Here is a 52068-nt window from a genome sequence, read left to right on the forward strand (position 1 = left end):
CGCAGCCAGCCGGTGATGTTCGCGTCGATCTGGTCGATCCGCCACCCGGGGTGTCCCTCGTGGTCGTGGTCGCCCAGGCTGGCCGGCCCGTTGTACTGCGACCCGACGAAGTCGATCGTGTAACGGCCCGCGGCCAGGCGCTGCCACAACCCGATCCGGTAACCGCCCGGCACCTGCGTGCCCTCGGTGATCGAGTCGCCCAGCGGCATCACCCGTACACCGCCGTTCGACTCCGCGAAGGCGGCGCCCGTGCCTATCAGCGTGCCCGTCACGGCCACGACCACGGCCAGCAGCGCCGCGGTCGACCATCGTCTCCACGTACGCACGGTCGACCCTCCATCCGAGCCGGCTGCGAGGGTGACTCCGGCGCTGACCAGGCGCAGGAGGCGTGCGATCTTCATACATACTCCTGGGGGGTGCGTGACGACCTTGGCTTTGTTAGCGCTAACATCGGTGCCTACAGGGCGAGCCCTCTCTCTGCTGACGTAGGTGGTGGTGCGGCGGAGCAAATACGACGCACCCATCCCGCGTCAAGGCTCCCGCCTTTCTCCAGCCGGCCCCCGGGTCAGCGGGTGCGCCTCATCTGCTGCGACGAGGGCGGGGCCCGTTCCTGCGGGATTCGGGAGATGAAACTTTCACTCCACCGGTCTGGTGGCGATGAGTTCTCGGTGAAGTAGACGAAACTTCACGCCGAAGAACCCGCGAGAAACGCCAGTTGAATGGCCGGAGCCGCTGTGAGGATCTTGGAAACGATCCGCCTCGGCCTTGACATGTTTCGTGCCGGCTTCCAAGCCGACTGCCCGGAGGGGTCGTCTCCGCCGATGCCGATGCCGATGCCGAGGCCGAGGCCGGGGCCGGTGGCGGGCGGCCGGGCGTGCCGCCGGTGCCGCGACGCCGTCAGGAACGGTGATCCCGGGGGCGCGCGGGTCCGGTCGTGCCGCGCAGGGAGATGGGCGGTGCGACCAGGAGATGGCCGTGCGGGGTGGCGGGGTCGGCGATGAGCCGGATGAGCATCTCGACGGCGCGGGCGCCGAGCTCGTCCGCGGGGACGTCGGCGGCGGTGAGCGGAGGGTGCAGGTTCTCCGCCCAGTGGCGCGCGCAGACGCCGGCGATGGAGAAGTCGCGGGGCACGACCAGGCCCGCCTGGGCGAGCGCGTGGTACATCCCGGGCGTGGCGGCCTCGTTGATGGTGGCGATCGCGGTCAGGCCGGGGTGCTCGTCGAGGAGCCGCTCGACGCAGGACACCCCCGATTGGGCGTCGTCGGCGCAGCACGTCTGCACACCGTCGAGACCACGCTCGGTCATCGCGCGCGTGAAACCGGCCTGGGCGCGGTGGCCGGGGCCGTACCCGGCCGCCACCAGCTCCTCCGAGCGGTTGACCAGGGCGATGCGGCGATGGCCGAGGTCGGCCAGGTGATGCACACAGTTGGCGATCAGCTTCTCGTAGTCGATGTCCACCCAGGACATCTCCTCGGCGCGGCTGGTGCGGCCGATTCCGACGAAAGGCAGCCCGGCCTGCCGCAGGCGAGTGACCCGGTCGTCCTCCAGCCGTATCTCCATGACGATGACGCCGTCCACGCGTCTGCCGCCGACCACGCGCTCGAACGACCGGTCGTGCTCGCCCCCGGACGGTGACAGCAGGACGTCCAGGTCGGCGCGTGCGGCGGCGTCGACGACGCTGGCCACGAAGCCGAGTTGCATGTCGGTCAGGCGCCGGCTGGCGGGAGGGATGACCAGGCCGATGGTGTGGGTCCTGCCCTCCTTGAGCGCCTTGGCGGCGGCGTTGGGCCGATAGCCCAGTTCGTCGATGACCGCTTGGATGCGCCGGCGCGTCTCCTCGGACACGGGGCGCTTGCCGCTGAGGGCGTACGAGACGGTGCTGCGCGCCACACCCGACCGCTTGGCGATCTCCCCGATATTCACCGGCGCTCCTCACCTGATCCGACCGATATGCACATCGTAAGTCGAATCGAGCGCATGGAACGACGACCGCGACCTACGCGACGTTCCGCTCGACCCCGTTGACGTGCAGGGTCTGTGGATTAACGGTCTTTCGAACCGATTCGAAGCCGAGAGCGGACGATCGCGCCTCGTCGAGCGTGCTCGTGTAGGCCCGCAGGGCCGGACGCCGACCGGGCGTGTGGTGCACGTCCGGCCGGCGTGGCGGTCATGGGTGAAACGTACCGGTCACCGGGTCAGCTTCGGGTCCACTTCTGGCTGGTCGTGCCGGTGCAGGACCACAGTTGCACCTTCGTGCCGTTCGAGGTGCCGAAGTTGCTCGCCTCCAGGCAGAGGCCGGACTGCACGCCGGTGACGGTGCCGTCGGCGTTGACGTTCCACTGCTGGTTGGCTTGGCCGTTGCAGTCCCAGATGATCGCTCTCGTGCCGTTCGCGGTTCCGGCGGCCTCGGCGTCCAGGCACTTGTTGCCGTACACCTGCAGTTGCCGCGAGGAGGTGTACGTCCACTGCTGGTTGGTCTGGCCGTTGCAGTCCCACAGTTGGAGCTGCGTGCCGTTCGTCTGCGACAGGTTCGGCACGTCGAGGCAGCGGCCGGCGTTGACGTTGCGCAATGCCGACGTCGACCCGCCACCGCTCGAGGGCGGCAGGAGTGTGACGGTGAAGGTGTCGTCGACGGCGGTGTGCGGAAGGTTGACGGTGGTGCCGTTGCCGGACAGGGTCACGACGGTGTTCTGGACGGTGACCGGTCCCTGCACCGCGCCGCCGCCGTTGTAGGGGATGCGCTCGACGAGAACGCGGACCTGGTTGTTCTCCACGACGCCGCTGGTGGTGTCCAGGCGCCGGAGGTTGACGGCGATGTTGCCGGTGGTGCGGCCGCCCCCGACGAGGACCTTCGCGTTCCCGCTCGCCTTGGTGGCGAAGGCGTCGTAGTTGGTGCTGGGGGTGACGGAGGCGATCTGTCCGGTCTGTGAGCCGTAGAAGCGGTAGACCCACCACTCGCCCTTCGGCGAGTACTGGCCGGAGGAGTTGTGGGTGAGGAGGTTGGCCAGGTCGTTGTGGAGGTTGCCGCCGCTGGCCCAGTTGGCGCGCAGGCCGTCGGCGCCGGCCCGCTCCAGCCGGGCGATGTACCAGGCGCCGTCGGCGGGGTTCTGCTCGTTGGAGGCGCCGTATTCGTTGATCTGGTACGGACGCGGGTGCGGGATGCCGCGGGAGTTGAGGCTGGTGTCGGCCGTCGCGACGTTGGCCACCGGGTCGCCGGGCAGCGAGTGCCAGCTGACGATGTCGGGGACGACGTTGTTGGCCTTGACGTAGTCGAGGTACTGCGTCCACCAGCCGCCGGTGGACGGTACGCAGGCGCAGCTGGGGCCCACGATCAGGTGGGAGGGGAAGGCGGCGCGGATGCGCTGGTAGGCGCGTTTCCACATCTCGAAGTACTGCGACTGGGGGCGGTTCCAGAACAGCGTGATGTTGGGCTCGTTCCAGATGTCCCACTGGACCGGTGCACCGGTGGCCCGCACGTCGTCGATGAGACGGGTGAGGAAGTTGTCGTAGTCGGTCCAGTCGCCGTTGTCGCCGGGGAAGCGGGAGATCGGGTAGCCGTCGGCGCCCCACAGGTCGTGGACGAGCAGGACGAACTGGCCGCCCAGCGACCGGGTGCGCAGCAGTTGGGCGCGGGTGGCGTTCCACCGGCGGTCGTACTTGCCGGACACCCAGCCGCCGGGGCTGTCGAGCTGGGCGCCGCCGGCCCGCATGTACCGGAACTTCACGTCCGTGAAGTAGTTGTCCGGGGGCGCGGCCGCGTTCTCGGTCATGCCGTAGATCCACCCCGATGCTCGGTAGGTCGGGGAACCGCCCGCGACCGAGAAGTCGACCGTGATGGACTCGTCGGCGGCCTGGGCCGGCGCGGCGGTCGCGACGACGGACGCGACGACGAGGGCCGCGGCGGAGAAGAGGGCGGCCAGACCGCGGCGGCGACTATGCCGCCGACTCAAGGTGATGTTCACTCGTGACTCCTTCGACGGAAAGGGGGGTGGGGATCGCAGGACGAGCCGTGGCCTTGTCCTGGACCTGTGGTGTCGCCGTCTGGCGGTCGGGGGAAGCGAAAGGGCGGTCTCAACGCAGGCGACGTGATCGAATCGATTCGCAGACAGGTTAGATTTGCGCGGGAAGGCATGTCAATCACATGTGTCCGGTTCGTAAATCGCGTATGTCCGGACAGCTGAATCCATGCAGGTTCTGTGTATCAGGGCGTCTGACTTCCAGCTCATGGTTCACTTCGAATCGATTCGCAACATGTTCTTTCCTGAACACCCTTGGACGCACGGGCGTCCGTCTCCGGTGAGCACTCGCTACCACTGGTGGCCGGGTTGGACGTCGGCTCGGGGACCGGCAGGTTCACCCCGGCGCTGGCGCGAGCGTTCGGGCCGGTGACCGGCGTCGAACCGTCTGTCCGCATGCGCGAGACAGCGCAGGCACAGTCCCGGCATCCCGGCGTGCGATATCTGATCTGGTGGCTGGACTACTTCCCGCGCGGCTTCGAGGTGGACGCCTCGATGTTCCAGCCGCTGCACGAGGTCATCGAGACGTTCACGTCGGCCGGCTGGCGCGTCGCCGGCTTCGGCACGGTCACCGAGCCGTCCTCCGGCACGCGCGGTGAGATGCTCGAACGGCTGCGCCTGCGCACCCATTCGGTCTTCGCCCAATTCACTCCCGGCGAACTGAAGGCCGGTTTCCGCCGCTTGGAGCGGGCCGTTGCCGCGGATCCCGGCGCGCCGGCGCCTGCGGCGCGCTCCGGCCGGGGGGCCGGCTCTCCTGCCGGGACGGGTCACCGCACGCGAGGCTTCTCGGAGGCGGCGGCCGTCGCGACGTCGCGGGGATAGGAGTGCCTGCCGTGGAGCAGGATGATCGCGTTCGCCACCAGGGGCGCGAGCATGATCAGAAAGGTGTACTGCAGGCCCCGCGCGCTCGTGGCGCCGCCCGAGCCGAGGACGTCGGCCAGGAATCCGAAGGTCACGGGGGCGACGGCCTCCGCACCCATGCGAAGGAACGTACGTATGCTTTCCGCGCGGCCCCAGAGCCGGAAGTGGACGACGTCGAGGCGTGCGGCGTCCAGCGGGGGATTGGCGGCGGCAAGGCACCCGGCGGCGACGAGGAAGAACGGCAACGCCGTCGACGTCGTCAGCAGGGCCGGGACGAAGAACACGGCGGTGGTCAGGTAGGCGACCGCGGGAACGATCACGCGCGCGCTGAGACGACCACGGCGAATGAGGTGGTCGGCGATCCGCCCACCGCTGAGAACGCCCGCCAGCGCGCCGAAACCGACGAGTAGGGCCGGGCCGGTGACCGCTGCCGCAGTGAGACCGTATTGCCGGGCGACGAAGAGCACGCCGAAGCCGCGCAGGCCGGCGAAGAAGAAGTATCCGACCGCAGACGCGGCGATCAACACGACGTTCGTGCGTATCCGCAGGACGTAGAGGGCCGCCTCCCACATCGGCATCCGCGTGGGGTCTCGCCGCAGCATCAGCACAGGATTGGGTTCGACGCCGCGGTCCCGCAAGGCGAAGTGCACCGCATCGCTCCGGTTCGGTGCCGTCCCGGCATCTCGCTCCGCGTCCGGAGGGTGCCCGTCCGGACGCAGCCGTCCCTGGCCGCCGCGCGTCGGCTCGGGAAGCTTACGCGTGATCACGATCACGAGGAGGATCCCGAACAGCGCGAGCAGGTAGAACGCGGCCCGCCATGACAGCAGGTGCGCCAGGTTGCCACCCACCAGCAGGCCGAATCCGACGCCGAGCATCTCTCCGCTGAGGATGAACCCGTAGACACGGGCGCGTTCACCCGGCGGGAAGAAGTCGCCGATGAGGGAGCTGAGCGTGGGCCCGGCCGTGGCCGACACGGTGCCGAGCGCCGGCCGCGACAGCAGGAGCCACTGGTACGAATCCGCCAGGCCGCCGGCCAGCATCGCCAGCACCCACAGCACGACGCTGGCGGCCAGGAGCCTGACCCGCCGTACCCGATCGGTCAGCACACCCACGGGGATGACGGCCAAGGCGGCCGAGGCCGACGACACCGCGGTCAGGGAACCGAGTTCGGTATTGGTGATGCGCAGACTCTCCTTGAGTTCCACCGCCACCGCGACGTTTATCGAGGAAGTCGGGTACACGGAGTTCACCGCGCCCTGCCCTGCCCGGTCAGGGACGGAGCACGATTTTGCCGTGCGTGTGCCCGCGTTCCAGCTCGCGGAACGCGTCCCGCACCCGCTTCAGCGGGTAGACGTGGGCGATCGGCACCTCGAGCTCCCCGCGCGCGGCGAGCCGGGCCAGCTCGCCGACCACGACCGCGCACGCCGCCGCGCCTTCGCCGTAGGTCCGGGCGCGACCTTGGCCGCGGTCTGCCAGTCGCGGATCGTGTTGATCCGCTCGGGCCGTACGCCCAGCTCCACCGCCAGGTCCACGTAGCCCTCGCCGAACGTGTCGATGAAGGCGTCGACGCTCCCGCCGGAGGCCTGCCGGATCCGCTCGGCCACCCCCTCCCCGTACTCGACCGGGACGACACCGCGATCCTTCAACCAGGCGTGGTTCGCCTCGCTCGCCAGCCCGATCACCGTGGCCCCGCGCCGCCGTGCGAGCTGTACGGCAAGGGACCCGACGCCGCCCGCCGCACCGGACACGACGACCGTGTCGGCCGGTCCGGGGTCGACCGCGAACACCGTGGCGTACGCGGTCGTGCCGGCCACGTACAACGACCCGGCCACGTCCCAGGACAGCCCCTCCGGACGCGGGGTCAGCTGCACGTCGTCCACCACGACATACTCCGCGTGGCTCGCCCTGTCGTGGGTGAAGCCGAGGACCTCGTCGCCCACGGCGACGCCACGCACCTGCGGACCGGCCTCCACCACGACGCCGGCCAGATCGCTGCCCTGCCCGGAGGGGAACGTCGCCGGCCAGCGATCGTGGCGTGCGCCCTCCCGGATCATCACCTCGCCGGGCTGGATTCCGGCCGCGCGGACCTCGACCAGCACCTGCCCGGGGCCGGGCACCGGACGCTCCACCTCCTCCACCCGCAGCACATCGATCCCGCCATACTCGTGGAACCGCACGGCCTTCATGCGTGATCACCGCTCTTCCTCGTTCGGATCGGCCTTGGACGGCCACGCCGCGACTATGCCTCCGCCGTCGACGGCTCAGGAACGGAGCGGTGTCCCTAGGATCGACGGTCCCAGGATGTGGTTGACGAACGGTGATATCACTGCCGATATGGGGATGCACCGCGACGACCTCGCCGATTTCCTGCGCCGGTCCCGAGGACGGCTGACTCCACGGGACGTCGGCCTGGTCGAGGGGCCGAGGCGGCGTACGCCGGGACTGCGCCGTGAGGAGGTCGCGGCGCTCGCCGGAATGTCGGCCGACTATTACATGCGGCTGGAGCAGGCCAGGAGCCCGCAGCCCTCGGTTCAGGTGCTGGCCGCGCTGACGCGCGCGCTGCGGCTGACCATGGACGAGCGGGACCACCTGTACCTGCTCGCCGGGCACCGCCCGCCGGAGGGGGCGCGGGCCGGGGAGTACCTGCGGCCGAGCATGCTGTACCTCCTCGACCGGCTGGACAGCGTCCCGGTCCAGGTCCTGAGCGATCTGGGCGACCTGCTGGCGCAGAACGACATGGCGCAGGCGCTGTTCGGGTGCGTGTGCACGGTGGCCCGGGAGGACCGCAACATCGTGCTGCGCTGGTTCACCGAGCCGGACGTGCGCAGCCGCTTCGCGGCCGAGGAGCACGAGGAGCACGCCCGGCAGCTGGTCGCCGACCTGCGCGCCGCGGTGGCCCGGCGGGGGGACGACGCGGCATCCCGCACACTCGTCATGCGGCTCCGCGGGGCCAGCCCGGAGTTCGCGGCGCTGTGGGACCGGCACGAGGTCGCGGTGCGCAGGTCACACCCGTACCGGCTCATGCATCCCGAGCTCGGCAGGATCGAGTTCGACTGCGAGGTGCTGGCGACGCCCGCGGCGGACCAGCGACTGCGGGTCTTCACCCCGCCGCCCGGCGGCACCGACGCGCTGGACATGCTGCGCGTGCTCGGCCCGCAGCACCGGCACGACACCGCCGCGACGGGCGCCTCGCCGAGATCATGATCGGCGCTCCGGCCGGGCAACCGGAGTTCCCGGAACGGGCGACCTTCACACCGGCTGAGAGAGCGCGGCCGGCCGAGACCGAGACGACCGGCCTCCGGCCATCTGCGGGTCCCGGCCCAGCCGCCTGACCGGCTTGATCAACAGCAGCGCCGCCACCACGCCGGCCGTCACCAGGGCCGATCCCAGCATGAAGGCGCGCGGTTCGACCAGCGCGGTGACCGGACCGGCCAGCGCCTGCCCGACTGCTATGCCCGCGACCGACCCGGCCACCTGATAGGCGTTGACCCGGTTCACCACGTCCGGCGCGATATGCGTCTGCACGCTGGTCGACCACATCACCGACCAGAACGCCAGCGCGCACCCCCCGAGCAGGTGCCCGGCCATCAGCAGCGGCAGCGGCAGCCCGAGCGCGACCGTCAGCGGCACCGCCACGTACCCGCTCAGCGCCACCGCCCCGGCCGCCAGCGGCCTGCGCGGCCTGAGCCTGATCGCCACCAGGCCGCCCAGCACGGTGCCGAGGCCGAGCGCCGCCATCACCCAGCCGTAGTCGGTCCCGATGACCTGCGACGACAGCGGCACGTACGGCCCGACCACCAGAACGCCCCAGAACACCCAGACGAGGATGACCGACCACATCCAGCTCCTGGCCGTGAACTCCTCCCAGCCCCTGCGCAGGTCGCTCAGCACGTCGGAGGGCTCCGGTCTGGGTACGGTGACCCGGACCAGCAGCAGGCAGACCCCACTGACCAGGAACGTCGCGGCGTCCACCGTGTAGACGAAGACCGGCCCGGCGACGACGATGAGGACTCCGGCGAGGGCGGGACCCACCAGCTGGGTGACCGCTTCGGCGATCTTCAGTGTCGCGTTGGCCCGCTGCGGATCTGCGGCGACCAGGGGGACCATGCCGTTGACGCCCGGTTCGAACATCCCGGCGGCCGTGCCCGACAGGAAGGCCATCACCAGCAGCAGGGCGTACGGCGGAGCACCACCCAGGAAGGCGACGGCCACGACTCCCTGGGTGACGACCCTGACCACGTCCGCGCCGATCATCAAGCGCCGGGCGCCGATCCGGTCGGCGACGACCCCGCCGAACACCATGACCAGCACGGCCGACGCGGTCCAGAGCGCGAGCACGTAGCCGACGCCCGCGATTCCATAGACTTTCCCGATCGCCAGCGCCGAGGCGACGGGCATCATGGCGTCACCGGACAGCGAGATCGTGCGGGCCCCGAAGTAGAGGGTGAAGTTCCTCGTCCACATGAGCCCCAATTCTGGAATTTTGCTGATCAGATCACCGGTGTCCCAAATGACATCATTGGGTACATTTGCGCCATGCCCCTGGATTGCCCGGAAACGCCTCCGACGCCCCTCGACCCGCATCGCGTGGTCGCCTTGGTCGCCCCGAACCAGGAGCTCTACCCGGTCACCTCCGCCTCAGCGGTCTTCGGCTACCACGGCCCCGACATCCCCCAGCACTACAGCTTCAGCCTGTGCGCCGAACACCCCGGCTCCCTCCCCACCACACTCGGCGTCCCCATCCAGGTGGACAGTGGTCTCGAAGCCCTCGACGACGCCGACACCGTGGTCATCGCGAGCTGGACCCTCACCCCCTCACCCGCCGTACTCCACGCGGTGGCCCAAGCCCATGCCCGGGGCGCCCGCATCGTCGCCGTCTGCGCGGGAATCTTCATCCCCGCCGCCCTGGGCCTCCTGGACGGCCGCCGCGCCTCCGTCCACTGGGAACTGTCCGGCGAACTCGCCGCCCGCCACCCGCGCGTCATCCCCGACGACACGGTCATCTACGTCGATCACGGCGACGTCGCCACCGCCGGAGCCTCGGCCGCCACCCTCGACCTCTGCCTTCACCAGGTCCTTCAGGAGTACGGCGCGGCCCACGCCATGCGCATCGGCCGTCAGCTCGCCGCCGGTCCGCACCGCGAGGGCTGCCAGCGCCAGTACCCTCCGCTTCCCACCACCGGCCCGATGCCGGACTCCCTGGCCCCCCTGCTCGAATGGCTCCTCTCGCGCCTGTCCGAGCAGGTGACGGTCAAGGACATGGCCGCCTACTCGGGCGTCTCCCCGCGCACCCTCACCCGCCAGTTCGCCGAGCAACTCGGCGTCCCACCCGCCCGCTGGCTGCTGGAACGCCGCCTGGCCGCCACTCGCGCCCTGCTGGAGGAGACCGACCTGCCCGTCGAGACAATCGCCACCCGCGTCGGCCTCTCCTCGGCGGTCAACCTCCGCCGCCGCTTCCACACCGCTCTGCACACCACCCCGGCCGCCTACCGCCGTTCCTTCCGCTGAACTGAGCCGAGGGTCTGTCACGAGCCGACAGGCGTGAGTACGCCTGCGAGGACCACCAGGCCCTTCCCGTACTTCTCGTCGATCTCACGCTGTAGCTCCGGTGTGGCGACCCAGACCCCGATTTCGACATGGCCCGCCCGCTCGTCCACCGAGGCCGATTGAGCGCCCTTGATCTCCTTCATCGCCCGGTCCTGGAGTGCCCGAAGCTCCGCCTCCGCGCGCTCAGCGCGGCTCAGACACAGCGCGCCACCCCACACCTCGCGGATCAGGGGCTCGCGGGCGGCCGGGTCGCCGGTGAACATCAGGTTCAGCACGAGTCGCTTGGGATCGTTGGCGTACCGCTCCACGTATCGGCGGTCTTGGGGATCGTAGCCGTCGATCTCGTCCAGGTAGCTCTGGTCCAGCCAGCTGCCCGCGTACCCGGGGAGCCTGCGGGCCCTGGCGAGCGCCGCCTCCATCGACCTCTCGGTGGCCTTCGCGGGGTCGACCGGACGCCAGCCGCGTACAGGCTTCGGGCACGGTGTGGTGAAGCGGGATCCGTCGTCTGGCACGTCGCCGCGCCCGGCAGGGCGCGGGGGCTCGGTGAGCGTCAGACTCTTCCCGTCCCAGGTGCCGACCACGTGGTACTCGCCCCAGCGCACGCCGTTCCGGGTGGAGTGCTTCACCGCGTTCCAGTCCCACCCGATGATGTCGGGGCCGCCGCACTGAGGCGGCAGGGACTGAGCGACGAACGCACAGAGCTGGGGCCCGTGCTGCGGGTTGGACAGGACGGTCAGGTCGGCCTGGTACAGCGTCGGAGACGCGGTCGTGGCCGGGTGCGTCCCGCAGGCGGTGAGCGTCACCAGTACGGCGAGGAGCCAGATGCCTCTCATGCCCCTGAGACGGGCGAAAACGCTCAGTGGTTCACGGTGTTCCTGCCGGACGAGCGGCCTCTGCGGCACGTGGTTGACGGCTCCAGCTGATGATCGTTACGACGATCCGGTCCGCAGGGCGTCGCGGGCCTCCATCAGGGCGAAGCCGAGCAGGTTGAGGCCCTGCCAGGTCGCGGGGGAGGCGGCGCGTTCGTCGTCGGCGGTCAGGCCGATGCCCCAGATCCGGTCGAGGGGGCTGGCCTCGACCAGGACCCGGCCGGCGGTCGCGAGCAGGTAGTGGCGCAGCTCGGGGTTCTGGCCGAACTTGGCGATGCTGCCGCGGACCACGATGCCGAACCGGTGGGCGTTCCAGAGCTGCTCGTCGAAGCCGCGTACGGCCCGGCCGAGCTTCTTGGCCTCGCCGGGGTGACCGGCGGCGAGGATCTGCTCGGCCGCCCGGGTGTCGCCGAACAGCCAGGCCTTGTGCGCCATCATGTAGTGCTCGGCGGAGGCGAAGGTGTGGGCGTCCTCCGTGAAGGTGACCGGCCACCACTGCGACAGGCAGCCGGGACCGACGCCGCCGTCCCGGGCGGGCCGGTGGCCCCAGAAGTACAGGTAGCGAAGAGCGCGGCCGGCCTGCTCCGCGGCGACCGCCTCGTCCACGCTGCGTGGCAGCACGATTTGCTCGGACACGCCCACACCGTGCCACAGGCGCTCTCACCCACGCATCCGGTTATGCCGTCGTCCCCGTCCGGCGGGTGATCATTCGCGGCCCGTCGCCGGGGCGGTGACCGCGTTGAGCAGGAAATCGACGAGCCGTCGCGCGTGCGCGGCCGTGTCGCGGGATTGTTCGGAACGTTGCTCACGGTCGACGGCGAGACGCCGGCCATCTCCGCGACATGGCGCATGCCGCGGCGGCGCGGCGTGGAGACCTCCGAGGTTCCCCATCCACAGCAGCACCATATCCACTCCAGCCGGGTAAAAGATCGCGTCTTGCGGCCGATTGGACCGATCCGGTCCCGGCCGGTGCCGCCGTCCCCGGCGTCCGGGCACCGGGGACGGCGGCGGCTGTGGCGGCGGTAGTCGGGGACGGCTTGGGGAAGGCGCGGTAAAGGTGGTGGCCCCCATGCGGGGGCCGAGAAAGAGCCGGGCCGCGATTTCGCCGCAGGGCGCGGTTGAACGACCGGACTACCACTCATCGCACTTGCCGGTCTCAGGTCACCAGGCCCCTGCGGTAGGCGTAGACCACCGCCTGCACGCGGTCACGCAGGCCGAGCTTGGTGAGGATGCGCGACACGTACGTCTTGACGGTCTCCTGGCTGATCACCAACGTCGCGGCGATCTCGCTGTTGGACAGGCCGTCGGCGATGAGCCGCAACACCTCCAGTTCGCGCGGGGTCAGCACTGCGTCGTCCGGGGTGCCCTCGGCGGGACGGATCCGCGCCGCGTACCTGCCGACGAGCTGCCGCGTCACCTCGGGGGCCAGCAGCGCGGCACCCGTCGCGACGGTGCGGATGCCGTGCAGCAGCTGCGCCGGTGGGGCGTCCTTGAGCAGGAACCCGCTCGCCCCCGCACGCAGCGCCTCGTACACGTACTCGTCCAGGTTGAACGTCGTCACCACGAGCACCTTGACGGGATCCTTCACCCCGGCACCGGCCAGCAGGCGGGTCGCCTCGATGCCGTCGAGCACCGGCATGCGGACGTCCATCACCACGATGTCCGGGTTCAGCCGGCGGGCGAGGTCGACCGCGGCACGACCGTCCCCGCACTCGCCCACCACCTCGAGGTCGGGCTGGGCATCGATGATCGTCGCGAACCCGGTGCGGATCAGCGCCTGGTCGTCGCAGACCAGGACCCGGACCGGCGCGTTCACGACGGGCTCCCCGCGGGGATGCGGGCCCGCACGACGAAGCCGCCGCCCGTCCGCCGGCCGGCGTTGAACTCGCCGCCCAGGGTCTCGACCCGCTCGCGGAGCCCGGCGAGGCCACGCCCGCTCCCGCCGGGCGAGCCCGCCGGCGAGCCGGAACCGTCGGTGCCGACCTCCACGATGATCTCCTTCTCGCCGTAGCGCACGCGGACCTCGGTCTGGCTGCCATGGGCGTATTTGAGGGCGTTCGTCAGGGACTCCTGCACGACCCTATAGGCGACGAACTCGGCGCTGCCCGCCGATTCCGCCGGGCTGCCCTCCTCGGCGAACTCCACCGGCTGCCCGGCCAGGCGCGTCTGCTCCACCAGCGTGCGAAGTTCGCCGACGGACGGCATCCTGACCTCGGAACGGTCGGAGTGGTCGGGGTTGAGCAGATCGAGCAGGTGCCGCAGGTCGGCGATGGCCCGCCGGCCGGTGTCGGTGACCGCGCTCAAGGCCGCATCGAGGCGGTCGGGCGCGGCGGTCAGGTAGCGGGCCGCCTCGGCCTGCACGACCATCGCCGTCACGTGGTGGGTCACGACGTCGTGGAGTTCGCGGGCGATGCGGGTGCGTTCGGCGGCGCGGGTGGCCTCCGCGACGCGGCGACGGCGTTCGGCCTCGGCGGCCCGGGTGGAGCGCAGCCAGGCCCCGATACCCCACGCGAGGACCAGCAGCAGGTAGAAGACCACGAAACCTTCCGGCCCCTCGGTCGAGCCGAGCCGGCCGAGGGCGACCGCCAGCGGCACGTACGCCGCGGAGAGGAGGACCACGGTGACGCGCCGGTGACGTTCCAGATGGGCGCCCGCGCTGATGAGCGCGATGGGCAGTGCGGTGCCCGCGAACGCGTGGTAGACGCGGATCTGGTCGAGGGCGAAGCCGAGCGACACCAGGGCGAGACAGAGGGCCGGCCACCGTCGGCGCACGGCGAGCGGGAGGCACTCGAGAGCGATCACCACGAGCGCCAGCGCGTCGAAGGGGCGGGCCGGCAGGTCGCCGACCTGCGTCCCCTTGCCGTGGAACGCCGGCAGGAGCGAGATGACGGCCATCAGCAGCGCGAACGGAAAATCCCGGACCGTGACGTCGCACCGTCTCCACAGGTCCGGGACCCGGCGGAGATCGATCACTAGGAGAGCGTAGCGGTCGCGCCGGCCCGGGCGCTGCGCCGGCGGGGGACCAGGTTGCCGCGGCGGCGGGCCAGCCACATGAAGGCGATCGTCAGCAGCGCGCCGAACACGACCGCGTACGCGCTCGCCTCCGGCCCGAACTCGCCGCCGGTGAGCACGGCCGGACCCGACGTCACGCCCTTCAGCAGCCCCTGCGTCGCGCCGTTGCCGGAGACCTCGGTGCTGAAGACGCCGCCCTCGACGAAGTTCCAGGCGAAGTGCAGGCCGATCGGCAGCCACAGGGTGCGGGTCGCGGCGTAGGCGGCGGCGAGCATGCCGCCGGCCTCGATCGCGATGGCGATCGCGCCCCACAGATTGGCGTTCTGGTTGCCCAGGTGCATCAGGCCGAACACCAGGCCGGTCAGCCCCAGCGCGATCCACGTGCCGGTCCATTTCTCGACGATCCGGAACAGGATGCCGCGGAACAGCAGCTCCTCCGTCACCGCGGCGGCGGCCATGAAGCCGAGCAGCCCGATCGCGCCCGTCACCGAGCCGAGGCCGTCGACCCGGTAGCCGCCCACGAGAGCGATGTTCACGATGACGGCAGTGAACGCGCCGGCACCGATCAGCATCCCCCGGCCGACGGCGGAGGCGGCGCCCTTCCCGGCCACCTCCACCGGCGCGCGGCGCTCGGACCACCGCACCACCCACGCGTACACGAACACCGCGAGCACGGCTGTCGCGACACCGAGGACCAGGGTGAGAAACGCGTTCCCCTGTACCGCGCCCACGGCCAGGTTGCCGACGAAGGCGACCGCCGCGACGGGCACCAGCTGCTTCAACAGTCGCATGACGACTCCTTTGCGAGATCCCGCGGCCGGAGCGCCGCGGCTACGCCCGGAACGTTAGGGATTCGCCGGCCTGGAATCGTCACCGCATGGTGGACACTCGCGGGTAGCTCGCACGGGGGACAGGCACGGAGCGCGTCGCGCTGGTCGAGCGGATCAGGGACGGCATCGAGGAGTGGTGGGAGGAACCGGCCGGGCTGCTCACGCTCCAGATGGGACGCCGTCACGTTCGCCAGGCAGGCCAGCTCGGCGTCGCGCCGGCCGGCCTCTACGGCGCAGGACTACTGGACCGGCGACCCGGGACAACCCCCCGTCACGTGGGACGTCCACGACAATCAGCGTCGCGACTGGTGGGGCAACCCGGTCGTCCCGAGCTGGTACGCCGAGGCGTCGGCGGTGCTCGACCTCGACGGCAATCCGGTGCCGGTCGTGGAGCGCACGCACACCAGCGAGATGGCCGTGACGGTCGGCGCGGACGGCTTTTCCTACACCCGCGGGGGCGACGTCGAGCACGGCTTCAAGCTCGGCGAACAGCTGTGAGCCTGCTACTGGCGGATGCCGGCGTTCCTGTCGTAGGCCGCCCGCGAGGCCGTGATCTTCTCGTGGTTGTTCTCCGCCCACTCCGACAGCGCGCGCGTGGACGTGAACAGTTCCCTGGCCACAGAGGTGGCCGTGTACTCGACCTGCGGAGGCACGGTGGGATACACGGTGCGGACGAGCAGCCCGTCACGCTCCAGGGTGCGTAGCGTGAGGGTCAGCATGCGGCGGCTGATGCCGGGAATCGTCCGGTGCAGCTCGGCGAACCGGATGGGCCCGCTGCTCGCGGCCGCGATGATCGCCATTCCCCATTTGCTCCCGACCCGGTCGAGGGCATCACGGAACGCCGCGCACACGTCGGGCTCCACGTCGCCGGGCAGTCGAGATCCTTCTGACATCGCGATTCCCTCCCCGCTGAGAACGTCAGCCTCGCACGCGACCGGCGCGTGAACAAGCCGCAAGCCTCCCCGCCCGGTTCAGCCGGGTGGGCCGGGCAGCGCGGTACGCGGAATCGGCGGCGCCATCGAGGCGTACGGGAAACGGGGGACAGGAGGGCGTTCCGGGGAATTCGCTGGCCGTTCCCGTCTTGTCGTTCCGGTATGGCTGACGAACTCGACGAGAAGACGCGGTCATTTATCCGCGGGAATGTTTTTCGGACCTGGCAGGACGTGAAAGGCACGGGCACCGGACCGGTGCCCGCGCCTTTCACGCCGGGGGTCAGCGGACGGCGGCCAGCGCCTTCGTCCAGGACTCCAACTGGTCCAGCACGCGTGTCAGCTCGGACTCGCGGTGCTCCAGCGGCGTGAACTCGGGGTAGGCCGGGAAGTCCGCCGGGACCAGCAGTCCCACCTGCGCGGAGACCGGCGCGATGCTCAGCTCGACCGCCACCAGCTTCAGGTGCTCGACGGCGCGCGCGCCTCCCGCGGCGCCGTAACCGACGAAGCCGATGGCCTTGTTGTGCCATTCGGCGTACACCAGGTCGAACGCGTTCTTCAGCGCCGCCGGCGGAGCGTGGTTGTACTCGGGCGTCACCACAAGGTAGCCGTCGTACCGGCGGACGACCTCGGCCCACCGCTTGGTGTGCTCCTGGGCGTACTGGCCGACGGCGGCGGGGATCGCCTCGTCGTAGAGTGGCAGGTTCTCGTCGGCGAGGTCGACGAGCTCATATTCGGCCTCGGTGCGCTTCGAGGCGATCCGGTGAACCCAGTCCGCCACATCCCGGCCGATTCTGCCCGGCCGCGTGCTGCCGACGACAATGGCGATTCTTGTCATTCTTCAGTCCTTTTCCTTCTGTCTGCTTCGGGATCCTGCACCCGTTTGCCGGCACGCGGAAGAAGGCACATTTCCTTCCCGTGGTTACACGAATGTTCCTTCTGGCGAGAAGCCGCGCCGGCCGGAAGAATTCGCCGAGGAGAAAGGGGCCGGACGGTGGCGGCAGGGGACCGAGGCGAGGACCGGGCGCCCCCCTGGACGGCCGGCCCCTGTGACCCCTGAAGCTGGAGGCGATCCCCATGACCACGCCGGCCCACGCCCCGCTGTACGCCGACCCGGTGGACCTGGACACGTACGGCGTCTACGGTGCGACTGCGCTCGAAGCCGGCAACGGCGGCTGGAACCGGCCCCGCTATCCGTTCCAGGGGCGCGTCACCGCCGACGGGTCGAGCGGCTACCGGGCCGAACCGGGCCGCTACCACCTCTACGTCTCGCACCGCTGCCCCTGGGCGCACCGCAGCGCGATCGTCCGCCTCCTGAAGGGACTCGAGGACGTCGTCTCGCTCTCCTACGTCGACGACGAACGGGACGGGCGGGGCTGGGCGTTCCGGGAGAAGCGCGGGGCGGATCCCGTCAACGGCTTCCGGTTCCTGCGGGAGGCCTACGAGGCGACCGAGTCCGGTTTCGGCGGCCACGTGTCCGTCCCCGTGCTCTGGGACCGGGAGACCCGCCGAATCGTGAGCAACAACTTCCCTGACATCACCATCGATCTCGGCACCCAGTTCGAGGCGTGGGGAGACCCCGCCGTCCGGCTCTACCCCGTCGAACTGCGGCGGCGGATCGACGAACTCAACGACTACCTCTACGACAACGTCAACGACGGCACCTACCGGGTCGCCGGCGCGGCCTCGAACGAGTCCTACGAGGAACTGCGCGGAAGGGTGATCTCCGCGCTGGAACTGCTGGACGACCGGCTGTCCGCGTGCCGGTTCCTGCACGGTGACTCGATCACCGAGTCGGACGTCCGCCTGTGGGTGACACTGGTCCGGTTCGACCTGACCTACAACCCGTTCGCAAAGATCAGCGAACGCCGGCTGACGGACTTCCCGAACCTGTGGGGGTACGCCCGCGACCTCTACCAGCGCCCGGCCTTCCGCGACAGCACCGACCTCGACGCGTTCTCGCACCTGGGCCCGCCCTTCCTCGACGAGGCCGTCACCCGTATCGATGTCCAGCCCTACCGCGCCGACTGGGACGAGCCGCACGACCGGGACTCCCTGACCGCCTGACCGCCGTGTCCCTTGGAGTCCAAGGATTAGCCTAGTATTCCTAGGCAGATTCAAATGGCTCTAGGTGGAGAAGGGTGGCATGCACATGGTGCGGGCCGGGTTGACGGCGGATCGGGTGACGCTCGCCGGTGCCGAGCTGGCGGACGAGGTCGGGCTCGAGCACGTGACCATGTCGGCGGTGGCACGACGACTCGGGGTGAAGGACGCCAGCCTCTACGCGCACGTCCGCAGCCTCGAGGACCTGCGCGGGCGGATCGCGCTGCTGGCGGCGGACGAGAAGACCATCCGCATCGCCGAGGCGACCGCCGGGCGGGCCGGCAAGGACGCACTGGTCGCGTACGCGAACGCATGGCGGCAGTACGCCCACGATCACCCGGGCCGATACACGGCGACGCAGATCCCGATACAGATCGATCCCGAGCTGGTGGCCCGGGCAGCCGGGCCGCGACGCGCCATCGAGCTGACCTACAGCATGCTGCGCGGGTACGCACTGAAGGAACCCGACCTGACCGACGCGGTCCGGCTGATGCGCAGCACGCTCCACGGCTTCACCAGCCTTGAGGCCGCGGGCGGGTTCGCACACGCGCGCCCGGCGGAAGACACCTGGGTCCGCTGCCTCGACGCCCTGCACACCCTCCTGGAGCACTGGCCCACGCACGATGAAGGAGACCGAACGTGACCAGCCCGGCCATCGGCCGCCTACGCGTGGACGGCGCCACTCTGCACTACGAGGTGCGCGGAAAGGGCCCGCTCCTGCTGCTGATCCCCGGCGGCACGGGCGGCGCGGCTTCCTATGACGGCGTCGCCGACGACCTGGCCGCCGACTACACGGTCGCGTCCTACGACCCGCGCGGCATGTCCCGCAGCCCGCTGGACGACCCGGAAGCCCAGCAGCGGGTCGAGCAGCACGCCGACGACGCGTTCCGGCTGCTGGAACTGCTGTCTCCAGGCGTGCCCGCCCGCGTGGTCGGCTGCAGTTCGGGGGCGATCGTCGCGCTGCACCTGCTCACCACTCATCCCGGGCGGATCGAACGCGTCGTGGCGCACGAGCCGCCGATGGTGGAGGTGCTGCCGGACGCCGCCGAGCATCGCGCGCTTCTCGCCCGCGTGCAGGACACGTTCTGCCGGGAGGGGCTGATGCCCGCGGCGGCCGTGTTCGCGGCCGGCATGAGGCGGCCCGGTGCCGATCCCGCCGACGCCAAGGCGGCCACCGAACTCCCCCCGCAGGCGGCGGCCCGAGTGGAGCGGACGATGGCGGACATGCCCTACTTCCTCGGGCGTATCGTGCCGAGCTTCATGGCCTATACGCCGGACGTGGATCGTCTGAAGGCTCTGTCGGACCGGCTCGTGCTCGCCGGGGGAGCGGACTCGCGCGGTGAACTGCCCTACCGCCCCGCCGCATTCCTCGCCGAGCGGTTCGGCACGTCGTTCGTCCACTTCCCCGGCGGGCACACGGGCCTCAGCACGCACCCCGCGGAGTTCGGCGAGCTGCTCCGCAAGGTGCTGGAGATCGCCAACGCGCAGGCCGCCTCATGACCGGCAAGTCCCTCCCATGAGGGCGGCGTGGTAGAAGTCTTGCCGCCGAGTGTCGTATGAGGCGGTCGCCCGTTCGTCTTCCTGTCGAAGGCCGAGCATCGGGGCTCTGCCGGATCGGCAGCGAGAGAAGAGGGGCACCCATGAAGTACGTGCTGATGTTCGTCGAGACCGAGGAGTTCGGCAAGCGACTGGAGGAGATGAGCGATCTGGAGCGCGAGGCCGCCTACGAGGCGGTGGGCCGCTGGTTCGCCGAGAACTCCGAAAAGATCACGCATCACATGCATCTGGCGCCCGCGCACACCGCGACCACCGTACGTCTCGGCGACGGCGAGCCCGTCGTCACCGACGGGCCGTTCGTCGAGGGCAAGGAGGTCGTCAGCGGCTACGCCGAGGTGGAGGTGGCCGATCTGGACGAGGCGCTGAAGCTGGTCAGGTCCTGGCCGGCGTGCCCGCTCGTGGAGATCCGCCCGGTCTCGTGAGCGGACCGGACGACGGCCCGGAGAGCCGCGAGGCGCTGGCCCGCGTCGTGCGCGAGCACGCGGGCCGCCTCGCGGCGTGCCTGGTGTCGCTGCTGGGCGACTTCTCCGCGGCGGAGGACCTGGTGCAGGACGCCGTGGAGACCGCGCTGCGTCGCTGGCCGGTCGAGGGCGTGCCGGACCGGCCGGACGCCTGGCTGTTCACCGTGGCCCGCCGCCGCGGCCTCGACGTGCTGCGGCGGGAGACGAACTACCGCACCAAGCTGGCCCAGCTACGGTGGCCCGAGCCGGGAAAGGGCGACGACCGGCTACGGCTGATCTTCACGTGCTGCCATCCGGCGCTGGCGCCGGCGGCCCGGATCGCGCTGACCCTGCGGGTGGTGTGCGGGCTGAGCACCGCGCAGATCGCCGCGGCCTTCGTCGTGCCGGAGACGACGGTGGCCCAGCGGCTCACCCGCGCCAAACGAAAGATCGCCGAAGCGGGCATCCCCTACCGGATTCCGGCCGCAGAGGAGCTGCCCGAGCGGCTTGACGCCGTGCTCGCGGTCGTCTACCTGCTGTTCAACGAGGGCTATCTGTCCAGCACCGGTGAGCGGGCCGAGGCGCGCGACCTGGCCGACGACGCCGAGTGGCTGGCCGCGCTCCTGGCCGGCCTCATGCCGGGCGAGCCGGAGGTGGCCGGGCTGCTCGCGCTCATCCGGCTGCACCGGGCGCGCGGCGCGGCCCGGTTCGACTCCCACGGGCGTCTGGTGCCGCTCGCCGAGCAGGACCGCGACCTGTGGGACCGCGCCGCGATCGCCGAGGCGACCGCGTTGCTGACGCGCACCGCCAGGGCTCATCGCCGGCCGGGGCCCTACCAGTTGCAGGCCGCGATCGTGGCCTGTCACGCCGAGGCCGCCGGCTTCGAGCAGACCGACTGGGCGCAGATCCTCGTGTTGTACGACATGCTCCTGGCCGTGGCCCCCTCGCCGGTCACCCGGCTGCACCGGGCCATCGCCCTGCGCTACGTCAAGGGACCCGCGGCCGCGCTGGCGGAGTTGGCCGGTCTGGAGGAGGCCCTGTCCCGCTACCCGCTCCTGCACGCCACCCGAGCCGAACTGCTGCGCGCGCTGGGCGAGACGAGTCAGGCGCGGCTCTGCGACGAGCGGGCGCTGGGCCTGACCGCCAACCCTGCCCAGCAGGCCCTGCTCCACCAGCGGCTGGACCTGACACATGGAGAGTGGCTGTAGCGACCGGCCGGCTGAGCATCACAGCCATCGCAGGGGACCGTTCACTCGCCAGTCGCGGTGGACCGGGGTCACCGGCTTCCGACCCAGGCGTCATTTCGGTGGCCCTGGCACCCTTGCTCTGCCCCCGCTGGCACCCCGGCAGGACCCATGCGCGGGGAGGTAAGGTCGCCCGCGGTGATTCCGGGTGGAGGTTGGATGGATCAGGTGTGGACCTGGGACCAGGACGTGCCGCTGCGGTGGCTGCTGATCGATGAGGGCAGCAGTGGCGTGGACGGCTCCGATGTCCCCATGGCGCTGTGTGCCGAGGTCGACGGGTTGTTCGTCGATCCGGAACCGCCCGCGGCTCCCGAGCACTACACCCTGATCGGCTGCGAACCGGCCGGCTCGCTGTGTGAGGCACTACGACATGCCGGCACCGACCGGGCGTGGCTGGCCCGCGTTGTGCTGGACCCGGTGCACGATCCCCAGGACCGCCCGGGCGGCTGCCAGTCCTACAGCATCGGTTGCTCGTGCATGGAGGAGTTGTTCGACGTCACCGTGCTCGGCCGGCGCCCCTCGGCGGTGGGGCCCGGGCTCATGGACATCGACCTGCGCGGACACCTGCGCATCCTGGAGGAGATGCACTGGCCGCCGGCGCAGCCGCCCGCCGCGCAGAAGTTCGTGCTGACCGGTCTCGAGGAGGAGCCGCTGGGCCACTGCCTGCGTACCAGTGGGATCTTCCGGGAGCGCCCGCGTCGCCTGGTGCCTCCGGTGACCCTCATCGGCTGTCGGCCCGAGCCGCCGCTGCAGGCCCTGACGGGGCGGAAATCGGCCCGGCGCCGCTACCTGCGGGCAATGATCCACGCCGTCGACCACAGCGGGCGCGATGTAGACACGGGCCAGATGGTGTCGGCCACCGTGATCGGATCACGCCCCTCCTCGCTGGGCACCGGCCTCGTCGACGTCATCCTCGACGAAGGGCTCTACGAACCCCTGCCCAGCGGTGCCCGGGAGATCTGGGATCTCTGGCATGGCGGTCGGCCGACCCGCGCCAACCTGTGGGCCGGCTACGACCGGGCACTACGGCACGAATGGTCCGGCGCAGCCCTGCACCACCGTCACCACGGGCAGCCCGATCGGCCCGCCGGGTACACCTACCACCTCGACGGCCGGTTCGTCACCGACATCGAGGGCTTCTACTGCGCCATGGGCGAGGCCATCAACGGCCCCGGCGGCTACTTCGGCTGGAACCTTGACGCGCTCGCCGACTGCCTACGTGGACGATGGGGCGCCGCCCGCCCGTTCCGGCTCATCTGGCACCACTCCGACGTGGCCCGCCGGCACCTCGTGCCGGGCTACGACCGCCCGTCCTACAGCCAACGGAGCTGGGGGCCGGCGATCACCCTGCAGGACCTGCTCGACATCCTCGTCGCCGAATCCGGGATCGACGTCGACATGCGGTGAGCCTCGCCGCGTGTGCCAGCCGGACATCAGCCGGTGTTCGTGATCTACTTCGTAAAGGCGCTCACAGGAACTGCTCGTCGTTGCTTTTGGAGCGCGGGAGGCCGGTGACCTTGCGGCCCAGTAGGGCCAGCAGGCACATCATGACCAGGCCGACGGCCGCCAGGCCGAGGCGGTCGGCCGCCGTGTCGGTGTTGGAGATCAGGCCGAAGGCGGTGTGGGCGATCAGGGCGCCGGAGGCCAGGGCGAGGCTGTGCCGGTCCGTCCACAGTCCGCCGGCCGTCCAGCGGCGCAGGCGCCGCGCGGCGGTGACCGCCAGAACGGCGGCGGCCGACATGGGCACGATCACCCATCCGCCGTGGGTGAAGGCGGGCTGGGTCGCGCCGCCGAAGGGGAACAGCAACGCCAAGTATCCGAAGGCGGCCACGGCGCCGAACACCCCGGCCGCCACGGGCGCGGGCGGGCTGAGCGGGGGAATGCCCGGGCGAGGCTTCAGCCGCAGCCCCGCCGCCGTCAGCAGGACCACGGCAACCGCACAGCCCGCCAGGATCGCCGCCGGCGCCTCGTACCCGGGGTCGATGGACGTCACCACCGTCACCCGCAGCAGCAGCGCGCCGAGGACGAAGACCGTCCCGGCCACGCAGGTGCCGAGCCTGCCCAGGTAGGGCCGGTCGCGCAGGGACGGGACGATCAGGTCGGTCAGCAGGATCGGGATCGCGGCGCTGAAGACCGCGTGGTAGGGGATCTGTAGCTCGGCATAGGCGCTGTTCAGCCCCAGGATCCGGGGCGCCCACCCGGCGGCGCCGTAGATCGTGGGGCTGCTCAGCGCCTGCAGCGCCAAGCCCTCCTCGACGATGCCGTAGGCGGCGCCGAGCAGCAGCACCCCGGTCCAGCCCGTCCCTGCCCGTCGTACCAGCTCGCGCACCAGGACGACGCCCGCGCCGTATATCGGGATCCACAGCAGCAGGAGCCAGGCCATGCGCGGCGGCGGGTTGCCGAGGGTGAACTCGGCCACGAGCGGTGTGATCACCGCGAGGAGCAGTGCGGCCCGGCGGCCGCGCGTCTTGTTCGCCGTCATGCCGCCAGCGTGTTCCGCGCACACCACCCACGTCTGCCGCCCCGGGGCCTGCCCGTGGCAACCCGGGTGACAACCCGGCGCCGACTTTGGTTGCTGCCGTCGGCGGGCCCGCCGTCAGTACGCTGGGCGTCCGTGACGGCAGACGTACGGCCGGGCCCCGCCAGGACCCGGCGGGACCGGGCGATCCGGGCGGGAGGGGTCGCCTGCGCGCTGGCCGCGGCGGCGGTCGTCGTGCGAGACGACCTCGGCGCGGCTTCCGGCTGGTACCTGGTCGCGGACGTGGCCGGCGGCGCGGCGGCGTGCGGGGCGCTGTGGCTGTCGCGCCGGTGGCCGCCACCATGGCGCTGGTGGCCGTGGCGCTTGCGGTGCCCGCGGCCTCGGCGTCGGTCGCGGCCGGCATCGCCACGCTGACGACCGCCCTGTACCGGCGCTCGGTCGTCGCGATCGGCGTGGGCGCGGCCTGGGTGGCCGCGACGCTGGCCCGGTTCTGGCTGCGGCCGCCGGGCCTGGCGCCGTACCCGGTGTGGGCGCTGGTCGCGGTGCTGTCCGGGGTGGCGCTGACCGGGTGGGGGATGCTGGCGCGGGCCCGCCGTCAACTGGTGCTGTCGCTGGCGGAGCGGGTGCGCAGGGCCGAGGAGGAGCAGCGGCGGCGCGTCGAGCGGGCCCGCCACGACGAACGCCTGGCCATCGCCCGCGAGATGCACGACGTGCTGGCGCACCGGCTGTCGCTGCTGGCGCTGCACGCCGGGGCGCTCCAGTTCAACGCGCGGGCCGACCCCGCGGAGGTGGTCGAGGCGGCCGCGGTGGTGCGGTCCAGCGCGCACCAGGCGCTGCAGGAGCTGCGCCAGGTCATCTCGGTGCTCCGTGAGGCGCCCGTCCTGGCCGAGCTGGACCTGCGCACGCTGGTCGAGGAGGTACGGCGGGCGGGTATGGAGGTCGAGGTGCACGACGGCGGCGTGCGCCTGCCCGACCTGCCGGGCGCGACGGCGCGGGCGGCCTACCGGATCGTCCAGGAGGGCCTCACCAACGCCAGGAAACACGCGCCGGGCAGGCCGGTGACCGTCCGCCTCGAGGGCGGGCCGGACCGGGGGCTCGCCATCGAGGTACGCAATGCCGTGGTGCACGCTCCCCGGGGCGAGGGTGCCGGCCTCGCCGGGATGCGGGAGCGGGCCGAGCTGGCGGGCGGCCGGGTGGAGCAGGCCGGGGTGGAGAAAGGCGAGTTCCGCCTGGCGGTCTGGTTACCATGGCCGGTGTGAGCGCCATACGCGTGCTGGTCGTGGACGACGATCCGCTCGTCAGGGCGGGTCTGACGCTGATGCTCAAGGGCGCCGACGAGCTCGTCGTGGTGGGCGCCGTGGCCGACGGCGCCGACGTCGGAGCCGCGGTCGACGCGCATGCGCCCGATGTGGTGCTCATGGACATCCGGATGCCGGGCCTGGACGGGATCGACGCCACCCGGCTGCTGCGGCGGCGGCCCGACCCTCCCCACGTCATCATGCTGACCACGTTCGACGCCGACGAGCACGTCTTCGGCGCGCTGCGCGCCGGGGCCAGCGGGTTCCTGCTCAAGGACACCCCGCCGGAGGGCATCGTGGACGCGGTCCTCCGGGTCGCGGCGGGCGAGCCGATGCTGTCACCCGGCGTGACCCGCCGCCTGATCGCCCACCTGGCGCCGGAGGCGGAGGACCGCCGCCGCGACGACGCGCGCAGGCTGCTGTCCAGGCTCAGCGATCGCGAGCGCGAGGTCGCCGCCGCGGTCGGCCAGGGCAGGTCCAACGCGGACATCGCGGCCGAGCTCCACATGAGCGTCGGCACGGTCAAGAGCTACATCTCTCGCATCCTCGCGAAGACCGACCTGGACAATCGCGTCCAACTCGCCCTCATCGCCCACGACAGTCCGCTCTAGCCGAGCCCGTTTGAGCGGGGCGGCGGAGTTCACTCGACGACGACGGGGGCGAGCGCCGCGGACAGCAGGCGGCGCGGGGCGCCCGAGCCGTCCGCCGGCGCCGTCCAGATGTCGGCGCCGAAGTCGCCCGGCAGCGCGTAGCCGAGCGTGCGGGCGTCGAGCCACACCGCCTGGTCGTCGACGCTGCGCCGCTCGGCGACCGGGGTCTCCCGCATGGTCCGAAGGTCGAGGACGTACAGCCGCCACGGCGCGTCCTCGGGCAGGCCGGGCACCCGCTTCTTGAACGCGATGCGGGTGCCGTCGGGGGAGAGCGACGGGCACTCCACGTTCTGCCGGACCGTGGTCAGGGTGCGGGCCGCGACGTCGCCGCGCGCCAGCCACGTTCGGCCCCCGGTCGCGAGGGTGACCCAGAAGTGGCCGTCGTCGGCGAAGGTCACTCCCCACAGGTTGACGTCGGCCGCGTGATAGGGACGGCCGTCCTTGAGCACCCGGTAGGTCTCCAGGTTGTCCTGCAGAGACCAGGTGCGCGTGTCCAGGATCGAGGTGCGGGTGGAGAAGTTCGTCCCCGCGTACGAGTCGCCGCTCACGAAGACGGTCCAGGCCGCCATGCGGCCGGACGGGGAGACCCTCGTGCGGGTGGGGATGCCGGCGAGGGGGAACGCCCGCCGTTCCCGCAGTCGCGCGTCGAGCACCACGGCTCGATAGGTGTCGCCCAGCGGGCCGTGATCGGCCTGGAGGCAGGCGCCGGTGCCGGACGAGGCGTGGAAGCGCAGGCACCGCACGCCGGACGAGACGCGCGGGCCTCCCGGGTCGTCCGCGGGTACGGACACGACCTCGTCGCGGTGCGGACCCCACGCCATCGTCCGGAAGAGCATCCGGCGGCCCTGTCCCGTGGCGAGTGTGACCGCACCCGGACCGGCGGCGGGTTCCCCCGCCCGCGGCAGGCCCCGGCTCTCCGCGCGGGCTGCGGCGTGCACCACCGCCCAGGCGGACAGGCCCCCGAGGAGCAGCACCGCGGCCAGCAGGACCGCCAGGCGAGGTGGGACGGTCACCGGGCTCCTTTCTCGTCGCACGGTCAGCTCGTCCGATGCCGGGAGGGGCACGCGGAGGGACCCGCGGGGGAGCAGGCGGAGGGACGCAACGCGGCGATCGCGATGGGAGTGGAGACCGCCAGCCCCGCCGTCGCGAGGGCCAGCGCCGGGCCGTCGCCCCAGACCGTCCAGGCGGCGCCGAACCCGATCGAGCAGGCGAACCGGGCGAGGGCCTGGCCGGTGCCCACCAGGGCCAGGCCTCTTGCCCTCATCGCGTCCGGCACGACGCCGGCGACCGCGGCCGCCAGCACGCCGTCGGTCGCCGCGTAGAAGGCCCCGTGCAGCACGAGCACCGCCGCCACCGCCGGCAGCGGCCCGCCGGGAACGGCCAGCACCAGCCCGTACGCGACGAGCAGCGCAAGGTGCCCGAGCAGGAACAGCCTCCGCCGCCCGATCCGGTCGGCGACGGCGCCGGCGGGTACGGCCAGCAGCAGGAAGGCGGCCGCGGTCCCGAGCGGGAGCAAGGGGAACCACTGCGCGGGCACCTCGAACCTGCGCTGCAGCAGCAGGTAGACGAAGGAGTCGCTCACCGTCGTGAGCCCCAGCAGCACCGCGCACGCCGCCAGCCGTGGCAGGCCGGGCATCCGCAGGAGCGCGGGTGCCCGGAGCGGGCCGGAGGGTGTCGCACTCCCGGCGGCGCCCACGCCGCCGGAACGGCCGGGGACGAAGAGCACCAGCACCAGCACGCCCAGCGCGGCGACGCAGGCACTGACCGTGAAGACGGCGTCGTAGCCCTCCGCCGCCACCCCCAGCACCAGGAACGCGAGGACGGGCCCGCAGAGTGCTCCGGCGGTGTCCATCGCCCGGTGCACGCCGAACGCCTGCCCGCGGCGCTCGGGCGGGGTGGCCAGGGAGATGAGGGCGTCCCTGGGGGCGGTGCGCAGGCCCTTGCCCGTACGGTCGAGGGCCAGCACCGCGCCGATCAGCGGCAGGGTGTGGGCGACCAGCAGCAGCGGCTTGCACAGCGCCGACAGGCCGTAACCGGCCACGGCGACCGCCTTGTGCCGCCCGCCCCCACCGTCGGCGAGGTGGCCTCCGGCCAGCCTCACCAGGGCGCCGACCCCGTTGTAGACGCCGTCCAGCAGGCCGAAGCCGAGCGGGGACAGCCCCAGCCCGGAGACGAGGTAGAGCGGCAGCACGGCGGTGACCATCTCCGCCGACACGTCCGTGATCAGGCTCACCGCGCCCAGGGCCAGCACGGTTCCCGGAACAGCGGCCCACCGCCGTCCCCGCTGCGGGACGGCGGCGGGCGCGTCGCGGCTGTCCGCGAGATACACGCGCTCAGTTCCAGACGCCGGAGATGGCCGACGCCGACGCCGCGTTGCCCGCGTGGCCGGTGCCGTACATGTCCTCGAGGGTGCGCAGCAGGTTGTAGTGGTTGTAGGTGGTGCCGGAGGACGACCCCGCCAGCACCGGCTGGCCGTACAGCACGGTGGCGATGCGGTTGCCGCTCAGCCGGTTGTCCTCGTCGAAGGTGACCACGAGAAGGCTGTTGTGGGTCTTGGCCCAGGTCGCGTACGCGCCGAGGTTGTTCTTCAACCAGGTGTCACCGGTGGACACCGAGCAGTCGTGCATGTCGCTGCACAGGTTCGGGACGACGAACGACACCTTGGGCAGCTTGGTGAAGTCGGTGGGGAACTGGGCGAACGTGTACGCGGTGGACGTCGGCACGTTGGAGAAGCCGAACCAGGGGTTGTGCTTGCGGGCGTACTTGCCGCTGCTGCACGTGGTCGAGCCCTGGCTGGGCAGCGACTCGTTGTAGCTGGCCCAGCTCTTGCCCGCGGCGATCAGCTCCGACGCCAGGTTGGGCGCGGAACTGAAGCCGGGGGTGTAGCAGGAGTCGTCGGTGATGCCCTGCGTCGACCCGGAGAACATGGCGAAGTAGTTGGGCTGGCTGGGGTGGGTCTCGGCGTAGAAGGCGGTCAGGTTGGCCCCGCCGCTCTTCAGGGAGTTGATGTAAGGGGCGCTGGAGCTGCCGATGATCTGGGAGTAGGCGTGGTTCTCGAAGACCACGACCACCGTGTGGTCCGGCGTCGGCAACGTGGCCGCCTGGGCGCCGGCGCCTCCGGCGGCCCACAGGCCCAGGGAGGCCGCGGACAGCGTCAAGGCGGTGGCGAGAGCGGTGATCGGGCGGGACGGCATGGCTGTCCTCCACAGGGGGGGTGGCTGCGACCAGCTCAGGCTAGGAACGCCCCGTGACGCGGACCGCACGCCCGATGTGAAGGTTGGCCGAACGCTGAGTGAAGCTCCCTGTCACCTGATTTCCGGTACGCCTCGCGGCGCAGATTTCGGAAGCGGTCGCTCGGTCTCGGCGAGCGCGAGGAGTGGGCCGGGGAGCTGACGGCGTCGCTGCTCCCGGCCGGCCGCGGTGATCGCGTCATGGCCGGCCAGGTGGATTCCGCGACAGACGATCGAAGATCGTTCTAGGCTGAGGCACCGTGCATACGCTCAGGGTGATCCTCGCGATGTTCGTCCTCTACGCCCTCACCTTGGGCCCCGCGTCCCCCGTGTCGGGCCGGTTGGTCGTGGAACGCGCGACGTCCGTGGCCGTCGAGGTGTTCACCATGGACTTGACCGACTTCCTCGACGAGCCCTACGACTCGCGAATCGAGCCGTTCAACCATGCCCTGGACGCGGCCATGCAACGCGTGGAGGCACACCCGAAGGACCTCGCCCCGCCGTACCTGCTGAAGCGGCCATATCGGCTGGTCGCTCCGTACATCACCGATCGTGGGCGGGCGCTGGCCGCCGCACCGCTCACCGGTGTCGCGTGGCCCGACCAGGTGCGGACCCCCTTCACGATTACCCCGGTCGTGCGGCAGGTGCGGCACAGCCGGGCGGAGCTCGAGGCCGTGTTGGACGCCGTGATGTCACCGCCCGACGATCCGAGGATCTTGAGCGGCCACATCGACGCCGAGCGGAACCGGGTCGTGATAGAGGTGGACGACGTCGACGTGCGGCTGCGTCGCCGGCTGGCCCAGGAGTACGGCTCCGACCTGATCGCCATCCAGTGGAGCCCGGGAGACGATCACTCGTACTCGTTTTGACGACGACGTCGCAAAGACTGCGTTGGGCTTACTTCAGTAGATGCCGGTCACTCCTGCGGTACGCAGGTCCGCGATGCTCCGGCGCTCCCGTACGGGCGGCTTCGTGTCGTCCCGGAGCGGGACTCCGATGGCCGTCATCGTGAGGATGTGCCAGCCGAGCCTCGTTCATGCCTGACACCAGTGGGCCGGGTCGTGTGCGCCGAGCAGCCGCGTCAAGGTCGCCATGAGATGGGTGATCTCCGCAGCGTCGAGTGGATCCAGGAGGCGCGTGGTGGCGGTGGCGAGGGCGTCGTCGGCGCGGGTGAGCAGCTCGCTGCCGAGCGCCGTCGGTTCGATGACGCGGCGCCTCCTGTCCTTCTTGTCCGGCGTCCGGTTTATCGCCTCGAGGGCTTCGAGCTTGTCCAGGTACGTGACCAGGTCGCCGGGGTCGAGCGCGAGCCGTTCCGCGACATCGCGCTGCATGAGGGGGCCGCATTCACGGAGGCAGGCAAGAATCCCGTGCTCAGCCTGCGTAAGGCCGACCTCTGCCAATGCCTCGCTGCACGCCCGGCGGGCCATCGTGGCCGCGCGCGCGAGGAGGAACGTGGGCTGTCGGCGAAGGGACTCAGGGTGCATCGACACGGCGCCACAGTAGCAAATGCTTGGACGGCCCGATACTTGGATATCCCTAGTATCCTCACCGAGCACGCGCAGGGACTCGGAGAAGGAGTTGGCGATGACGTCGAGCCGAACGGTGGCAGTGTCTTGCGGGGAGTTGACGTACACCGAGGCTGGGGACCTTGGCGCCCCGGTGCTCGTTCTGCTGCACGGCTGGCCTCAGTCTCGGCGATGCTGGGACCGGCTCATTCCTCTCGCGGCGGACACGCATCGGGTGATCGCCTTCGACCTGCCCGGTATCGGAGACTCCGCCGGCGTTCGTACGGACGGGACCAAGCACCGGATCGCCGCCGTTCTCCACCAGGCACTCGCCAACCTCGGCGCGACAGACGCGGTGCTCGTGGGGCATGACATCGGGGGCATGATCGCTTACGACTACGTCCATCACTACGACGACGCTTCTCGCGCGGTCATCCTGGACGCGGTCATCCCCGGCGTCGACCCATGGAACCGGATCCTGGCCAACCCACGCTTGTGGCACTTCGCGTTCCATGCCACGCCTGATCTCCCCGAGAGCCTCGTCAGCGGTCGAGAGCACGCCTACTTCCGGCACTTCTTCGACCCGCTCACCCATCCCGGCCATCCCATCCCCGCCGAACAGCAACGCGTCTACGCCAAGGCCTACGCCACCCCGGCCGCCCTCACGTCAGGCTTCGACATGTACCGCGCGTTCGCCGCGGACAGCGACCACAACCGTTCACTCGACGCCTGCGCGACACCGTTGCTCTACCTGCGTGGCGAACACGGCATGCGCATGACCACGACCTCTCTCGACGTCTACCGAGAGGGACTCTCAGCCGCAGGGAACGAAGATCTCACCGTCGGGCTCGTCCCCGACGCCGTCCACTACCTCCCGGAAGAGAACCCGGACGGCACATGGCAAGCGATCACCCGCTTTCTCGGCGCCTGAACCCACCCGCCCGGCGGCCGAGAAGATCAGGGCCGGTAGCTGCTGGGCCGGAACAGAGCGGTTCCGGCCCAGCGTCCTGTCACGTGTCACACCGGGTCCTGCCCGGCCTGGAACTGCTGCGAATCAGGCCGTGGGCGCGGCCGCGCGGACGAAGTCGGTCACCGAAGCCGGCGTGATCTGCGGGTACCTGTCGTTGTCGAGGGCGTCGAATTTGGCCTTTCCGGTCACCATGCACCACTGGTACTGGAGAGCGACATAGTCGAACGGGTTCTGGGTTCGGGCGGCTCGGCGTTCGATCTCCGCGCGCAGCTCGTCGGCGGTGCCGAGGTGCCGCAGCTCCAGGGTGCGGCCCGAGCCGCGCTGGACGGCCTCGTGGAACTGCCGCATCGACAGCACTTCACCGGCGAAACGCAGCGTGCCGGTGGCCTTCGGGTCCAGGGCGACGGCGGCGGTGTAGGCGGCGGTATCGCGCACCGAGGTCAGGTCGAGCGGCTGATCCGGGTCGCCCCAGTGGGACAGGGTGCCCCGATCCCAGTCGACCAGGCCCATGAAACCGACCATCACTTCGTAGAACGCGCCGTTGAGCACGGAGATCACGTCAACACCGGCGTGGGCGTACTCGGCGGCGGCCCGGCGACGCCAGTCGATCATGACGTTGTCGCCGTCCTCCAGCTTGGTCACGTCGATGGCGAAGTCGGAGGGGACGAACCGGCGGGCACCGGCCTTCGCCGCGGCGCGCGCCAGGTTGGCTTGGCCGTCCACGATCACCTCGGGGCCACCTTGCACGGCCGAGACGACGGTGGCGGCGTCGCCGATGGCCTCGGCCAGCGCCTCGGCAGGGTCGGTGATGTCGCCTTCGACCACCTCCAGGCCGCGCGACCGCAGCGCTGTGAGTGCGGTCTTCTTGTCCGTGCCGGCGCCGGGCCGCACCAGGGCCCGGACGGGCGCGCCCCGGTCGAGAAGGGCGCTGATGATCTGGCTGCCGAGCAGTCCCGTGGCACCGGCCACGAAGACCTTGGGGAAATTGGACACGTTTACCGGCTCCTTGTTCGGAAACAAATCGGAACTTCACCCAGGCCGGTTACGGCTCTTGGGCGTCTTTGGGGGTCCGCACAGGACTCAGGGAATGAGCAGGGTCTTGCCGAGCGTGTCGCGCGCCTCGACGGCGGCGTGCGCGTCGGCCGCTTTCTCCAGGGGGAACCGCTGGCCGATCACCGGCGTGAGCCGACCGGCGGCGGCCAGGTCGAGCACCTCGGTCACCAACTCGCGGGCGAAGGCGGGCCGACTCCAGATGAGGCCCGCGCTGAATCCGCTGACGGTCAGGCCCCGGCCCATCAGCTGCATGGGCGCGGCCTCCAGCGGCACGCCGCTGGAGAAGCCGAAAACGACCTGCCGGCCGGAGCCCGGGGTGAGCAGCCCGAGCGCCTCCTGTCCGAGTGTCCCGCCGATGTGGTCGAACACCACCTCCACCGAACCGCCCACCGCCTCACGGACCCGATCGGTCCAGCCGGGCAGCGAGTAGTCGACGACATGGCCGACACCAAGCCTGGTGACGAGGTCGAGCTTGTGTTCACCACGTGCCGCGCCGACGACCGTCGCGCCCGCTCGCGTGAGCAACTGCACCAAAACCGTGCCGACGGCGCCGGCGGCGGCCAGAACCAGCACACGATCACCAGGGGCCACCCGCGCCGCACGAATCAGGCCCTGGGCTGTGGCCCCGTACCGGTAGAGCGCGACGGCGTCGTGCAGGCCGAGCCCCGCCGGAATCGGGATGAGCGAGTCAGCGGGTACGGCGGCCATTTCGGCGTACCCGCCCGTCCCCGAGGTGCTGGCAAGGACCTGAGTGCCGACGAGGGCGGGATCACATCCGGCGCCGACCTCCGCGACCTCTCCAACGATCTCCTTGCCGAGAACGACCGGCAGGCCCTTGCCGCCCAGCGCGCCGCGCATCACTCCCGAGCGCACCTGGGTCTCCAGAAACTGGACGCCGACGGCGGCCACCCGTACGGTGACCTGCCCCGCCCCCGGCCGAGGTTCGGGCACTTCTTCGAGGGTCAAACGGGCTGGTGGCCCGAATTCACGCAGCACAACAGCACGCATGGTGCTCACTCCGTTCAATCGGCGACGCACGGTCCCGTGGACCGGCGGTGAAGTCATGCGCCTTTCTTGATCGCCTCGGCGAAGGCGGCGAGACCGTCGGCGAGATGCTCGATGTCGGACGGTTCCCAGCCCTCCATGAGGGCGGCGACGGCGGCCGTCCGGGCCTTCCAGAGCCGGCGGATGGCGAGCTTGCCCTCCCGTGTGACACTCACCAGCTTCGCCCGGGCGTCGGCTGGGTCAGGCTGCCGCTCGATGAACCCGCGCGACTCCAGGCGCTTCGCGGGGGGCGAGAGCGTGGACTTGTCCACCTCCATCTGCTCGGCCAGCACCGACAACCGCACCGGCGCGTGCAGGGAGATCTGCGCGAGCAGCGTGTAGTCCCCCAGCGACAGCTCCAGCCCGGAGGCCGCCATGATCCGTCGCCGCGTCGCCGGGGCGAACATCCAGTTGCCCACCGTGGCCAGCGCCGCCGCCACACGATCGGTGGCCTCCCGCAGCCGGTCGTCCCCGTTCCCCGGCGTACCTTCCATCCCGCACCCTTACCTGATTGGTTGGTTGGCTAAAACCAACTATATAGCAAGGCGCGACGGTCCATGCGCCGCCTTCGCCGTGGACTGCGGTGGCGAGTGATCGCCTTGTCGCGCTCGACGGCCCGGCCGAGCACGTCCGAAGCGAGGGTCTCCATGCGGAGCGGTCAGTCCCTGATCAGGAGGCCCTGGAAGGTGACGTCGCCTTCGTCGCCGTCCCATCGGTAGGCGAGCCCTTCGCCGGTCTGGATCAGGGTGATCCTGCCCGCGGCGCACTTGTCCAGCCGGAAGACGAGTGCGGTGCCGGAGCTGCGCGTCAGCGTCAGGCTTCCCCGGCATGAGCTGTTGGTGTCCTTCCAGCTTCCGGTCCGCCTGCCCGGCTCCAGCACGATCTGGACGTCGGTCTCGCTGGTTCCCACGAACTGGTCGGGCACGAGATGGCCTCCCCAGGTGCCGGCGAACGCGGCCGGAACCGTCCCGCCCGGCGTGGTCGACGGCACAGGAGTCGCCTTAGGAGTCGCTGTGGCGTCCCCCGCGGCGTCGTCCGTCGTGACGCTGTCGTCCTGCCCCGCGTCGGCGTCGTCCTGGGTCGCACCGGTGTCGTCCTGGCTCGCGCCGCCGTCGTCCACGACGGCTTCCCCAGGCGTGGCGTCGGCGGGCGGCGCCGGTGAGCCGGCGGTCTGCGAGACGGTCGTCGTCGTGGCGGCGCGCGGCGAGGTGGCGGTCGTGCCGTCGGACAGCAGGCGCGGCCCCAGCAGAGCGGCGGTGACCGACACCGCGGCCACGGCGGCCACCAACCCGGCGACGATCCCGGCGCGGGAAGCCTGCCGACGGCCGCCCGCCCCGGTCGTCTCCGGGCCCGACGGGATCGTCCCGGCCGGACCGGGAGCCGGGAAGCTCGGGAGAATCGCGGTCGTCCCGCCCTGCCGTACACCTTCCGGCCTGGTGGTCGCCGCGGCCGCGCCCGCCTGCAGCGGGTCGGGGGTGGACCCGACGAGTTCCAGCAGCAGGTCGCGGGAGGCCGGCCGGCGCGCCGGATCCTTGGCGAGGCATCGTTCGACCACCCCGCGCAGCGATCGGGGCAGTGCCGAGGCGTCGGGCTCGGCGGTCAGGATCCGGTGCATGACGGCGGGGACGCTGGCGGCCCCGAAGGCCGGGCGGCCCGTGGCGGCGAAGACGATCGTGGCTCCCCAGGCGAACACGTCGGAGGCGGGCGTGGCCGGATCCCCCGCGATCTGCTCGGGAGCCAGGTAGGCCGGGGTGCCGACCGGGCCCGCAGTGATCGTGTCGCTCGCGCTGTGCCTGGCGATGCCGAAGTCCACCACCCGGGGGCCGTCCGGACCCAGCAGCACGTTGGCCGGCTTGAAGTCCCGGTGCACGATCCCGGCCCCGTGAATGGCCGTCAGCGCCGTGGCCGTGCCGACCGCGAGGCGCTCCAACTCGCCGCCCCGCAGCGGGCCGCCGGAGTCGACCCGCTGCTGCAGGGACGGCCCGTCGATGAACTCGCTCACCACGTACGGCATGCGCCCATCGACCACCGCGGTCAGCACCCGGGCGGTGCAGAAGGGCGCGACTCCGCGCATCGCGTCGAGCTCGCGGACCAGCCGCTCCTTCACGGACGAGTCGAGCCCCGACTTGAGCACCTTGACCGCGACCGGTTCACCGTGGGGCGACCGGCCGAGGAACACCACCCCCTGCCCGCCCTCGCCGAGCCGTCCGTTCAGTGTGAACTCACCCAGTACGCGTGGGTCGTCGGGCTCCAGGGGGGTGACCATGGCACCGAACCCTAGCGTCGCGGTACGCCGCACAGGAGCCGGACGCCGCCGGCCGTAAGCCGGGAGGTCGAGCACGGTGGCGGACGCGTTTGTCGGACCCGTTCGGCACGATGGCCGCATGACTGAAGCGCCCCCGATCGACGCGATCGCCGACGAGACCGCCTACGCCGAGGCGGTCCAGCTGGCGGCCGACGCGGCCGCGGCCTACTACGGCGACGGCACCTCCTCACTGGACGATGACGCCTACGACAGGCTCGTCCGTGGCATCGCCGCCTACGAGAAGGCCCACCCCGACCACGTGCTGGAGGCCTCGCCGACGGGCAAGGTCGCCGGAGTCGTGGGTGATGTCCCGCACACCGTTCCCATGCTCAGCTTGGACAACGTGTTCGGACCTGAGGAGCTGGCCGGCTGGACCGCCTCGCTGGAACGCCGGCTCGGCCGCCCGGTAACGGCATGGTCGGTGGAGCCGAAGCTGGACGGGCTGGCTATCGCCGCCCGCTACCGTGACGGCCGCCTCGTCCAGTTGGTCACCCGCGGCGACGGGAGTGCGGGCGAGGACGTCTCACACGCGATCGGTACGATCGTCGGCCTGCCCGGGCGGCTGGCCGACCCGGTCACCGTGGAGCTGCGTGGCGAGGTGATGATGACCGCCCGGCAGTTCGAGGAGGCGTGTGCGAAACGGCAGGCGCATGACGGGACCACGTTCGCGAACCCGCGCAGCGCCGCCGCGGGCACGCTGAGGGCGCAGGACCGGCCGTACGTGTGCGAGCTGACGTTCTTCGGGTACGGCGCGTTGCCGCTGCCCGATGACACCTCCGACCTCGCGACGCGGCTGCGGGAGTGGCCGCACAGCCGGGTGATGGACTGGGTTGCCGGGCAGGGTGTGCAGACCACGGCCGGGACCGCGGTCGCCGGGATCGTCGCGACGAGTGTGGAGCAGGTGCAGCAGCGGGTCGAGGAGATCGCGGCCGCGCGGCCGGAGCTGCCGTTCGGGATCGACGGCATCGTCATCAAGGCGGATGACGCGGCGGACCAGGCGCAGGCCGGGTTCGGCTCGCGGGCGCCGCGGTGGGCGATCGCGTACAAGCTGCCGGCCGTGCAGAAGATCACGAAGCTGCTCCGGGTGGAGTGGAACACCGGCCGGACCGGTGTGATCGCCCCGCGGGCGGTTCTGGAGCCGGTGGAGCTGGACGGCTCCGTCGTGACGTACGCGACGTTGCACAACCCCTCCGACATCAAGCGCCGTGGTCTGATGCTGGGGGACAGCGTCGTCGTCTACAAGGCCGGAGACGTGATCCCACGGGTGGAGTCCCCGGTGGTGCACCTGCGCACCGGCGACGAGCAGCCCATCGTGTTCCCGGAGGTGTGCCCGACCTGCGGCGTGAGATCGACACGTCGCAGGAGCGGTGGAGGTGCGTGCGAGGCCGCACCTGCCGCGCGATCGCCTCGATCCGGTACGCGGTCGGCCGCGACCAGTTGGACGTGGAAGGACTGGCCGACAACCGCATCCAGCAGATGCTGGACGCCGGGTTGATCGCCGACTTCGGCGACCTGTTCTTCCTCACCCGCGAGCAGCTACTGGGCCTGGAGCGGATGGGGGAGGTGTCCACCGGCAACCTCCTGACCGCCATCGACAGGGCCAGGACCAGACCGCTGAGCCGGGTGTTCTGCGCGCTTGGGGTCAGGGGGACGGGACGCTCGATGAGCCGCCGCATCGCCCGGCACTTCGGCAGCATGGAGGCCATCCGTGCGGCCGACGCGGAGGAGTTTCAGAAGGTGGACGGCATCGGCCCGGAGAAGGCGCCCGTGATCGTCGCCGAGCTGGCCGAGCTGAGCGACCTCGTCGACAAGCTCGTCCGCGCCGGGGTGAACATGGTCGAGCCCGGCGTGGCAGCGGTGGCCGGTGACGAGGGCGGCACGACCACCCCGGCGCCGGGCGGAGACGAACCGGGGGCTCTGCCACTGACCGGGATGACGGTCGTGGTCACGGGCGCGATGAGCGGGCGGTTGGCGGCGTTGTCCCGCAACCAGATGAACGAGCTCATCGAGCAGGCTGGAGGCCGGGCGTCGTCCAGCGTTTCGGTGAAGACCTCGTTGGTCGTCGCGGGAGAGAACGCGGGGTCCAAGCGGGCGAAGGCCGAATCCCTCGGCGTGCGGATCGTCTCCCCGGAGGAGTTCGCCGAGATGGTCGCGCAGCTTCTGCCGGGCAGGCGGTGACCCGGCTCATGCGGGGCGCGGTCAGGTGGCCTCACCCAACTGTTCGGCCAGCCGCTCCAGGCCGCCCCTGATGAGCCGCCCGTACTCGTCGTCGCCGAGCGCGCCGATCGTGGCCCGCGCCCGCTGGAGGTGCTCACGGGCGCGGCCGAGATCGCCCAGCTTGCGATAGCACTCACTCAGGTTCAGGTGCAACGACGGATACAAGCCGGCCACTGAAAGTGGCACGCCGGCTTGGGCCACCCGCTCATCGGTGACGAGATCGGCGGCGGCAAGCGCCCGCAGATCCCACATCAGCTCCTGGTGCACGCCGTCCTGCACGTCGGCCATCGAGTGGGCAAGGACGCAGACATGCAGCGGGTCGCCTTGCTCGCCGCCGATGTCGTCCCAGATCTGCGCGAACAAGTCGCGAGCGGCTTCACGCTGACCTTGGTGGTGATGCAACTCCACCCCTTGGCCGATCCGGGTCATCGTTGGGTCGGTGGTCATGAGCATCTCCTGCACCGTCGCGGGCGATGGCGTCAGCCTACTTGCCTGACGTGCCTCAACGACCTTCACGATGCTGACCAGCTAGTTCGGCACGACCGCTCATGGCGATGGTCACACGGTGCGGAGGAAGGCTTCGAGTATGCCGTTGAAGACGTCCGGGCGCTCCATGTTGGGGTAGTGGGCGGTCCCGTCGATCGAGATCGCGCGGCCGTTGGCGACGGTGCTGCTGAGACGTTCGGCCATGCCTATGTGGTCGGGGGAGTCGATGGCCCCGTTGACGGCCAGCACGGGAACGTCGATCTTGGCGACGCGCTCCCAGGTGTCGCGTACGGGGACGAGCGGGCCGGCCTCTCCGGCGGTGGCTTGGACATGGTGGCCCTGGCCATCCGGCGCAGGCGGCCGGTGATGCCGGGGTCGACATCGTCGAGGCCGCGGTGCGGGCCCGCGGCGAAGAGCATGAACGTTTCGATCGAGGCCTCCAGGTCGCCGGCCGCCATGGCCGAGTGCCACGTGGCCAGGACCTGGGTGGTCCAGGGATCGGTGAAGTAGGGCTCGCTGGTGCCGGCGCCGCTGACGACCACGGCGCTGACCAGTTCCGGGTGCTCCAGTGCGGTGTCGACCGCGGTGCTCGCGCCCATGGAGACTCCCACCAGGACCGCGGGTCCGGTGTCCAGGTGGCGCAGCAGCGCGGCGAGGTCGTCGGTGAGCCGGTACGGCTCGGTGGGGTTGGCGGAGCGGCCGTGGCCGCGGGCGTCGGGCGCGATGACGCGGTGGTGCGCGGCGAGGACCCTGATCTGGTCATCCCACATGGTGTGGTCCAGGAAGCCGCCGTGCAGCAGGACGAGGGGCGGGCCCGTGCCGGTGTCGAGCCAGTACATACCGTTCATGACAACCAGCGTGTCCTTGTGTGCCAAGAATCCGCCTGACCCAGGAGGGCCGGACCGCCATCACAGCCGTGGTCGACCGCGAGCGCGAGGTGTTCCGCCAGGTCGGCGGCGACCTGTCGGGTGACGAGGTCGACGCCTGCATCCGGGTCCTCTCACACCTGCTGCAGTCCCTTGACAACGTCGAGATCGAATGAGCCGGCCCGGATCACGGTCCGGGACGGCATGCGCCGTCTGTGCGCATCCTGACCAGCGGGAAGGCCGGCTTTCCTGGATACACAGGCACCAGCGGCGGCGAGGCTCTACCGGCTCCTCGGCCTCGGCTTGAAGTAGTGCGCGATCATGTAGGCGGTGACCTGCGCGCCGATCTTCGCGCCCTGCACGTCCGCGGTGCGGGTGTGGATACCACCCCAGATGCGGGCCTCGACGACCTCGGCGAGCGCATGGGAGAAACCGCGGAAATACCTGGTGGTGCCCGAGTCGGCGCTGTAGCCGCTGAAGGGGATGTCGTCCCGGCCGAAGAAGTGCCGCAACGCCGACATGCTCGCCGCCGTGAAACAGGTGTGCCCGGACGTGTAGTCGGGGTGCGGCGGCGTGACGAGCAACGGTGTCCATTCGGGGTCGGCGGCCGTCGCCGGGTTGCCGTCCGTGTCGGCCAGCCGGATCGCGGTCACCGGCCGCCAGAAGTTCCATGCCGCCTTCTCGTTGTAGCAGGCGATCGTGGCGTCGGCCTCGGCCAGGTCGACCATGGCGAACATCCGCGCAGTCTGAAGAGTGTTCAGGCGCTGCCGCGTCGCGAGCTGACGCTTGATCTCCCATTCGGCCAGATGCCGGTCGTGCCACCAGATCGCGGCCTGCGTCTGGTCGGCCGTCCTGACCGTGCTGGTCGCCGAGCCGACCGTCTTGACCTCGTTGAAGTCCCGGGCGTACTGGCGGCTGGTGAGCGCCGGCGGGCCGGACGTACGGAAGATGGACGCGCTGGGGATGAGGAACGGCTTGAGGTGACCGACCCATGCCCCGTCCGAGGCGAACGTGGGCGGCGTCGGCCGCCACTGACCAGGGCGGGTGCCCACGGGCCAGGTCTGGTCACCGAACGCCCCGTCGTTCCGCCGCGCTGCGATCATCGCATCGGCCGCCTGAGCGCCCACGGTGATTCCACGCTGTTTCGCCGTGCCGTCGGGTATCGCGCCCAGCGACTCGTCGTACTCGGTCTTCAACCTCGCCTGCTGGTCGGGGAACAGCGCTTGCAACACCAGGTAGCCCGCGGTCGCGACGGCCGCGTCCGTCGATTCGGTGCCGTCGGCGGCCGGTGCGGCCAGGTACGGCTGGTAGGGAGCGCCGGCGATCGCGTTCACCGCGTCGTAGACCGCTCCGTGCACCATCGCGAAGCTGCGTGCCTGGACCTGCGGCTGCTGACGGGCGATGTCCCAAATCGCGGTCTCGGCGTTACGGTCCCAGACGATGACGGCGTTGGCGGAGGAGCCCGAATCCCGCGCGTACGCGGGGGGCGACCCGAGCGTGATCGGGGACCCGGCGGCGATGACCCCGGCGACGGCCGCCCAGACGACCGCGGGTCGCAGAGTGGCCGGCCGACATGCAGCAAATAGGCTCAACATGAACGCAAACTACTATGCGGCTAAAAAACGTTACAGTGGCCGACCATTCTGGGGATATTCGCCATGCAGATTCGGCGATTTCCGGCACGGCCGATATGACCGCTCTGCCACCTCCGCGGGCAGCCGGTGCCCGCAGGCGCGCCGTCAGTGCTTCTTCAACAGAAGCTCGGTGTTGCGGTCACCGGGCAGGCCCGCCAGCCCGCTCCGCATTCCGGGGGAGTTGAACGAGAGCTCCCGGTAGAGCGCGGCCAGGCCATTTTGGGACAGATCGGTGAAGTCGGTGCGGTGCGGCGCCGCCGACTCCACCAGCGTGGTGAACAGGGACAGCGTCCCATCGTGATTGTCGGCCAGTTCGACGACCCTCGCCAGCTGCGGGTAGTCGACGTGGGAGGCGGTGGAGATCTCCCAGAAGCCGCCATGAGGGACGATCTTGTTGAGGTGGGAGTGGCCGTTGATCCACGCGGCCACATTGCCGTGCTTCCTCAGCACTGCCAGCAACTCCTGCCCGCCGTGGCGCTTCTCGTGCGGGCGGGCCGGATTGGGGGCGAGGTTGGTCATGGCCCAGCTCGGGTGATGACTGAAGATCAGCGCGGTGTCGTCGGCGTGGGTCTTCAGGGTCCGCTCCAGCCAGGCCAGCTGCCGGGTGCCGACCGATCCGCGGTAGTCGCCGCCGCGGTCGGTGGTGTCCAGGCTGATGCCGACGACCCCGTCGGCGATCCGGAAGGAGTAGTCCAGCCGGCCGCTGTCGAGATTGTCCCGCGTGTAGCCGTGGCCGACGGGTCCCGAGCCGGTGTACGCCGGGTCGAGGTGAGCGGCGATGTAGGCGTGCGGGCTCAGCGGGGCGCGGCGCTCGTCGGCGGTGACCGTGCGGGCCTTGCCCCTGTAGTGCTTCCACGCGGCACGGAAGTGGGCGCCCGTGGGGTCTCCCCGGCGCAGTGCCCGGTAGACGGCACCGGCCTCGGAGGCGGGCAGGGCGTACAGCTTGCGCGAGCCGGTGGCCAGGTCGGCGAAGAAACCGCCGGCCGCGGAATAGGCGCCGCCGAAGAGCTGGTCGTGATTGCCGATGGTGGAATACCACGGTACGGCCAGGCCGGGGCTGCTCACCTCGCGGATGGCCGCCTCCAGGAAGCCGTCCAGGTGGGGGAACCCTACCCGCTTGTCGACGTCGCGCATGCCGGAATCGGGCTGCCAGTAGAGGCCCAGGCCCGAGTTCTGCACGCCCTCGTACGCGCCGGGGTCGCCGGTGTTGGGGGTGAAGCGGCCGCCGGTCATGGCGGTGAGGAACCACTCCAGTTCGATCCGGGAGTTGTTGTCGGTGTTGTCACCGGTGGTCATGACGAAGCCGATCGGCGCCCGGGTGGCCGGGCCGTACCGCAGGGCGTTGACCTGTTCGATCAATGAGACGGCGCCGACGGCGGTCAACGCCTCCTGCGGGCGCCAGGAGCCCATGTCTCCGGCGCGCAGGAACTCGTAGCGCTGCGGGTTCTGCACGTCGGTGATGTGCAGGTCGGTGAACTGGACGAAGCAGGCCAGCGCTGTGCGTCGTTCGGCCCTGCCCTTCTTGGCCTCGGCCAGTTCGGTGCGTGTCACCCGCCGCCAGCCAGGGCCGTCGGACAGCCTGCGGTATCCGCCGGTGCCGTGCGGTCCGGCGACGGTGTGGACCGTCGTCATGGGCGTCGTGGTCGAGGGCGTCACGGCCGAGGAGGCGGCCGGGGTGGAGGAAAGCGCGATCTCCAGCGCGACGCCCGTCGTGGTCATTCCGGAGGCGAGGAGGAAGGCGCGGCGGCTGAGGGCGGGACCCATGATGCTCCCAGTGGTGGCGTCGAGGGATGCGTCCACTGGGAATGTTTGACAGCGGGAATGACTCCCGGCCTAACACGGCTGAAACGCTGTCCAGCCATATATGGCCTAGAAATAGCCGTAGGTGATATGGACACCTGGGGGCAGCGGGCCGGAAGCCTGCCGCTTTCCCCTTGTTCAAAAGAGCGCGGTCTCGAGTTCGCGAGCGGATCGATCCACGCTCACCGTGCTCGGTCAGCCACGTGGCGCGTACATGATGATCAGGACGCCGGCCAGGCAGACGAGCGCACCGACGACGTCCCAGCGGTCGGGCCGGAACCCGTCGACGAGCATGCCCCAGGCCAGGGATCCGGCGACGAAGACACCACCGTAGGCGGCCAGGATGCGGCCGAAGTTCGCGTCCGGCTGGAGCGTGGCGACCAGTCCGTACAGGCCGAGCGCGATCACGCCGCCGCCGATCCACAGCAGGCCACGCTGCTCTCGTACGCCTTGCCAGACCAGCCACGCTCCGCCGATCTCGGCGAGGGCGGCCAGGACGAAAAGCAGCAGGGAACGGATGACTGTCATGGCCGGTGGTACGGGTCGTCCTGGGTGGGGGAGCAGCACGGGCCGGCGCACCCGTCGGACGAGGCGGACGAAGTGAGCGCGGGAGCGGCGCAGCAGGCGTCGCCGTGCCAGGCTTCGCGGCCTTCCTTGACCGCCACGGCGGCGATGACCAGGGCGGCGATCGGGTCGGCCCAGGACCAGCCGAAGGCACTGTTGAGGGCGAGCCCGGCGAGCAGCACCGCCGACAGATAGGTGCACAGCAGGGTCTGCTTGGAGTCGGCGACCGCCGAGGCGGAGCCGAGCTCGCGGCCGGCGCGGCGCTGGGCGTACGACAGCAACGGCATGATCACCAGTGAGAGGGCGGCCAGGATCAGGCCGGGAGTGGAGTGCTCGGCCTCACCGGCGCCGAGCAGGGCGCGTACGGCGTCGACGGTGACGTAGGCGGCCAGCGCGAAGAAGGAGATCGCGATGATCCTCAGCGCGGTCTTCTCCCGCGCCTGGTGGTCGGTCGCGGAGAACTGCCAGGCCACCGCGGTGGCGGAGGCGACCTCTACGACGGAGTCCAGGCCGAATCCGACCAGTGCGGCCGAGGAGGCGAGGGTGCCGGCGGTGACGGCGACGACGGCCTCGATGACGTTGTAGGTGATGGTCGCGGCCACCAGCAGCCGGATGCGCCGCCGGAGCATGTCGCGGCGGGCCGAGGCCGGGCCGAGCGAGATCGAGGTCATCGGCAACAGCCTTTCTCGTCCGCGTCCACGCACGTCCGGTCGGCGGCAACCGCGATCACCGCGGTGCGCAGGTCGTCCAGCGCGTGGCCGAGCCGCTCGTCGGCCAGCTCATAGCGGGTACGGCGGCCGACGGGCACGGCCACGACCAGGCCGCAGTCACGCAGGCAGGCCAGGTGGTTGCTCAGACGGGTGCGGGAGATCTCAAGCAGGTCGGCCAGGTCGGCCGGGTGGGCCGGAGCCTCACGAAGCGCGATCAGGATGCGGCAGCGGATCGGGTCGGCCAGGGCACGGCCGAACCGGGCGAGCACGTCGATGTCGGAGGCGATGGTGTCCACGGCTCGATGGTACAGAGAATCCTGAATTCAGGAACTCTTGAATCATAGGCTGCCGCCCTGTGCCGCCCCTGTGCCGCCCCTGTGCCGCGCGAGCCGCGGTGACGGGCCTTCGTGCGGGAGATGTGGGAGACGAGGCGGGTGGCGTCAGTCGCCGTCCGCGCTGTGGGTGGACGCGACGAGTTCGGGCCGGTGGGTGAGGGCGGTCAGCAGGGTGCGGCGTTGCCGGTCGCTGAGGTCGGCGATGTGCTCTTTGGCGCCCACCCCGGTGGTGGTGATCAGGTCGCGCACGGTGGCGGGGGTGGCTCCGGGCAGGGCGCGCAGGATCCGCCGGATCGGGGTGTGCTGGGTGACCGGGTCGGTGCGCCGGAAGACCTCGGCCAGGCTGAGCCGCCCCGAGCGGACCGCATGGCTGAGTTCGTCCCTGCTCAGCGGAGGCGGTGCCGCGCGCCGCTCCGCCGCCTGAGTCGCCGGGCCGTCTGCCGGTGGGGTCCGCTCGGCCGGGCGAGCGGAGGCCGGGGCTGCCGCCGGCGGGGGCGGGAACGATGGGGCTCGGCGAGCGCCGGGGCGGTGCGGGGAGCGTGGTGAGGCGCTTGTCCTGCCCGGTCTGGTGACCTCTGTCGGCGTGGGGTGGGGGCCGGCAGCGTGGCCATGCCGGCGGCGTCGCGAGGGGCGGTGAGCAGGCGTGGCGGCTCTTCCTCTTCGCCGAGAGTGTGGGCGGTGGCCAGCAGGAGCCCGGCTCCGGCGGCCGTGGTGGCGGCGATGGCGATGTGCCGCCGCGACAGCCGTCCGCCTTGCTGTCTGCTCGCGGCGAGTTTCATCCCGACGACGGCGGTCCTGCACAGCACGCCCATCACCATGGCCAGCAGGATCGGCACCAGGTGGTCGGGCAGGGGGCTGAAGGTCGCGATCGCCACGCCGACGGCCGGGCTGAGGCAGGCCACGACCAGCCAGGGCAGCAGGCGCTGCCTGGCGATGTCGAGCAGCGCCGCCAGCGCGAGGCCCTCGCTGGCCGAGTGCACGACCAGCGCGATGATGACCACGACGGAGGCGGTCAGGGCCAGGGCGGCGCCTTCCACGGCGCGGTGCAAGGTGAGTGCGGCGGCGGCGCCCATGCCGCCGAACACCGCGGCGTCGATTCCTCGTTTGACCCGGCGGTGCAGCCCGGGAGCGTGCAGGGCGGCGCGGGGTGGTTCGTCGTCCGGGCACGCGCAGCCGCGGCGGGTGAAGTAGGTGATGACCGCGAAGCCGAAGCCGGCGGACAACGCGAGCACCCAGGCGGGGACGCCGGCCTCGTGGGCCTCTTCCCACGCGTCCGGTGCCAGGTCGACCAGCGCCGTGACCAGCATCATCGCAGAGGCGATGACCAGCCACAGGCTCATCCGCGCGGAGTTGCGGCGGGCCAGGAACGCACCGATCAGGGTGGAGGCGCACACCAGCAGCACCGCCCCCATCACCTCCTGCCGGGGCGGTGCGAGGTCCAGCACCGGCCGTACGGCCCACACCAGCGCCAATGGCGGCATGCGCGACTACCTCCTGAACGGGAGAGGGAACCAACGGATGACCGGGTCGGGGGAGGGGTGCGGCGTGTCGGGTGGTCGGTGGCGCGGCTCAGCCGGGAGCGGCCTCGCCCGCCGACCGCCGGTCTGCGGCGCTGCCGCCGGGGTCGCACAGCTCGTCGAGCAGCGTGTGGAGCCGCTCCAACTGCGCGTCGACCGTGTCCTTGAGGCCGCTGCCGAAGGTGGCGATGAAGGTGTGCAGGCTGTGGACCTGACTTTCCAAGGCCTGACGCGAGACGGCCTGGTCATGCGGGGCGGCCGCGGTGCTTTCCAGCTGCTCGGCTCTGATGCGGGCCTGGGCCACCAGGGCGTCTGCTTCCCGGCGTGCCGCGGCCAGTGTCTGGTCGGCGGCCTGACCGGCCACCTCGACGATGCGGGCCAGACTGTCGCCGACGGCGGCCGGCACGTGCCGCGACTCATCGCCGGGGCCGTCCGCGAGGCAGGCGATGCGGGCCCGCAGAGCCTCGTTGTCCCGCAGCACGCTGATCAGGGTCGCTTCCACCAGCCCGAGGAACCGGTCGACCTCGGCCAGGTCGTAGCCCTCCCGTAGCCGCACCACGGTGAACACCTGGTTGCGGATGTCGGCGGGCGTCAGCAGACCCGCCGCCCCGCGTGGGTCCAGGTGCCCCGGCCTCGGCGATTGGGGGTCCAGGATCACCACGCCGTGGCCCTGCCCGTTCACCTGCCTGTGCTCGTGGCCGTCATGCCCGTGCCCATGGTCGTGCCCGTGCTCGTGTCCGGCGCCCATGCTCGCCTCGCCCCCCTCGGCCTAGGCGTGGTGAGAGGAGTGGCAGGAGCCGCCTTCGTGCGTGTGGTCGTGCCGCCCGGGGTGCTGCTCGGTGTCCGGGCCGGGGCGGCAGGCGTCGGTTCCGGTGCAGGAGGACACGGCGCGGTCGGGGGTGGGGGCGGATGCCATGGGCTACCTCCGGGATGAGGGCCGATCTACGATTCTTACTCTCAGTAGTTATCCAATTACCTCATGCTTACACATGTGAGCAACCAGGCAACTGTCGATCGCCGCTCTCCCGAGGCGATGCCGACCAGCCGCGTTCTGTACGCCACGAGCGCGCCGGGACCAGCGTGGATGGGCGGCGAGGCGCACTCGCCGCCCATCCCCTGGACCTAGCGCAGGAGCTGCTTCATCCTGGTGATCTCCGCCGACTGGCTGGAGACGATGGAGGCGGCCATCTGCTTGGCCGGCTCATAGACGCCGGCCGCCTGCTCCTGCTCGGCCATGGCGACGGCGCCTTCGTGGTGCTGGATCATCATCGTCAGGAACGCCTTGTCGAAGGCGACGCCCTTGAGACCTTCGAGCTTCTTCATGTCCTGGGCGGACATCATCCCCGGCATGCCGTGGTCCATCGGCATGGTGCGCCCGCGGGGCACCGGTACGCCCCAGCTTGTGAGCCAGCCGCTCATCGTCCGGATCTCGGGATCCTGAGCCGCTTCGATCTTCTTGGCCAGCTCCTTGACCTGGCTGCCGGCGGCATGGTCTTCGGCCAGCTCCGCCATCTCCACCGCCTGTCGGTGATGGGGGATCATCATCTGGGCGAACATGACGTCCTCGTCGTTGTGGTCGGCTACCGGGCTCGTCGCCGGGGCCGGTGTCGCCGGCATGGCCGACGTGGTGGTCATGGCGGGCACGGTGTGGTCGCCGGTATCGGTGGAGCCGCAGGCGGTGCTCAGCAGGCCGGCCGCCGCGAGAACGGCCGCAGGAATGACGATGCGCTTCATGAACGAACACCCTCCGTGTTCATCGAGGTGAAAAGGAGCCGGCGCTCGACGGTCAGGGCAGACCGCCGAGTGCGGCTTCTACACCCGGATCACGCAGAGTTGGGCGAGGGTCGGTCCTCGGGGACGGGCGGTGGGCCCGCGCGCAGCCTCAGGAGGAGGGGTCGCTTCGACATCGGCACGGCCCAGCCGAGCACCGTCACGACGGCGACGAGCGTGAGGCCCACTCCGGCCAGCAGGAAGGCGAGGCAGACCTGACCGCCCGAGTGGCCATCGTGGGAGGAGCCGTGCCCGTCCTGACGGTGGCTGTCGAGCGACATGGGCATGCCGGTGCCGGCGGCGTGCCCGAGCTCCATGGCGAGAACGCTCGGAACGGGCGCCGGGCCAGGTGAGGGCTGAATCCCGTGCATGGTGAGCAGCCCGCACATGACGGCGGCAACCAGCAGCAGCCCGCCCAAGGGGGCGAGCCTGCGAACCGCGTTGCCAGTCGTCACCGACGTCACACTATCGGCCGTCGCCGCCGGTCCCTGTGCCTGGTTCCCGTGTCTGTTCCCTGCGCCCGGCGATGTGGTCGTCGCGTGCATCGTGCGCGCACGGTGCGGAGACGATGTGCCCGCTCCGCGGTCTCGCGACCATCCGGGTCCCCGGCCTGGAGCGGATTGACACCCCCCGGGGGTATGTTATCGTCACTCGCGACAGGTACCCCGTGGGGGTAAAGGCGTAAGGAGGACTGGCATGTGCACGGCATGTGCGTGCGGCACGGAATCGGCTCGGACCGCGGCGACCGCTGAGGCGGGCACGGCGGACGGCAAGGTCTATTCGGTGAGCGGGATGACCTGCGGCCACTGCGTCTCCTCGGTGTCCGGGGAGATCGGCAAGGTCGGCGGCGTGACCGGGGTGGTCGTCGACCTGCCGGCCGGCGCGGTCACCGTCAGCGGCTCGGGTTTCACCGACGAGGAGATCCGCGCCGCGGTGGAACAGGCCGGCTACGCGCTGGCGAGCCGGTCCTAGGAGACCGGGTCCCCGAAGAAGGCGGTGGGCGTGCACTGGCATGCACGCCCACCTGCGGGGCCGGTCCGATTCGGCATCACACCCAACCCCCTACCGCATCCTCCCATCGCGGGGCGGATGCGAAGAACAGGAGTGCGGCATGAACGCCGTCAATCCGCGCAGGTGGCGGGCGCTGATCGTGCTCGCCGCGGCGCAGTTCATGGTCATCATGGACACCTCGATCATCGGGGTCGCCCTGCCCGACATCCAGCGCGACCTGGGATTCTCCCCGGACGCGCTGCAGTGGGTCTTCAACGCCTACGTCATCGCCTTCGGCGGCCTGCTGCTGCTCGGCGGACGCCTGTCCGACCTGTTCGGCGCCCGCAGGATCTTCACCGCCGGCTGGCTCATCCTGATCGCCGGGTCGGCCGTGGCCGCCGCGGCGAGCAGCCCGTGGATGGAGATCCTCGGCCGTGGTGTCCAGGGCGTCGGCGGCGCGCTCATCGCCCCGGCCTCGATGACCCTGCTCATGATGCTCTTCTCGCACGATTCGCGGGAGCTCGGCAGGGCCATGGCCCTGTACGGCGCCGCGGCCCCGGCCGGTGGCACCGCCGGGGTGTTCCTCGGCGGAGTCATCACCGAGTATCTGAGCTGGCCATGGGTCTTCATCGTCTACATCCCCATCGGCATCGCCACCCTGCTGGCCGTGCCCCCGCTTCTGCCCGCGGTGGCCGGCAGGCGGGGCTCCGTGGACGTGCTCGGCGGCGTCGCCGTCACCGCCGGGATAGCCCTGGCCGTGTTCGCCATCGTGCGGGCGCCGGAACAGGGCTGGGGCTCCGCCGCCACGTTGCTGGAACTGGCAGGGGCGGTCGTGCTGCTCGCGCTGTTCCTGTTCGTGCAGCGCGTGATCCGGGAGCCGCTCATGCCGCTGGGGATCTGGCGCACCCCCGGGGTGGCCGTCGCCAACCTGGCGATGGCGCTGCTGGGCGCGGCGTGGATCCCGATGTGGTACTTCCTCAACCTCTACCTGCAGCAGGTCCTCGGCTACAGCGCCTTCCCCAGCGGAGCGGCCCTGCTTCCCATGACGATCGCGATCATGATCTTCATGATCGGGATCACCGCCCGGCTGCTCGGCAGGTTCGGCGCCAAGCCGCTGATCGTCATCGGGCTCGCCGTGCTGGCCGCGGGGGTGGCCGGGCTGTCCCTGGTCCGGCCGGACGGGACCTTCGTCGCCGACGTGCTGCCCGCCTCGCTGGTCGCGGCGGTGGGGATGTCCCTGGCCTACATCCCCGCGATGATGTCGGCGATGTCCGGTGCGCGGCCCGAGGAGAGCGGGCTGGCCTCGGGCATCGTCAACACCACCTACCAGATCGGCTCGGCGCTCGGCCTGGCCGTGATGACCGCGCTCGCCACGAGCGGGGGAGCGGCCGCGGCGGACGGCCCGGCGGCGCTCACCGACGGCTTCCAGGCGGCCTTCGCCGGCGCGGCGGTCGTGGCGGCGGCCGGCGCCGTACTCACCCTGCTGTTCATGCGGAGGCCCGCATCGGCAGCGCCCGCCGAGACGGACGCCCAGGCAATGCGGGTGTAGCTCCCACCGAGCGGGCCCGCCCCTCTGTGGCGGTGGGCCCGCGAAATACCCTAGGGGGGTAGGGTGTTCAATAGAGACAGCGAACCTCAGAGCAAGGTGGGGAGATGGCCGGATACACGGGGACGAAGGAAGACCACCTCAGGCGGCTGCGCCGGATCGAGGGGCAGGTCCGCGGACTGCAGCGGATGGTCGAGGAGGACAAGTACTGCATCGACATCCTCACCCAGGTCTCGGCCGCCAACAGGGCGCTCCAGGCGTTCGCCCTGGAACTGCTGGACGAGCACATGGCGCACTGTGTCGCCGAGGCCATCGCCAAGGGCGGCACCGAGGCCGACCTCAAGATCAAGGAAGCCTCCGACGCCGTCGCCCGTCTCGTCCGTTCCTGATCGATCTCACGAAGGAGAAGCGTCATGACCACAGCCACCTACACCGTCACCGGCATGACCTGCGGCCACTGCGTCAGCTCGGTCAAGGAGGAAGTCGGCGAGGTTCCCGGAGTCACCGGTGTCGAGGTCGATCTGGCCACCGGGCTGATGACGGTCGAAAGCGACAGCCCCCTCGACACGGCCCGGATCAGGGCCGCCGTCGAGGAGGCCGGATACGAAGTGGCGGACAAGCGATGAACACTCCGGCCCGGCTGGGCGCCTATGTCCTCGGCCTCGCCGTGGTCTTCGCGGGAGCGTTCGGCGTCGGCGGCGCGGTCGGCGCGACCGGACCGGCGCCCGCGAAGAACGGACACGGGGGCCACGCGACCCCCTCACCGGCCGCGCAGAAGACGGAACACGTACCGGGAGGACTCCAGGTGTCCCAGAATGGCTACACCCTCACCCCGCAGACCACGACCATCACCCCCGGGACGGAGACCGGCTTCCGGTTCACCGTGAACGGCCCCGACGGCCGCCCGGTGACCGCCTACGAGACCCGGCACGACAAAAAGCTGCACCTCATCGTGGTCAGCCGGGACGCGACCGTCTTCCGGCACCTGCATCCCGAGCTGTCCGGCGAGGGGATCTGGTCGGTGCCGCTGACGCTGCCCGACGCCGGCGCCTACCGGATCTTCGCCGACTTCGCCCCCCAGGGCGGGGAAGGGCTGACCCTCGGCGCCGACCTGTACGCCGCCGGCGACTACGCGCCCCGGCCGCTCCCGGCGCCCAGCCGTACGGTGACGGTCGACGGATACACGGTCCGGCTCGACGGCACCCTCACTCCGGGTGCCGCGAGCAGGCTCACCGCCGAGATCAGCAGGGACGGCAAGCCCGTCACCGACCTGCAGCCCTACCTCGGGGCCTACGGGCATCTGGTCGCGCTGCGCGTGGGCGACCTCGCCTACCTGCACGTCCACCCCGACGGCGCTCCGGGTGACGGCGTCACCCCCGCCGGCCCCGGCATCACCTTCTACGCCGAGGTTCCCAGCGGCGGCGACTACCGGCTCTTCCTCGACTTCCAGCACGACGGAACCGTGCACACCGCCGCGTTCACCGTACGGGTGGAGCAGCCGTCCGGGGCGGTTCCCACCGCCACGGCGGACCACGGTGCCGACCACTCCCACTCCGGACACTGACACCGGGCATGACGCGGGAAGGAGAGACGATGGCCCCCATCACCGGTGACCGGCCGACCGGCGTGGTCGAGCTTTCGATAGGCGGCATGACCTGCGCGTCGTGTGCGAACCGGATCGAGCGCAAGCT

General features: G+C 70.9%; 59 protein-coding genes and 1 pseudogene. 22 read left to right on the forward strand and 38 right to left on the reverse strand.

The window, feature by feature from the left end; all coding sequences use genetic code 11:
* From B1L11_RS28605 to B1L11_RS28615, 3 genes and pseudogenes are all read right to left on the reverse strand, one after another.
* Nucleotides 1–401, reverse strand: a pseudogene (locus B1L11_RS28605) (hypothetical protein); the annotation flags it as partial.
* Between the two features lie 496 nt (nucleotides 402–897).
* A complete protein-coding gene (locus tag B1L11_RS28610) occupies nucleotides 898–1923 on the reverse strand; it encodes a LacI family DNA-binding transcriptional regulator (RefSeq protein WP_079317956.1) in 1026 nt (341 codons plus the stop codon).
* Nucleotides 1924–2195: 272 nt separating this feature from the next.
* Complete coding sequence (locus tag B1L11_RS28615) at nucleotides 2196–3962, reverse strand: ricin-type beta-trefoil lectin domain protein (protein WP_218671370.1); 1767 nt, start codon at nucleotides 3960–3962, stop codon at nucleotides 2196–2198.
* A 309-nt stretch (nucleotides 3963–4271) separates the two neighbouring features.
* Here B1L11_RS28615 and B1L11_RS28620 point away from each other — a divergent pair, with 309 nt between their 5' ends.
* A complete protein-coding gene (locus B1L11_RS28620) occupies nucleotides 4272–4838 on the forward strand; it encodes a bifunctional 2-polyprenyl-6-hydroxyphenol methylase/3-demethylubiquinol 3-O-methyltransferase UbiG (protein ID WP_079317958.1) in 567 nt (188 codons plus the stop codon).
* On the opposite strand, the gene B1L11_RS28625 is transcribed toward B1L11_RS28620, so the two are convergent.
* The 3 genes from B1L11_RS28625 to B1L11_RS28630 are packed head-to-tail and all read right to left on the reverse strand — an operon-like array spanning nucleotide 4784 to nucleotide 7063.
* Nucleotides 4784–6118: an MFS transporter gene (locus tag B1L11_RS28625; protein ID WP_179155364.1), complete on the reverse strand. Its 1335-nt coding sequence runs from the start codon at nucleotides 6116–6118 to the stop codon at nucleotides 4784–4786. The two genes, B1L11_RS28620 and B1L11_RS28625, sit on opposite strands and share 55 nt — an antisense overlap.
* Before the next feature lie 28 nt (nucleotides 6119–6146).
* A complete protein-coding gene (locus B1L11_RS48710; RefSeq protein ID WP_218671371.1) occupies nucleotides 6147–6245 on the reverse strand; it encodes a zinc-binding dehydrogenase in 99 nt (32 codons plus the stop codon).
* Nucleotides 6218–7063, reverse strand: coding sequence for an NADP-dependent oxidoreductase (locus tag B1L11_RS28630; RefSeq protein ID WP_218671372.1), 846 nt, complete (start codon nucleotides 7061–7063; stop codon nucleotides 6218–6220). Before B1L11_RS28630 ends, B1L11_RS48710 begins: the two co-directional genes overlap by 28 nt.
* A 148-nt stretch (nucleotides 7064–7211) precedes the next feature.
* Here B1L11_RS28630 and B1L11_RS28635 point away from each other — a divergent pair, with 148 nt between their 5' ends.
* Nucleotides 7212–8081 carry a helix-turn-helix transcriptional regulator gene (locus B1L11_RS28635; RefSeq protein ID WP_079317974.1) on the forward strand — a complete coding sequence of 290 codons (870 nt, stop codon included), beginning with the start codon at nucleotides 7212–7214 and terminating at the stop codon, nucleotides 8079–8081.
* A gap of 45 nt (nucleotides 8082–8126) precedes the next feature.
* On the opposite strand, the gene B1L11_RS28640 is transcribed toward B1L11_RS28635, so the two are convergent.
* Nucleotides 8127–9341: an MFS transporter gene (locus B1L11_RS28640; RefSeq protein WP_079317976.1), complete on the reverse strand. Its 1215-nt coding sequence runs from the start codon at nucleotides 9339–9341 to the stop codon at nucleotides 8127–8129.
* Between the two features lie 123 nt (nucleotides 9342–9464).
* Here B1L11_RS28640 and B1L11_RS28645 point away from each other — a divergent pair, with 123 nt between their 5' ends.
* Nucleotides 9465–10385, forward strand: a complete 921-nt coding sequence (locus B1L11_RS28645; RefSeq protein WP_256862977.1) for a GlxA family transcriptional regulator — start codon at nucleotides 9465–9467, stop codon at nucleotides 10383–10385.
* Between the two features lie 17 nt (nucleotides 10386–10402).
* Here the strand turns inward: B1L11_RS28645 and B1L11_RS28650 are convergent, their stop codons facing one another.
* The 6 genes from B1L11_RS28650 to B1L11_RS28670 form a co-directional block, all read right to left on the reverse strand.
* Nucleotides 10403–11257: a hypothetical protein gene (locus tag B1L11_RS28650; protein WP_079317980.1), complete on the reverse strand. Its 855-nt coding sequence runs from the start codon at nucleotides 11255–11257 to the stop codon at nucleotides 10403–10405.
* A gap of 96 nt (nucleotides 11258–11353) precedes the next feature.
* Complete coding sequence (locus tag B1L11_RS28655; protein ID WP_079317982.1) at nucleotides 11354–11935, reverse strand: NADAR family protein; 582 nt, start codon at nucleotides 11933–11935, stop codon at nucleotides 11354–11356.
* Nucleotides 11936–11998: 63 nt separating this feature from the next.
* Nucleotides 11999–12199, reverse strand: coding sequence for a hypothetical protein (locus B1L11_RS47200; protein WP_179155363.1), 201 nt, complete (start codon nucleotides 12197–12199; stop codon nucleotides 11999–12001).
* Between the two features lie 250 nt (nucleotides 12200–12449).
* Nucleotides 12450–13109 (reverse strand): response regulator transcription factor, encoded by a 660-nt coding sequence (locus B1L11_RS28660; protein ID WP_079317995.1) that lies wholly within the window; start codon nucleotides 13107–13109, stop codon nucleotides 12450–12452.
* The gene (locus B1L11_RS28665) at nucleotides 13106–14266 is read right to left on the reverse strand and encodes a sensor histidine kinase (RefSeq protein ID WP_079317997.1); all 1161 of its coding nucleotides are present in this window, start codon (nucleotides 14264–14266) and stop codon (nucleotides 13106–13108) included. Before B1L11_RS28665 ends, B1L11_RS28660 begins: the two co-directional genes overlap by 4 nt.
* Complete coding sequence (locus B1L11_RS28670) at nucleotides 14266–15096, reverse strand: CPBP family intramembrane glutamic endopeptidase (RefSeq protein WP_079317999.1); 831 nt, start codon at nucleotides 15094–15096, stop codon at nucleotides 14266–14268. Before B1L11_RS28670 ends, B1L11_RS28665 begins: the two co-directional genes overlap by 1 nt.
* A gap of 393 nt (nucleotides 15097–15489) precedes the next feature.
* Between B1L11_RS28670 and B1L11_RS48715 the strand changes: the two genes are divergently transcribed.
* Nucleotides 15490–15633 carry a hypothetical protein gene (locus tag B1L11_RS48715; protein ID WP_218671373.1) on the forward strand — a complete coding sequence of 48 codons (144 nt, stop codon included), beginning with the start codon at nucleotides 15490–15492 and terminating at the stop codon, nucleotides 15631–15633.
* A gap of 5 nt (nucleotides 15634–15638) precedes the next feature.
* Here B1L11_RS48715 and B1L11_RS28680 read toward each other — a convergent pair whose 3' ends face one another.
* Together B1L11_RS28680 and B1L11_RS28685 are read right to left on the reverse strand one after the other, a co-directional pair.
* Complete coding sequence (locus tag B1L11_RS28680) at nucleotides 15639–16028, reverse strand: helix-turn-helix domain-containing protein (protein WP_079318001.1); 390 nt, start codon at nucleotides 16026–16028, stop codon at nucleotides 15639–15641.
* Between the two features lie 319 nt (nucleotides 16029–16347).
* Nucleotides 16348–16902: an NADPH-dependent FMN reductase gene (locus tag B1L11_RS28685; RefSeq protein WP_079318003.1), complete on the reverse strand. Its 555-nt coding sequence runs from the start codon at nucleotides 16900–16902 to the stop codon at nucleotides 16348–16350.
* A gap of 239 nt (nucleotides 16903–17141) precedes the next feature.
* Here B1L11_RS28685 and B1L11_RS28690 point away from each other — a divergent pair, with 239 nt between their 5' ends.
* The 6 genes from B1L11_RS28690 to B1L11_RS28715 all read left to right on the forward strand — a co-directional run bounded on the left by B1L11_RS28690 (nucleotide 17142) and on the right by B1L11_RS28715 (nucleotide 22815).
* On the forward strand, nucleotides 17142–18131 hold the full coding sequence (locus tag B1L11_RS28690) for a glutathione S-transferase C-terminal domain-containing protein (RefSeq protein ID WP_079318005.1): 990 nt from the start codon (nucleotides 17142–17144) through the stop codon (nucleotides 18129–18131).
* An 85-nt stretch (nucleotides 18132–18216) separates the two neighbouring features.
* Nucleotides 18217–18810 (forward strand): TetR/AcrR family transcriptional regulator, encoded by a 594-nt coding sequence (locus B1L11_RS28695; RefSeq protein ID WP_079318088.1) that lies wholly within the window; start codon nucleotides 18217–18219, stop codon nucleotides 18808–18810.
* Nucleotides 18807–19667 (forward strand): alpha/beta fold hydrolase, encoded by an 861-nt coding sequence (locus B1L11_RS28700; RefSeq protein WP_079318007.1) that lies wholly within the window; start codon nucleotides 18807–18809, stop codon nucleotides 19665–19667. Before B1L11_RS28695 ends, B1L11_RS28700 begins: the two co-directional genes overlap by 4 nt.
* A 140-nt stretch (nucleotides 19668–19807) precedes the next feature.
* Nucleotides 19808–20146: a YciI family protein gene (locus B1L11_RS28705; RefSeq protein ID WP_079318009.1), complete on the forward strand. Its 339-nt coding sequence runs from the start codon at nucleotides 19808–19810 to the stop codon at nucleotides 20144–20146.
* Nucleotides 20143–21372 carry an RNA polymerase sigma factor gene (locus tag B1L11_RS28710; protein WP_079318011.1) on the forward strand — a complete coding sequence of 410 codons (1230 nt, stop codon included), beginning with the start codon at nucleotides 20143–20145 and terminating at the stop codon, nucleotides 21370–21372. The genes B1L11_RS28705 and B1L11_RS28710 overlap by 4 nt, the downstream gene beginning before the upstream one ends.
* Nucleotides 21373–21567: 195 nt before the next feature.
* Entirely contained in the window at nucleotides 21568–22815 is a 1248-nt protein-coding gene (locus B1L11_RS28715; RefSeq protein ID WP_079318013.1) for a barstar family protein, read from the forward strand.
* Between the two features lie 61 nt (nucleotides 22816–22876).
* Here the strand turns inward: B1L11_RS28715 and B1L11_RS28720 are convergent, their stop codons facing one another.
* Nucleotides 22877–23890, reverse strand: a complete 1014-nt coding sequence (locus B1L11_RS28720; RefSeq protein WP_079318015.1) for a hypothetical protein — start codon at nucleotides 23888–23890, stop codon at nucleotides 22877–22879.
* Between the two features lie 311 nt (nucleotides 23891–24201).
* Between B1L11_RS28720 and B1L11_RS28725 the strand changes: the two genes are divergently transcribed.
* Entirely contained in the window at nucleotides 24202–25146 is a 945-nt protein-coding gene (locus B1L11_RS28725; protein WP_079318017.1) for a sensor histidine kinase, read from the forward strand.
* Complete coding sequence (locus tag B1L11_RS28730; protein ID WP_079318019.1) at nucleotides 25134–25796, forward strand: response regulator transcription factor; 663 nt, start codon at nucleotides 25134–25136, stop codon at nucleotides 25794–25796. The genes B1L11_RS28725 and B1L11_RS28730 overlap by 13 nt, the downstream gene beginning before the upstream one ends.
* Before the next feature lie 29 nt (nucleotides 25797–25825).
* On the opposite strand, the gene B1L11_RS28735 is transcribed toward B1L11_RS28730, so the two are convergent.
* Genes B1L11_RS28735 through B1L11_RS28745 form a run of 3 tightly spaced genes read right to left on the reverse strand, consistent with a single transcriptional unit; the run spans nucleotide 25826 to nucleotide 29029 of the window.
* Nucleotides 25826–26848 (reverse strand): PD40 domain-containing protein, encoded by a 1023-nt coding sequence (locus tag B1L11_RS28735; RefSeq protein WP_079318021.1) that lies wholly within the window; start codon nucleotides 26846–26848, stop codon nucleotides 25826–25828.
* Between the two features lie 23 nt (nucleotides 26849–26871).
* Nucleotides 26872–28164, reverse strand: a complete 1293-nt coding sequence (locus tag B1L11_RS28740; RefSeq protein ID WP_079318023.1) for an MFS transporter — start codon at nucleotides 28162–28164, stop codon at nucleotides 26872–26874.
* 4 nt (nucleotides 28165–28168) lie between these two features.
* A complete protein-coding gene (locus tag B1L11_RS28745; RefSeq protein WP_079318025.1) occupies nucleotides 28169–29029 on the reverse strand; it encodes an alkaline phosphatase family protein in 861 nt (286 codons plus the stop codon).
* A 296-nt stretch (nucleotides 29030–29325) separates the two neighbouring features.
* Here B1L11_RS28745 and B1L11_RS28750 point away from each other — a divergent pair, with 296 nt between their 5' ends.
* Complete coding sequence (locus B1L11_RS28750) at nucleotides 29326–29934, forward strand: hypothetical protein (protein ID WP_143737618.1); 609 nt, start codon at nucleotides 29326–29328, stop codon at nucleotides 29932–29934.
* Between the two features lie 165 nt (nucleotides 29935–30099).
* On the opposite strand, the gene B1L11_RS28755 is transcribed toward B1L11_RS28750, so the two are convergent.
* On the reverse strand, nucleotides 30100–30699 hold the full coding sequence (locus B1L11_RS28755) for a MarR family winged helix-turn-helix transcriptional regulator (RefSeq protein ID WP_256862978.1): 600 nt from the start codon (nucleotides 30697–30699) through the stop codon (nucleotides 30100–30102).
* Between B1L11_RS28755 and B1L11_RS28760 the strand changes: the two genes are divergently transcribed.
* Complete coding sequence (locus tag B1L11_RS28760) at nucleotides 30650–31501, forward strand: alpha/beta fold hydrolase (RefSeq protein ID WP_179155365.1); 852 nt, start codon at nucleotides 30650–30652, stop codon at nucleotides 31499–31501. The genes B1L11_RS28755 and B1L11_RS28760 overlap by 50 nt on opposite strands.
* A gap of 123 nt (nucleotides 31502–31624) precedes the next feature.
* On the opposite strand, the gene B1L11_RS28765 is transcribed toward B1L11_RS28760, so the two are convergent.
* The 4 genes from B1L11_RS28765 to B1L11_RS28780 all read right to left on the reverse strand — a co-directional run bounded on the left by B1L11_RS28765 (nucleotide 31625) and on the right by B1L11_RS28780 (nucleotide 35903).
* Nucleotides 31625–32533 (reverse strand): NmrA family NAD(P)-binding protein, encoded by a 909-nt coding sequence (locus B1L11_RS28765; RefSeq protein WP_079318033.1) that lies wholly within the window; start codon nucleotides 32531–32533, stop codon nucleotides 31625–31627.
* 87 nt (nucleotides 32534–32620) lie between these two features.
* Nucleotides 32621–33544 carry a zinc-binding dehydrogenase gene (locus B1L11_RS28770; RefSeq protein WP_256862979.1) on the reverse strand — a complete coding sequence of 308 codons (924 nt, stop codon included), beginning with the start codon at nucleotides 33542–33544 and terminating at the stop codon, nucleotides 32621–32623.
* Nucleotides 33545–33654: 110 nt separating this feature from the next.
* Complete coding sequence (locus B1L11_RS28775; protein WP_079318035.1) at nucleotides 33655–34131, reverse strand: MarR family winged helix-turn-helix transcriptional regulator; 477 nt, start codon at nucleotides 34129–34131, stop codon at nucleotides 33655–33657.
* Between the two features lie 164 nt (nucleotides 34132–34295).
* Entirely contained in the window at nucleotides 34296–35903 is a 1608-nt protein-coding gene (locus tag B1L11_RS28780) for a serine/threonine-protein kinase (protein WP_179155366.1), read from the reverse strand.
* Between the two features lie 118 nt (nucleotides 35904–36021).
* On the opposite strand from B1L11_RS28780, the gene ligA reads away from it, so the two are divergent.
* Together ligA and B1L11_RS52200 are read left to right on the forward strand one after the other, a co-directional pair.
* Complete coding sequence (gene ligA, locus B1L11_RS28785) at nucleotides 36022–37437, forward strand: NAD-dependent DNA ligase LigA (RefSeq protein WP_256862980.1); 1416 nt, start codon at nucleotides 36022–36024, stop codon at nucleotides 37435–37437.
* Complete coding sequence (locus tag B1L11_RS52200) at nucleotides 37386–38120, forward strand: helix-hairpin-helix domain-containing protein (protein WP_256862981.1); 735 nt, start codon at nucleotides 37386–37388, stop codon at nucleotides 38118–38120. Before ligA ends, B1L11_RS52200 begins: the two co-directional genes overlap by 52 nt.
* Before the next feature lie 21 nt (nucleotides 38121–38141).
* Here B1L11_RS52200 and B1L11_RS28790 read toward each other — a convergent pair whose 3' ends face one another.
* The 3 genes from B1L11_RS28790 to B1L11_RS28795 all read right to left on the reverse strand — a co-directional run bounded on the left by B1L11_RS28790 (nucleotide 38142) and on the right by B1L11_RS28795 (nucleotide 39493).
* Nucleotides 38142–38606 (reverse strand): hypothetical protein, encoded by a 465-nt coding sequence (locus B1L11_RS28790; protein WP_079318092.1) that lies wholly within the window; start codon nucleotides 38604–38606, stop codon nucleotides 38142–38144.
* A 111-nt stretch (nucleotides 38607–38717) separates the two neighbouring features.
* A complete protein-coding gene (locus tag B1L11_RS52205) occupies nucleotides 38718–38849 on the reverse strand; it encodes an alpha/beta fold hydrolase (protein ID WP_256862982.1) in 132 nt (43 codons plus the stop codon).
* Between the two features lie 2 nt (nucleotides 38850–38851).
* Nucleotides 38852–39493, reverse strand: a complete 642-nt coding sequence (locus B1L11_RS28795) for an alpha/beta fold hydrolase (protein ID WP_256862983.1) — start codon at nucleotides 39491–39493, stop codon at nucleotides 38852–38854.
* 20 nt (nucleotides 39494–39513) lie between these two features.
* Here B1L11_RS28795 and B1L11_RS47205 point away from each other — a divergent pair, with 20 nt between their 5' ends.
* Complete coding sequence (locus B1L11_RS47205; protein WP_179155367.1) at nucleotides 39514–39687, forward strand: hypothetical protein; 174 nt, start codon at nucleotides 39514–39516, stop codon at nucleotides 39685–39687.
* A gap of 105 nt (nucleotides 39688–39792) precedes the next feature.
* On the opposite strand, the gene B1L11_RS28800 is transcribed toward B1L11_RS47205, so the two are convergent.
* The 11 genes from B1L11_RS28800 to B1L11_RS28850 form a co-directional block, all read right to left on the reverse strand.
* Entirely contained in the window at nucleotides 39793–41106 is a 1314-nt protein-coding gene (locus tag B1L11_RS28800; protein WP_079318038.1) for a vanadium-dependent haloperoxidase, read from the reverse strand.
* Nucleotides 41107–41250: 144 nt separating this feature from the next.
* A complete protein-coding gene (locus B1L11_RS28805) occupies nucleotides 41251–42909 on the reverse strand; it encodes a TIGR03767 family metallophosphoesterase (RefSeq protein WP_079318040.1) in 1659 nt (552 codons plus the stop codon).
* A 231-nt stretch (nucleotides 42910–43140) separates the two neighbouring features.
* Nucleotides 43141–43473 (reverse strand): YnfA family protein, encoded by a 333-nt coding sequence (locus tag B1L11_RS28810; RefSeq protein ID WP_079318042.1) that lies wholly within the window; start codon nucleotides 43471–43473, stop codon nucleotides 43141–43143.
* Nucleotides 43470–44180, reverse strand: coding sequence for a cation transporter (locus B1L11_RS28815; protein ID WP_079318044.1), 711 nt, complete (start codon nucleotides 44178–44180; stop codon nucleotides 43470–43472). The genes B1L11_RS28810 and B1L11_RS28815 overlap by 4 nt, the downstream gene beginning before the upstream one ends.
* A complete protein-coding gene (locus B1L11_RS28820) occupies nucleotides 44177–44515 on the reverse strand; it encodes a helix-turn-helix transcriptional regulator (RefSeq protein WP_079318057.1) in 339 nt (112 codons plus the stop codon). The genes B1L11_RS28815 and B1L11_RS28820 overlap by 4 nt, the downstream gene beginning before the upstream one ends.
* Before the next feature lie 144 nt (nucleotides 44516–44659).
* Nucleotides 44660–44803 (reverse strand): hypothetical protein, encoded by a 144-nt coding sequence (locus B1L11_RS47210; protein ID WP_179155368.1) that lies wholly within the window; start codon nucleotides 44801–44803, stop codon nucleotides 44660–44662.
* A 137-nt stretch (nucleotides 44804–44940) separates the two neighbouring features.
* The gene (locus B1L11_RS28830) at nucleotides 44941–46035 is read right to left on the reverse strand and encodes a hypothetical protein (protein ID WP_143737619.1); all 1095 of its coding nucleotides are present in this window, start codon (nucleotides 46033–46035) and stop codon (nucleotides 44941–44943) included.
* Between the two features lie 88 nt (nucleotides 46036–46123).
* Nucleotides 46124–46819: a DivIVA domain-containing protein gene (locus B1L11_RS28840; protein ID WP_079318070.1), complete on the reverse strand. Its 696-nt coding sequence runs from the start codon at nucleotides 46817–46819 to the stop codon at nucleotides 46124–46126.
* Between the two features lie 21 nt (nucleotides 46820–46840).
* Complete coding sequence (locus B1L11_RS47215) at nucleotides 46841–46987, reverse strand: hypothetical protein (protein WP_179155369.1); 147 nt, start codon at nucleotides 46985–46987, stop codon at nucleotides 46841–46843.
* Between the two features lie 206 nt (nucleotides 46988–47193).
* Nucleotides 47194–47805 carry a DUF305 domain-containing protein gene (locus B1L11_RS28845; RefSeq protein ID WP_079318072.1) on the reverse strand — a complete coding sequence of 204 codons (612 nt, stop codon included), beginning with the start codon at nucleotides 47803–47805 and terminating at the stop codon, nucleotides 47194–47196.
* An 89-nt stretch (nucleotides 47806–47894) separates the two neighbouring features.
* Nucleotides 47895–48296, reverse strand: coding sequence for a DUF6153 family protein (locus tag B1L11_RS28850; RefSeq protein ID WP_143737620.1), 402 nt, complete (start codon nucleotides 48294–48296; stop codon nucleotides 47895–47897).
* Nucleotides 48297–48537: 241 nt separating this feature from the next.
* Here B1L11_RS28850 and B1L11_RS28855 point away from each other — a divergent pair, with 241 nt between their 5' ends.
* From B1L11_RS28855 to B1L11_RS28875, 5 genes are all read left to right on the forward strand, one after another.
* Nucleotides 48538–48813: a heavy-metal-associated domain-containing protein gene (locus tag B1L11_RS28855; protein WP_079318076.1), complete on the forward strand. Its 276-nt coding sequence runs from the start codon at nucleotides 48538–48540 to the stop codon at nucleotides 48811–48813.
* Between the two features lie 139 nt (nucleotides 48814–48952).
* The gene (locus tag B1L11_RS28860) at nucleotides 48953–50380 is read left to right on the forward strand and encodes an MFS transporter (RefSeq protein ID WP_079318078.1); all 1428 of its coding nucleotides are present in this window, start codon (nucleotides 48953–48955) and stop codon (nucleotides 50378–50380) included.
* Nucleotides 50381–50484: 104 nt separating this feature from the next.
* Nucleotides 50485–50766, forward strand: a complete 282-nt coding sequence (locus B1L11_RS28865) for a metal-sensitive transcriptional regulator (protein WP_079318080.1) — start codon at nucleotides 50485–50487, stop codon at nucleotides 50764–50766.
* Between the two features lie 24 nt (nucleotides 50767–50790).
* Nucleotides 50791–51003: a heavy-metal-associated domain-containing protein gene (locus tag B1L11_RS28870; protein ID WP_079318082.1), complete on the forward strand. Its 213-nt coding sequence runs from the start codon at nucleotides 50791–50793 to the stop codon at nucleotides 51001–51003.
* A complete protein-coding gene (locus B1L11_RS28875) occupies nucleotides 51000–51941 on the forward strand; it encodes a hypothetical protein (protein ID WP_079318084.1) in 942 nt (313 codons plus the stop codon). Before B1L11_RS28870 ends, B1L11_RS28875 begins: the two co-directional genes overlap by 4 nt.
* Nucleotides 51942–52068: the final 127 nt, after the last annotated feature.

The organism is Microbispora sp. GKU 823 (assembly GCF_002027145.1).
Classification (GTDB): domain Bacteria; phylum Actinomycetota; class Actinomycetes; order Streptosporangiales; family Streptosporangiaceae; genus Microbispora; species Microbispora siamensis.

Excerpts from the sequence above, each read along its gene's own strand:
- B1L11_RS28790 (WP_079318092.1), bottom strand. The coding sequence starts at position 38,606 with ATGACCACCGACCCAACGATGACCCGGATCGGCCAAGGGGTGGAGTTG.
- B1L11_RS28840 (WP_079318070.1), bottom strand. The coding sequence starts at position 46,819 with ATGGGCGCCGGACACGAGCACGGGCACGACCATGGGCACGGGCATGAC.
- B1L11_RS28830 (WP_143737619.1), bottom strand. The coding sequence starts at position 46,035 with ATGCCGCCATTGGCGCTGGTGTGGGCCGTACGGCCGGTGCTGGACCTC.
- B1L11_RS28805 (WP_079318040.1), bottom strand. The coding sequence starts at position 42,909 with ATGGGTCCCGCCCTCAGCCGCCGCGCCTTCCTCCTCGCCTCCGGAATG.
- B1L11_RS28705 (WP_079318009.1), top strand. The coding sequence starts at position 19,808 with ATGAAGTACGTGCTGATGTTCGTCGAGACCGAGGAGTTCGGCAAGCGA.
- B1L11_RS52205 (WP_256862982.1), bottom strand. The coding sequence starts at position 38,849 with ATGGCCGAACGTCTCAGCAGCACCGTCGCCAACGGCCGCGCGATCTCG.
- B1L11_RS28715 (WP_079318013.1), top strand. The coding sequence starts at position 21,568 with ATGGATCAGGTGTGGACCTGGGACCAGGACGTGCCGCTGCGGTGGCTG.
- B1L11_RS28860 (WP_079318078.1), top strand. The coding sequence starts at position 48,953 with ATGAACGCCGTCAATCCGCGCAGGTGGCGGGCGCTGATCGTGCTCGCC.
- B1L11_RS28730 (WP_079318019.1), top strand. The coding sequence starts at position 25,134 with ATGGCCGGTGTGAGCGCCATACGCGTGCTGGTCGTGGACGACGATCCG.
- B1L11_RS28670 (WP_079317999.1), bottom strand. The coding sequence starts at position 15,096 with ATGCGACTGTTGAAGCAGCTGGTGCCCGTCGCGGCGGTCGCCTTCGTC.
- B1L11_RS28640 (WP_079317976.1), bottom strand. The coding sequence starts at position 9,341 with ATGTGGACGAGGAACTTCACCCTCTACTTCGGGGCCCGCACGATCTCG.
- B1L11_RS28810 (WP_079318042.1), bottom strand. The coding sequence starts at position 43,473 with ATGACAGTCATCCGTTCCCTGCTGCTTTTCGTCCTGGCCGCCCTCGCC.
- B1L11_RS28635 (WP_079317974.1), top strand. The coding sequence starts at position 7,212 with ATGGGGATGCACCGCGACGACCTCGCCGATTTCCTGCGCCGGTCCCGA.
- B1L11_RS28680 (WP_079318001.1), bottom strand. The coding sequence starts at position 16,028 with ATGTCAGAAGGATCTCGACTGCCCGGCGACGTGGAGCCCGACGTGTGC.
- B1L11_RS28775 (WP_079318035.1), bottom strand. The coding sequence starts at position 34,131 with ATGGAAGGTACGCCGGGGAACGGGGACGACCGGCTGCGGGAGGCCACC.
- B1L11_RS28800 (WP_079318038.1), bottom strand. The coding sequence starts at position 41,106 with ATGTTGAGCCTATTTGCTGCATGTCGGCCGGCCACTCTGCGACCCGCG.
- B1L11_RS28875 (WP_079318084.1), top strand. The coding sequence starts at position 51,000 with ATGAACACTCCGGCCCGGCTGGGCGCCTATGTCCTCGGCCTCGCCGTG.
- B1L11_RS28870 (WP_079318082.1), top strand. The coding sequence starts at position 50,791 with ATGACCACAGCCACCTACACCGTCACCGGCATGACCTGCGGCCACTGC.
- B1L11_RS28855 (WP_079318076.1), top strand. The coding sequence starts at position 48,538 with ATGTGCACGGCATGTGCGTGCGGCACGGAATCGGCTCGGACCGCGGCG.
- B1L11_RS47200 (WP_179155363.1), bottom strand. The coding sequence starts at position 12,199 with ATGGTGCTGCTGTGGATGGGGAACCTCGGAGGTCTCCACGCCGCGCCG.
- B1L11_RS28720 (WP_079318015.1), bottom strand. The coding sequence starts at position 23,890 with ATGACGGCGAACAAGACGCGCGGCCGCCGGGCCGCACTGCTCCTCGCG.
- ligA (WP_256862980.1), top strand. The coding sequence starts at position 36,022 with ATGACTGAAGCGCCCCCGATCGACGCGATCGCCGACGAGACCGCCTAC.
- B1L11_RS28780 (WP_179155366.1), bottom strand. The coding sequence starts at position 35,903 with ATGGTCACCCCCCTGGAGCCCGACGACCCACGCGTACTGGGTGAGTTC.
- B1L11_RS28650 (WP_079317980.1), bottom strand. The coding sequence starts at position 11,257 with ATGAGAGGCATCTGGCTCCTCGCCGTACTGGTGACGCTCACCGCCTGC.
- B1L11_RS47215 (WP_179155369.1), bottom strand. The coding sequence starts at position 46,987 with ATGGCATCCGCCCCCACCCCCGACCGCGCCGTGTCCTCCTGCACCGGA.
- B1L11_RS28845 (WP_079318072.1), bottom strand. The coding sequence starts at position 47,805 with ATGAAGCGCATCGTCATTCCTGCGGCCGTTCTCGCGGCGGCCGGCCTG.
- B1L11_RS28815 (WP_079318044.1), bottom strand. The coding sequence starts at position 44,180 with ATGACCTCGATCTCGCTCGGCCCGGCCTCGGCCCGCCGCGACATGCTC.
- B1L11_RS28745 (WP_079318025.1), bottom strand. The coding sequence starts at position 29,029 with ATGCCGTCCCGCCCGATCACCGCTCTCGCCACCGCCTTGACGCTGTCC.
- B1L11_RS28695 (WP_079318088.1), top strand. The coding sequence starts at position 18,217 with ATGGTGCGGGCCGGGTTGACGGCGGATCGGGTGACGCTCGCCGGTGCC.
- B1L11_RS28685 (WP_079318003.1), bottom strand. The coding sequence starts at position 16,902 with ATGACAAGAATCGCCATTGTCGTCGGCAGCACGCGGCCGGGCAGAATC.
- B1L11_RS28865 (WP_079318080.1), top strand. The coding sequence starts at position 50,485 with ATGGCCGGATACACGGGGACGAAGGAAGACCACCTCAGGCGGCTGCGC.
- B1L11_RS28795 (WP_256862983.1), bottom strand. The coding sequence starts at position 39,493 with ATGAACGGTATGTACTGGCTCGACACCGGCACGGGCCCGCCCCTCGTC.
- B1L11_RS28630 (WP_218671372.1), bottom strand. The coding sequence starts at position 7,063 with ATGAAGGCCGTGCGGTTCCACGAGTATGGCGGGATCGATGTGCTGCGG.
- B1L11_RS28760 (WP_179155365.1), top strand. The coding sequence starts at position 30,650 with ATGACGTCGAGCCGAACGGTGGCAGTGTCTTGCGGGGAGTTGACGTAC.
- B1L11_RS28690 (WP_079318005.1), top strand. The coding sequence starts at position 17,142 with ATGACCACGCCGGCCCACGCCCCGCTGTACGCCGACCCGGTGGACCTG.